Source organism: Sphingobacterium chungjuense, from assembly GCF_011316935.1.
GTDB lineage: Bacteria > Bacteroidota > Bacteroidia > Sphingobacteriales > Sphingobacteriaceae > Sphingobacterium > Sphingobacterium chungjuense.
The window spans coordinates 1-57671 of sequence record NZ_WLYS01000002.1; the positions used below are offsets into that span (position 1 = coordinate 1).

The 57671-nt window shown below is 41.3% G+C and carries 39 protein-coding genes; 14 read left to right on the forward strand and 25 right to left on the reverse strand.

All coding sequences use genetic code 11. From position 1 onward, the window contains the following. Positions 1-473 precede the first annotated feature (473 nt). The 4 genes from GKO22_RS04800 (at position 474) to GKO22_RS04815 (ending at position 5657) form a co-directional block, all read left to right on the forward strand. On the forward strand, positions 474-815 hold the full coding sequence (locus tag GKO22_RS04800; protein ID WP_166332964.1) for a hypothetical protein: 342 nt from the start codon (positions 474-476) through the stop codon (positions 813-815). A gap of 79 nt (positions 816-894) precedes the next feature. Continuing rightward, positions 895-1674 carry a GLPGLI family protein gene (locus GKO22_RS04805; RefSeq protein ID WP_166332965.1) on the forward strand — a complete coding sequence of 260 codons (780 nt, stop codon included), beginning with the start codon at positions 895-897 and terminating at the stop codon, positions 1672-1674. Beyond that, positions 1655-4348 (forward strand): porin family protein, encoded by a 2694-nt coding sequence (locus GKO22_RS04810; RefSeq protein WP_166332966.1) that lies wholly within the window; start codon positions 1655-1657, stop codon positions 4346-4348. Before GKO22_RS04805 ends, GKO22_RS04810 begins: the two co-directional genes overlap by 20 nt. Before the next feature lie 343 nt (positions 4349-4691). Next, positions 4692-5657: a manganese catalase family protein gene (locus GKO22_RS04815; protein ID WP_166332967.1), complete on the forward strand. Its 966-nt coding sequence runs from the start codon at positions 4692-4694 to the stop codon at positions 5655-5657. A gap of 166 nt (positions 5658-5823) precedes the next feature. Here the strand turns inward: GKO22_RS04815 and GKO22_RS04820 are convergent, their stop codons facing one another. From GKO22_RS04820 to GKO22_RS04870, 11 genes are all read right to left on the reverse strand, one after another. Continuing rightward, the gene (locus GKO22_RS04820) at positions 5824-6888 is read right to left on the reverse strand and encodes a glycoside hydrolase family 43 protein (RefSeq protein WP_166332968.1); all 1065 of its coding nucleotides are present in this window, start codon (positions 6886-6888) and stop codon (positions 5824-5826) included. A 10-nt stretch (positions 6889-6898) separates the two neighbouring features. Continuing rightward, positions 6899-7663, reverse strand: a complete 765-nt coding sequence (locus GKO22_RS04825) for a carbohydrate-binding protein (RefSeq protein ID WP_166332969.1) — start codon at positions 7661-7663, stop codon at positions 6899-6901. Between the two features lie 8 nt (positions 7664-7671). Next, the gene (locus tag GKO22_RS04830; protein ID WP_166332970.1) at positions 7672-9213 is read right to left on the reverse strand and encodes a RagB/SusD family nutrient uptake outer membrane protein; all 1542 of its coding nucleotides are present in this window, start codon (positions 9211-9213) and stop codon (positions 7672-7674) included. Between the two features lie 26 nt (positions 9214-9239). Beyond that, positions 9240-12422: a SusC/RagA family TonB-linked outer membrane protein gene (locus tag GKO22_RS04835; protein ID WP_166332971.1), complete on the reverse strand. Its 3183-nt coding sequence runs from the start codon at positions 12420-12422 to the stop codon at positions 9240-9242. A gap of 910 nt (positions 12423-13332) precedes the next feature. After that, the gene (locus GKO22_RS04840) at positions 13333-14286 is read right to left on the reverse strand and encodes a HipA domain-containing protein (RefSeq protein WP_166332972.1); all 954 of its coding nucleotides are present in this window, start codon (positions 14284-14286) and stop codon (positions 13333-13335) included. After that, entirely contained in the window at positions 14279-14611 is a 333-nt protein-coding gene (locus GKO22_RS04845) for a HipA N-terminal domain-containing protein (RefSeq protein ID WP_166332973.1), read from the reverse strand. Before GKO22_RS04845 ends, GKO22_RS04840 begins: the two co-directional genes overlap by 8 nt. Then, the gene (locus GKO22_RS04850; RefSeq protein WP_166332974.1) at positions 14608-14832 is read right to left on the reverse strand and encodes a helix-turn-helix domain-containing protein; all 225 of its coding nucleotides are present in this window, start codon (positions 14830-14832) and stop codon (positions 14608-14610) included. The genes GKO22_RS04845 and GKO22_RS04850 overlap by 4 nt, the downstream gene beginning before the upstream one ends. A 416-nt stretch (positions 14833-15248) precedes the next feature. Then, positions 15249-17723 (reverse strand): mechanosensitive ion channel family protein, encoded by a 2475-nt coding sequence (locus GKO22_RS04855; RefSeq protein WP_166332975.1) that lies wholly within the window; start codon positions 17721-17723, stop codon positions 15249-15251. 754 nt (positions 17724-18477) lie between these two features. After that, positions 18478-19725 (reverse strand): PepSY-associated TM helix domain-containing protein, encoded by a 1248-nt coding sequence (locus GKO22_RS04860; RefSeq protein WP_166332976.1) that lies wholly within the window; start codon positions 19723-19725, stop codon positions 18478-18480. Between the two features lie 84 nt (positions 19726-19809). After that, positions 19810-21054 carry a DUF4374 domain-containing protein gene (locus tag GKO22_RS04865; RefSeq protein ID WP_206367820.1) on the reverse strand — a complete coding sequence of 415 codons (1245 nt, stop codon included), beginning with the start codon at positions 21052-21054 and terminating at the stop codon, positions 19810-19812. 12 nt (positions 21055-21066) lie between these two features. Further along, positions 21067-23256 carry a TonB-dependent receptor gene (locus GKO22_RS04870; protein WP_166332977.1) on the reverse strand — a complete coding sequence of 730 codons (2190 nt, stop codon included), beginning with the start codon at positions 23254-23256 and terminating at the stop codon, positions 21067-21069. 293 nt (positions 23257-23549) lie between these two features. Here GKO22_RS04870 and GKO22_RS16725 point away from each other — a divergent pair, with 293 nt between their 5' ends. Beyond that, positions 23550-23744 carry a formylglycine-generating enzyme family protein gene (locus GKO22_RS16725; RefSeq protein ID WP_262886473.1) on the forward strand — a complete coding sequence of 65 codons (195 nt, stop codon included), beginning with the start codon at positions 23550-23552 and terminating at the stop codon, positions 23742-23744. Between the two features lie 71 nt (positions 23745-23815). Next, positions 23816-23986, forward strand: coding sequence for a formylglycine-generating enzyme family protein (locus GKO22_RS16730; protein ID WP_262886488.1), 171 nt, complete (start codon positions 23816-23818; stop codon positions 23984-23986). Positions 23987-24514: 528 nt separating this feature from the next. On the opposite strand, the gene GKO22_RS04885 is transcribed toward GKO22_RS16730, so the two are convergent. The 3 genes from GKO22_RS04885 to GKO22_RS04895 all read right to left on the reverse strand — a co-directional run bounded on the left by GKO22_RS04885 (position 24515) and on the right by GKO22_RS04895 (position 26985). Further along, positions 24515-25009, reverse strand: a complete 495-nt coding sequence (locus GKO22_RS04885) for a nucleoside deaminase (protein ID WP_166332978.1) — start codon at positions 25007-25009, stop codon at positions 24515-24517. Between the two features lie 12 nt (positions 25010-25021). Then, complete coding sequence (locus GKO22_RS04890) at positions 25022-26527, reverse strand: PAS domain-containing sensor histidine kinase (protein WP_166332979.1); 1506 nt, start codon at positions 26525-26527, stop codon at positions 25022-25024. 86 nt (positions 26528-26613) lie between these two features. Continuing rightward, positions 26614-26985: a response regulator gene (locus GKO22_RS04895; protein ID WP_166332980.1), complete on the reverse strand. Its 372-nt coding sequence runs from the start codon at positions 26983-26985 to the stop codon at positions 26614-26616. A gap of 493 nt (positions 26986-27478) precedes the next feature. On the opposite strand from GKO22_RS04895, the gene GKO22_RS04900 reads away from it, so the two are divergent. The 7 genes from GKO22_RS04900 (at position 27479) to GKO22_RS04930 (ending at position 36740) form a co-directional block, all read left to right on the forward strand. Then, positions 27479-27910 (forward strand): S24 family peptidase, encoded by a 432-nt coding sequence (locus GKO22_RS04900; protein ID WP_166332981.1) that lies wholly within the window; start codon positions 27479-27481, stop codon positions 27908-27910. After that, positions 27894-29135, forward strand: a complete 1242-nt coding sequence (locus GKO22_RS04905; RefSeq protein ID WP_166332982.1) for a Y-family DNA polymerase — start codon at positions 27894-27896, stop codon at positions 29133-29135. Before GKO22_RS04900 ends, GKO22_RS04905 begins: the two co-directional genes overlap by 17 nt. 43 nt (positions 29136-29178) lie before the next feature. Further along, on the forward strand, positions 29179-29856 hold the full coding sequence (locus GKO22_RS04910) for an SOS response-associated peptidase (protein ID WP_166332983.1): 678 nt from the start codon (positions 29179-29181) through the stop codon (positions 29854-29856). Between the two features lie 603 nt (positions 29857-30459). Further along, positions 30460-31035, forward strand: coding sequence for a TetR/AcrR family transcriptional regulator (locus GKO22_RS04915; protein WP_166332984.1), 576 nt, complete (start codon positions 30460-30462; stop codon positions 31033-31035). 7 nt (positions 31036-31042) lie between these two features. Continuing rightward, entirely contained in the window at positions 31043-32377 is a 1335-nt protein-coding gene (locus GKO22_RS04920; RefSeq protein ID WP_240920134.1) for a TolC family protein, read from the forward strand. A 31-nt stretch (positions 32378-32408) separates the two neighbouring features. Continuing rightward, entirely contained in the window at positions 32409-33539 is a 1131-nt protein-coding gene (locus GKO22_RS04925; protein ID WP_166332985.1) for an efflux RND transporter periplasmic adaptor subunit, read from the forward strand. Between the two features lie 30 nt (positions 33540-33569). Continuing rightward, a complete protein-coding gene (locus GKO22_RS04930) occupies positions 33570-36740 on the forward strand; it encodes an efflux RND transporter permease subunit (RefSeq protein ID WP_166332986.1) in 3171 nt (1056 codons plus the stop codon). Between the two features lie 641 nt (positions 36741-37381). On the opposite strand, the gene GKO22_RS04935 is transcribed toward GKO22_RS04930, so the two are convergent. Continuing rightward, positions 37382-38293: a diacylglycerol/lipid kinase family protein gene (locus GKO22_RS04935; protein WP_166332987.1), complete on the reverse strand. Its 912-nt coding sequence runs from the start codon at positions 38291-38293 to the stop codon at positions 37382-37384. Between the two features lie 76 nt (positions 38294-38369). Between GKO22_RS04935 and surE the strand changes: the two genes are divergently transcribed. Beyond that, entirely contained in the window at positions 38370-39095 is a 726-nt protein-coding gene (gene surE / locus GKO22_RS04940; RefSeq protein ID WP_166332988.1) for a 5'/3'-nucleotidase SurE, read from the forward strand. 620 nt (positions 39096-39715) lie between these two features. Here surE and GKO22_RS04945 read toward each other — a convergent pair. From GKO22_RS04945 to GKO22_RS04990, 10 genes are all read right to left on the reverse strand, one after another. Beyond that, positions 39716-41059, reverse strand: coding sequence for an MFS transporter (locus GKO22_RS04945; RefSeq protein ID WP_206367821.1), 1344 nt, complete (start codon positions 41057-41059; stop codon positions 39716-39718). 83 nt (positions 41060-41142) lie between these two features. Next, positions 41143-42903 carry an alpha-amylase family glycosyl hydrolase gene (locus GKO22_RS04950; protein WP_240920136.1) on the reverse strand — a complete coding sequence of 587 codons (1761 nt, stop codon included), beginning with the start codon at positions 42901-42903 and terminating at the stop codon, positions 41143-41145. A gap of 212 nt (positions 42904-43115) precedes the next feature. After that, the gene (locus GKO22_RS04955; RefSeq protein ID WP_166332990.1) at positions 43116-45437 is read right to left on the reverse strand and encodes a glycoside hydrolase family 65 protein; all 2322 of its coding nucleotides are present in this window, start codon (positions 45435-45437) and stop codon (positions 43116-43118) included. Positions 45438-45500: 63 nt separating this feature from the next. Next, a complete protein-coding gene (gene pgmB, locus GKO22_RS04960; protein WP_166332991.1) occupies positions 45501-46160 on the reverse strand; it encodes a beta-phosphoglucomutase in 660 nt (219 codons plus the stop codon). Positions 46161-46267: 107 nt separating this feature from the next. Next, entirely contained in the window at positions 46268-48136 is a 1869-nt protein-coding gene (locus GKO22_RS04965) for a glycoside hydrolase family 13 protein (protein ID WP_240920139.1), read from the reverse strand. A 66-nt stretch (positions 48137-48202) separates the two neighbouring features. Continuing rightward, positions 48203-49267: a SusE domain-containing protein gene (locus tag GKO22_RS04970; RefSeq protein WP_166332992.1), complete on the reverse strand. Its 1065-nt coding sequence runs from the start codon at positions 49265-49267 to the stop codon at positions 48203-48205. 35 nt (positions 49268-49302) lie between these two features. Continuing rightward, positions 49303-50886, reverse strand: a complete 1584-nt coding sequence (locus GKO22_RS04975) for a RagB/SusD family nutrient uptake outer membrane protein (RefSeq protein ID WP_166332993.1) — start codon at positions 50884-50886, stop codon at positions 49303-49305. Between the two features lie 24 nt (positions 50887-50910). Further along, positions 50911-53868 (reverse strand): SusC/RagA family TonB-linked outer membrane protein, encoded by a 2958-nt coding sequence (locus tag GKO22_RS04980; protein WP_166332994.1) that lies wholly within the window; start codon positions 53866-53868, stop codon positions 50911-50913. A gap of 288 nt (positions 53869-54156) precedes the next feature. After that, entirely contained in the window at positions 54157-55173 is a 1017-nt protein-coding gene (locus GKO22_RS04985) for a LacI family DNA-binding transcriptional regulator (protein ID WP_166332995.1), read from the reverse strand. A 408-nt stretch (positions 55174-55581) separates the two neighbouring features. Then, positions 55582-57555: an ATP-binding protein gene (locus GKO22_RS04990; RefSeq protein ID WP_166332996.1), complete on the reverse strand. Its 1974-nt coding sequence runs from the start codon at positions 57553-57555 to the stop codon at positions 55582-55584. Between the last annotated feature and the right edge of the window lie 116 nt (positions 57556-57671).

Here is a 57671-nt window from a genome sequence, read left to right on the forward strand (position 1 = left end):
CACGAAGGGCTGGGTAATCGTACGCCGATTGAAGCGGTCAGAAAAATACCCAAAAACGAAGCTGCAGAAGTACTAAAATAAATTAGAAAATAGCAGATTTTGCTGTCTGAAAAATGGGGTACTTACACTAATATATTAAATAGTGACGTGCCCTTCTTATCAAATCATTCTTAAGTTCACAATTACTGCTACACCACGAATTAACGTCTTTTGACTGATCTCCTCTCCAAAAAAAATACATTAAAGTAAAAAGTGATATTGGGAAACTCCCTTTGTAATGTGCTGCTTGCCATATTTCTATTTGCCCAGAGCAATTAAAAATGGAAAAACTCCAGTTAGCAATTGCGAATAATAAACAGCTGCTTACGAATATTAAACGAACTGAATAATTCCATTTCCTCGTCCTATTTTTAGTACAACATAATTAAAACATGCCGCGAAGGCATGGATGGTTTAACAAAATAATCAAAGAAATGAAAAAATTATTTATGGGCTTGATGGCCGTAACAATGCTATCAACAGCGGCATTTGCCGGCACGGACGCAAATGCTTCAACAGAAAATGCAGATGCAAAAGCAGTAACTGAAAAACCAGCCGAAAACAAAAGCGAAGTTGAAGTTTCCGAATCCTTCGAAGAAAACAACGGGATGTTTAGAAAAAAATGTGTTTACACATTGACTGTTTACAATGGTAACGGCCAAGTGATTGACACCTTCACTTCGTCAACCTATGTAGAAAACTCCTGCTCAGGATTTTTCGGAACTGCAGCCATGATGTACAGACACATGCTTGCCGATGGTAGCTTAGGGATCTAGTATCAGAATTGTATCTCATTCGAATTAGAATGCAAAAATTTAAGCGAGGCCTAGCCTCGCTTTTTCAAACCCAACCATCATGAACAAATACTTTTTATTTTTTCTAGTGTCGCTGGCCACAACGGTTTCCTACGGACAAAAGCTAAGGGCTGTGTACGAATACATACCGTCGCCCATGGCTACCTATCGCGAAGAGATTTATTTTCAGGAGGCCGTAAAAACTTCCGTTCGCGATTCAATACCACAGGCCAAGGCCAATTCCGGCAACGAAGATGATGATGGGGAGTTGAGCGGAAGTATGTCGGTTATGATCGATATGGGCAAAACATACAGAAAGATCATCATCCAGAACACTAATTCGCCCCAACTACTGGAAACCAACTCTCTTGATAGTCGTAATTACTTGGTTAGCGACGATTTTCCGCCTCTGGTGTGGAACACCAACTACAGCGATGTAGATACCTTGGGCAAACATATATGCCATAAGGCAACTGCCGCGTATCGTGGCACTACGCTTGTGGCCTACTATACCAACGATATTCCATTGCCTGCTGGGCCCTACAAATTTGGTGGTCTTCCCGGCCTTATCGTCATGCTGTACAACGAAGGAGTCAACCCGCACTATTGGCTGCTTAAAGAAATCGCATATCCCTTTACAGGGGACATACCAGTTAACAAGGAATACATAAATTCCCTACCCAAACTCAGCCTAGAGAACTACATCAAAAAAGCAGATCTAGAAACCGAAGAACAAATGCGCATGATGATGAGTAAAATGCCACTGGTTGAAGGCGTAACCGTTGAACGCAAAAAGATTCGCGGCAGCGTAGAGCAGGTATATGAATGGGAGAAAAATTAAACGTGTTTTAGGATGGCTCGGGCTGTGCTTGCTCCCCTTGCTAACACAGGCGCAAGTCGCTATACATGGCCAAGTAAGCCTCCAAGGAGAAGCTTTGCCCGGCGTACGCGTCGATTTGCGCCTGGAGGTAGACTCCCAAATGCTGTCCTATACCTTTAGCGATGAGCAGGGAAATTACCGTTTGCAGCACGCTCAGAACGAAAAATTGATACTACAGTTCATGGCGCTTGGACTCGAACCGATCAGCTTGAGGATTAGTCCAACACAAGCCGATACCCTTATTGACGCGCAAATGCAACCTGGCGGTATGCAACAAATACAAGAGGTAATCGTACACGCCAAACAGCCTTACCGAAATGGCCGCGATACCATCGAATTGGACGTAAACTCTTTTTTACAGGGTGATGAGCGCAACGTAGAGGATTTGCTGCGCAAAATTCCAGGGATTAACGTAGGCACCGATGGAAGTATCAAGATTGGCAACAAAGAGGTGGAAAAGGTCATGATAGAAGGCGACGATTTCTTTGAGAAAGGCTACCGCCTGTTGACGCAAAATATGAGCGTGCAGCCGTTGAAAAAAATTCAGGTGCTGCAGCGTTATTCCAACAACAAACAGCTAAAAGGTATTGAAAACTCGGACAAGGTAGCACTTAACCTACAACTGAAAGACGACAGCAAAAACCAGTGGCTAGGATCACTAGAGCTGCAGGGAGCGCCCGTTGGTCCGAAATACTACCAGACGAGCGCAAACCTCGTGAATTTTGGCAAGCGCAACAAATATTACCTGTTGGCAAGCGCCAACAACAACGGCTACGATGCGGTAAGCAGCATCAACCACCTTATTCACTCCGGTTCGGCCAACGAACCTGGGCAAATTGGTGTGAATGTAGGCACGCCCACCTTGATAGATAATACGCCCAACCTGCCTAACTTCGATTATCGGCGAACGAATTTTAATGACGACAAGCTTCTATCATTAAATACCATTTTAAACCCTACATCTGCATTCAAGATCAAATGGCTGGGCTTCGTAAACCCCACAAAAAAATCCTTTTATCGCAATACAGTGCAGGAGTACAACCTCGAAGATATTCAATTTACCACCACCGAGAACTATGAATTTACCCGCAAAATCGATAATTATTTCACTAAATTGGAAGTGCAGTACGAACCTAGCACTGTTGCCTTACTTAACTATACCGGTACGCTGGGCTCACTGAACAACAACGAGCTGGGCATGCTTATTTTTAACAATATACCCAGTTTAGAAAGTACCAGAAACAAAGGCTATCTCACGAACCACAACCTCACCTACAGTTACAAACGCTCGGAGCGAGAAGCACTAGTGAGCTCTGTGCGCTTTATCAACCAGCAATCGCCTGTTGATTACAGCATCAATCAATATTATTACGAATACCTCTTCGGCTCCAACTCGATCAGCGAGGTGCAACAGCAGATCGCTAACAACCTGCTCTACCTTGGGGCTACTACACATTATCTAAGCAGACAAAAAAAGGGAAACTTTTTCGAAATCGGATTAAGCTCAACTTATCAACAGCAGCAGTTCAACAGCCAATTACGACTATTACCTAGCCCAGAAGCGGAGCAGAAAACGATCCTATTCCCACCAGAATTTGCCAATGAAATGACCCTCCGCTTGTTTCAGACTTACCTTATTGCTAAGTATACGGTAAAACACCACAACTGGGAAGTTACTCCTCGCTTGCAAGCGGGCGTGGTGCAAAGTAGTCTGCTTAACTTTGAGGAGCAAAACCGTAAAAACAACCTACAATTCTCGCCCGGCCTATCGGCCAAATGGGCTATACATCGAAAGGGACGGCTAGAATCTGATTTGTTTTTTCAACAGCAGAATGCAACACTGACAGAAATGATACCCAACTACTATACCACCGGTGTGCGCAACTTTGTAAAAGGGATGGATAACTTCGTGAACTTAAATAGCTCGGGCGGAACACTCCTATACACCTATGGGAATATGAGCGATCGCTTTTTTGCTAACTTGCATATAGGGCATCAGATTTTGTTTGACTATATTGGAATAGAAAGCGACCTCAATCCCAATTTTAACCTCGTCCAACAACACTTGCTCGAAAATAAAACGCTTACTCGATACCAAGCAGAGCTGAATTATTACTTGAAATCCTTGCATGGAAATATGCGCTTGGATGTAGGCGTCAACAAGCTAGATTACGAAACTCTCGTTACCGGATTGGGACGCCAGCAAATCCGCAGCAACACATACCACTACGGACTGTCATTCCGAAGTTCTTGGAAATCCAACTTCAATATCTATACAGGATACCGTCTTCAAAGCAACAACTACCGCACAGCAGGCACTTTAAATACCTTGACAAATCATCAAGCTTTTCTGAATCTCTTTTTAAACTTGGGCAGCGATATCCAGTTCAGCCTCAAGAACGAATCATATCGTTTTGGAGAATTACCTCAACAAAATGCACAGACTTATTATTTTTCGGATTTTTCCGTGTTTTATGAACTTGAAAAATACAAAATCCGGTTTAACATAACGGCTAAAAACATCTTTAATACACGCTCTTTCAGAGATGTTATGCTCACAGACATCTCGCATTACACCACCGAATACAGACTCTTCCCTCGATACATTAGCTTTGGAATAGACTTTAATTTCTAAACTTATGTAACCTTCTGGTTTATGAATCATCTTTATCCGTCTGATAATGGTCTGTATGACTCTTCAGCTCATTCCACTGTAACTGTCCTACTACTTCGTATAGCATCAGGCTAATAATTAGGGATTCATTCAGCTTTTATCATCATCCCTACCGTTTAATAAAGCTCGTATTCGGGTATATTGTCAATCGTCATAACTAGTAAACTTCACCCATAACGTATTTATCGGAAAAATTAAAACATATTTTTTTGATTTTCAGGTATTTATCAGTATAACTATTGTGGTAATGGTGTGTTGTTTAAGTATCGATATGAACAATTAATATTTACTAACACATAAGCTTATGTTTTATCACGTTCAAAATCTTATTAATCCGATAGTTGATGACCAACCGGATCCAGCTGCTGCTAATGCATTACAAGAAGGTCTAGGTGGCCAATTTGGGGAAATGCGCACGATGATGCAATATCTATTTCAAAGCTTTAATTTTCGTGGTGACGGCATTCCTTACCTCGATTTGATTCAGGGAATAGGTATTGAAGAGATAAGTCACGTCGAGCTAATTACCAAGACGATTTCCCGATTGTTAGATGGAGCTCCAGAGTATCATGGTAAAAAATTTGATGTGCCCGGCGCGCGAGGAAGTGCGGATATGGACATGGCCAAATTTCAGCAAAATCCCCATCATTTCATTCATGGTGCACAAGGTGCATTGCCAGTCGATGCTGCCGGTAACCCTTGGAGTGGATCTTACGTTCACAACCATGGTAATCTGGTATTGGATCTTATGGACAACTTAGTATTAGAATCCACTGGGCGATTACAGAAATGTCGTATTTATCAGATGTCTTCGAACAAAACATTGCGTGCGACTGTTGCTTTTTTGATTGCACGGGATGAAGCGCATGAGATGGCTTTTGCAAAAGCATTGGAAACATTAGGTGTTGATTGGGCGAAAGTACTACCGATTCCTAAGTTTGACTCCTCTCAATATCCCGAAGTAAAAAAACTTATCGATGCTGGGATCAACAGAGAGCAATACACTTTTCGTTTAGATGGATCTGAAATGGATAAAATCTTTCAGGGAAGCGCGCCAGCAAATGATGGAACGGTGTTGACTACGTTGAAAGAGCCGAAAGAATCTTACAAAAATCCACCTGCTCCTGAAAGACCTGAAGAGTTCGCGCCAGGTCTAGATCCTGAGCTTCAAAAGCTAGCAGATGCTTACACAGATTTTAAAGAAAAAACTGTTAAGGAAATGGAAAAAAAGGCAGGGCCAAACCCTCGAAATAAAAAGAAAAAGGATTAAGGGGGTAAATCGGTTGGTTTCGAGTTTTATACACTTGCTTTGTTGCTCTCAGTTGGCACGATTTACATCTTTAATCAATATAAATAAAAGAAACACAGACAATCCCAAAAACACAAAAAAGCCACTCGTTTGTGACTTTTTTGTGTTTTATACTATGCAATACGTATTACTCGCCAGCTGGCACTTCTAATGAAGCACCTGCTGCTACGGGTTGGCCGAAATTGGGCGTGCCATCCGTATTCCACGTGAACTTTTGCATGCGCGTACTACGCACATTGCCACAGCCATCGTTATTAGGATGCGATTCGCTATTGGCATGATAAATAATCCAATCTTCTGTTCCATCTTTTGATTTAAAAAAGCCATTGTGCCCCGCGCCAAAAGCTGTTGGAGCTTTAGTAAATACGGGGTTAGGGTGTTTCGACCAAGACGCTATTTTCATTGGATCAGCATTCTGGTTGAGCTTCAGCATCCCCAAACTATAATCGTCTGTGCCGCAATAGCTAGCACTGTAGATTAAAAAAACATCGCCTGCGGGATTTTTAAGAATTTCTGGGCCTTCGTTAACACTGAATTCTTTTTTCTCCCAATCCAACTCTGGCGTAGAGATCATACTTGTCTCGCCGATCAAGGTAAAAGGATCTGACATTTTAGAGATATAAATATTCTGCGTTAGGTTACCTTGTTGCGCACCTGGTCGGCCAGACCAGATAAAAAACAGTTCGTTACCGTGCTCAAAAATGCTACCATCAATAGCCCACTGGTCGGTAGGTTGCGTAATAAGCTGTCCCTTATCTACCCAATTACTGGTCGTCGGATCTTCATTCGCATTTTCCAACACGAACATCCGGTGATTCACATCTTGCCCATTGCTGGCTGTATAATAGATATACCATTTGCCGCGTATAAAGAAGAGTTCGGGTGCCCATACATCGCGGCTATTGATGCCTGTAGATGGCGCGTTAAATACCACTTGGCTCGGAGCAGCTGCCAACTCACTCATCTTAGCTGTTTTCCGGATTTCGATTCGATTGCCCAAGGTTTGTAAAAAGTAATAGAAATCACCGCGCTGTGCTACCCAAGGATCCGGTGCAGCCGTAAGCAATGGGTTTTGAAATTTGGCCGATCCCATAACCTCGGGAGGTTTGGGTGTGGCCAAAAATGGCCCGGCTCCGCGTTTGTCACAGCTTAAAGAGATTATTAAAAAGAAAACATAAAATAGGTTTTTCATTGTAGTAAGTTTAGAGTTTGGCATATTCCAAGTAATCAATCTCTCCGTACAAGGTATTATGGCGGATGCTAATCTTACGTGTACCAGCAGCAAGCAAGAACACAAGATCGTGGGTTTGCCATACATTCCAGCCTCGGTTTGCGATCGAATAGACCTGTGCCGTAGATTCGTCATCATCAATATATACCTTATGGGAAGTACCGTCGAAACCGGTTCCGGCAGCAATTCGTATGCGATACTCGCCTGCGGCCAATACCTGAATAGTCGCATCAATACCGCTTGCTGCATTGTCGATAGCACCTACCTTCGCTTGGTTTGAGGAAGTTTCTCTTGTTTCGGGATCATTGGCAATACGGGCTACACCGCGCAGTGTTGCATTCTCTGCTTCAATACGAATAGGTAGTACTTTCACGCGTGCGTTTACGATATTGCTCTTCACCGTATTTTCTGCTTCATCAATGAGTACGGCGTGAAAAGTTAGGCTTTGATCTGGGATCGCTTCATTCACTTTATAATCAAAGTTGAAAGGTGCAATGCGCTTTTCCCCGATTTTTTCTTCGCCCTTATAAAAATCAACACGACGCAGTTGCGCCCCACCATAGGCACTTTGCCCAGCAGCACGCAAGACGTAATTTCCACTCGCAATCGCCACTGTATCTGCCGTAAGAAGGATAGTAGGCGCAACGCTACTGGATGGAATGTCGACTGTTCGTTCACAGCTTCCGACCATACAGGCGAAGCCGCAAAGAAGAATAGATAGCATATTTTTCATCATATAATCAATTAATAACCTGGGTTTTGAGTCAGGTTTGGATTGTTATCAATATCAGATTGAGGAATGGGATACCATTCGTGCTTTCCTTGCACGAAGTTGGTAAATTCTGGGTCGCGTTGTCGCAAAACGGACAGGTTATTCGCCAATTCACCCCAGCGCACAAGGTCGAAATAGCGCCAGCCTTCGCCCGCTAATTCCAGCGTACGCTCTTGCCGTATTTGCTCTCGGAAGCTTGCTTGATCTAGTGCTGGCCGCGCCACACTCAAGGGGCGCAGGCCAACGCGTCTGCGCACACGATCCACATGCGGATAGGCACTTTGTGTTTGCCCTATTTCATTCAAACATTCTGCATACAACAACAGAATGTCGGCATAACGAATCATGCGATAATTGTTGGGTGAGCTGAAGCTTTCACCGTTTTTCCAATGGTCGTTCAGTAATTTGCGAAACCATACACGCTGATCGTTTCCGCCGTAGATTGCCTGCCAAGTTTGCCCATACACCATCGTAAATGCCGGTCCGCGTTCGTCGGTCTGATCATAGAGAAAGCTTGCCGCAGCACGTGGATCACGACGATCGTCGGCGGTACGCTCTTGTTCAAACAGGGAAACGATCCATCTTCTGGCGCCGCCATCTGCATAGCCTGGACCTGGATTAGGAGGAGCTAAAAACTTCGGCACGGAAGATCCAGTGTTTAGACTGATGCCCGGGTTGGTATCATCATCCCCATTCTCGGCCGGATTTTCCTTGTACTGAATTTCGTAAATAGACTCCCTATTGTTTTCAGAGGTTTTTTTGAAGTTGTCTGCATAGTTGTCCATCAACCCGTAAATCGAGCTACCTTCCCCCGTAACGAGCCAATCCATCGCCAGTTTTGCTTCGTTAAATTTCCCTTGTTGCACATAGGTTTTGGCTAATAACCCGTAGGCACCACCGCGTGTTACACGGCCTAGCTCTTCACCACTATACGATATCGGCAGATCAGGAATGGCCTCCGTCAGGTCTTTTTCAATCTGTGCAAATACTTCGTTCTGTGTTGCGTTTGGTGGATAATCTGTCGGAGACAACGGAGTTAATACCAAAGGTGGTCGCCCCCAAAAAACAGCCAAATTAAAATAATTCAGTGCACGGATAAACTTTGCTTCCGCGATTATGCGCTTCTTCAGTGTCTCATCCATGCTAATTTCTGGCACATAGCTGATCACTTGATTGGCGCGAAAATTAGCGTGAAAAATCGCGTTCCAAGTACCGTTACTTGTGTTATTACTGGTAAAAGCAAAGGACATATTGTTATTTAGACCAATATCTCCACCGGAACCAAAACCTTCGTCTGAACGTAGTAAGTACAGGAAGAACATACCCCGATTGTAATAAGAGTCGCTTCTGTTTAAGGAACTATATACTGCATTGATTCCTTTGACAGCATCTTGCTGATCTTTCCAGAAGGATACCGTGGTCAGCATATCAGGATTGGGTTCATCAAAATCCCGTTGACAACTCAAACCAATCAAGATCAACGGAGTAATTAGGGATATTAATATTTTTTTCATAGTAATTTTCTTTTCCGGTTAATTGATTAAAGTCCTAGAGATATGCCAAAAGAAATAATGCGGCTTGGCGGCCATCCACCAACATCGACTCCGGGTTCTAAGTTGGCATTGGCTCCTACCACATCCGGATCAAGACCGCTGTAATTTGTTATCGTCAATAGATTCTGACCACTTACATAGACGTGCATGGATGGTATATGCAGGCGTTTCAGCATATATTGTGGTAAAGTATATCCTATTTGTACATTGCTTAATCTCAAATAAGAACCGTTTTCTAACCAGCGATTACTATCTCCGCGTACGTTGGAGATAATACCTTGATCAACCGCAGGATCTCCCGGTGTATTGCTCGTGTAGGATACGCCTAAACGTGGGAAATCCGTTGGATTTTCCGCCGTCCACGGCATGATACCACGACGGTAATTAGAATAGCCCATGCCATCAAAGTCGCGACGCATATCATTGTACAATTTTGTGCCATATACACCATATACCTGCAGGTTTAGCGTAAAATTCTTATAATACGCATTCCATTGTATGCCAGACGTAAACATAGGCCAAGGCGTACCTGCATACGTACGGTCATCTGGCGTGATGTCATTGTTCGTACCGCGATCTAATAAGTTTACATAGCGCACATCGCCAGGCTGCGCAATACCAGCCTGTGCACGATGCGCATCGATTTCTTCTTGATTCTGGAAAAGTCCGTCGGTCATAATCAGATAATATTCACCGATCGAACGACCAACTTGCGTCCGTGTATTGCCAGACTGTATGTAATTGCGCGGCAATCCAGTCGTTGGATCAATTCCCAGATTTCCTAACTTTAATACTTTATTGCGGATAGCACTGAAGTTTCCAGAAATATCCCACGTAAATCCATTCTCCCGCTGGCTGACGGGCCGATAGTTAAGCTCCAATTCTAGACCCTTATTTTCTATCGAGCCGATATTGGTCAATATACCGCCTCCGCCCACCGTGCCTAGGTATCCTGGTAGCGGCAAGTACAAGAGTACATCCGAAGTCACTGAGCGAAATGCGTTGAAGGACACATTAAACTGCGGATTGAAAACGGCCGCATCAAATCCTACATTTAAAGTTGCCTTTTGCTCCCATCTCAAATTGGGGTCTACCAAACTGACCTGCGTTGCACCGACTTGTGTGCTTTGTTCGCCCGAACCAAAGATGGCTCTCGGAGCTTGATTGATTAACCCCAAATACTGGTAGTTTCCAAGATTTGCTGCACCCAAAACACCATACGACGCTCTCAACTTCAACTCGGGCAACCAGCTTACATCATAAAAATCCTCGTTGCTAAGCCGCCAAGCAAATGCACCTGATGGGAAGAAACCTGTGCGGTACGGCTTGGAAAAGCGAGAATCTTTATCAGATCGGAAACTAAAAGTGGCTAAATAGCGATCATCATACGTGTAGTTTAAACGACCCAACCAAGAATCAATGAAATTTCGGCCTCGGCTACCGGAAGAAATGCTCTCTCCTAAAGCCGAATTGATGGTTGTAAAGTACTGATCGGAAGCGGCTAAGAGATCGGTTTTACCTGCACCGATTGATTCCCGACCTATGGTTTGCTGAGTATAACCCACTACGCCATTTATCTGATGTTTACCTAACGTTTTATTGAAGTTGAGTGTGTGTTCGAACAAATAGCTGAGGAACTGTGATCGATCTTCATCAATACGCGTAGGCGGATCAATTTGATTCCAGTACCAAATTCCTTTGCCACGAAGCGCGGTGTTTTTATCAAAACTAGTTTCCACACCGGCGTTTACACGGTACCGCAGCCAATCCAAGATATCTACTTCCCCATACAGATTACCTAATAGTTTCACATAGTTGTACGATGAATTCGTAATGTAGGCTTGGGCAACTTGATTGCGAGAATAGGTTCGCGTATCGTTCGAGCCGATTCCCCATCCGCCTGGATTGGCATCGCTGATGAATGAAAAATCTTGCACAGGTATAATCGGCAACATGCTAAAGGCGTCGTAAAATGGATTGCCACCGAATGCTCCGCCAGAAAATGGCGATCGACCGTAGGAAGTAGATACCATCAGATTTTCTCCAATACGTACGCGTCCTTTCGATCCTTCGGTATTGATACGCAATGCTGCGCGATCAAATTTGCGTTCGATCATGGTACCCACATCTTTAAAATAAGATCCAGACATAAAATATTTGGACGTGAGCCCTCCGCCGGATACCGAGACGCTATAATCCTGAATCGCACCAGTACGAAACAACTCATCGCCCCAATTTACATCGGTTCCATCGTAATTCTCTACTGCATTCTGTTGCGTATATCCAGCATTTTCATACGCTTGTCGATTCATCGCAACGTATTCTGGCCCACTCATCATATCAAACATTTTGGGCAAACTAGAGACGCTATAGCGCCCCGAAGCATTCACGACCATCGGTCCTGATTTTCCTTTTTTGGTGGTTATGATGATAACTCCATTGGCCGAACGCGCACCATAAATCGCCGCTGCAGAAGCATCTTTGAGCACTTGTACACTTTCAATATCATTGGGATTGACGGTGACATTTGGGTCAGATAGCATTCCGTCAATAACATAAAGCGGACTAGCATTGCCATAAAGCGTACTTAAGCCACGAATGTTTACCACTGCTCCCTGGCCGGGGCCGCCAGAATTTCGCACCACCAATCCAGAAGCCTGTCCTTGCAACGCTTCTGGCAAAGAACGCGCAACCTTTGCCGTGGTATTTTGCGTTTCTACGACAGATGCCGCCCCTGTTAAATCTTTTCTGCGGATGGATTGATAACCAATAACAACTACTTCATCGATATCGCTATCGTCTACCTGTAGCGTAATGTCTACCGTAGGGCTTCCCGACAACATAATTTCTTGTGATTGATAGCCCACGAAAGAAAAGACCACTGTTGCCGTTTCGCTACTCACAGCAAGTCGGTAGGAACCATTGGCTTGTGTGATTGTTTCAGTATTCGTACTCTTTTCGCGGACAGATACACCTTGCACAGGTTGCCCATTGGCATCTTGCACAGTTCCGATTACCACAAAAACAGACTGTAAACTCTGATAATTCACGGTTTTACTGCTAAGTGCTCGACGGTAATGGGCGGCTAATGAGGTGGTATTTGCCTGCAAAGACCCCAACGGAAATATCGCGGTCGATAACAAGCCCAGCAGGGCTGCAATTTGTCTCATAAATTATTGTGGTTTAGGTTTATATCGAGCAATATAAGCATTGGTTACGCTGTGCAGTTTGCCATATCTGATCAAATTATATCCAATTTAGATCAAAGTGAAACTCATCGTTATTTTCCATAACTACCTATCATTCCTCATAGCGGGGAAGACAACCAAACAGTTTCTGCAGGAGAAAGAGGCGTTTTACTCCTATAACATATTTGATCTTATTTTTAATATTGCTCAATAAATAACGGCAAACCAATATGAAACGCTCGCGTTTTATAAGCACGGGTGCGCTTGAGGAATAATTGTAGCAAAATCTGAAAATGTATACTTGGAAAATGAACTTATTGTGCATTAATTTGTGCATTTAGGTCAAATTTTGCCCGGAACAATTAATATTGATGAACTTGGCAACCCAAGTCAATGAGGAATGGGGGATGATGTTGAAGCCTATAAACTTTTTATGAATTATGCATTTGGGGCGATTGGGAACATTTCTGTTATATAATTCTTAATAGCGCATTCAGTTCTATTTTCGTGATTAACCTCTATGTTTAAAATTGAAAAGTCAAGAAATTCGATATCGTTTTGCTGAATAACCTCAAGATGTTAAGTCTTTTGAGTGCCTAGAATTGTAATAGCCCTAACAACCAATAATGATGTATTTACGAGATATAAAGAGACTTAACCGATTATTTACTGTAACCTATTTGTAACCTTAATCCTATCTGTATCAAAATTTGATTTATTAGATTGAAGTCATAGGCTTAGGTTATAAGACTCCATGTTACGCCTGTTGGTAAAGCGAAAAATATTCGTTTAAAACTTGCAGAAGCAATGCGTTATAATTCTTGAAGACGTTAAATTTTATTACGCAATGCATTTATAAAGGTTGAGCAGGAAGTCTTGGTAATAAACACATTCACATTTCAATTCTGTGATATCGTTCTTCCAAAAGGTTTTTGTACTTCTCTTTATATTCGTCAGAAAGAAATGAAAGATCAATCCATTGCAAAGCAATTGGTTTCCTTTTCTGAAAACGTTTGGCAATACCATTAATCTGCTTGGCGTTTAATCCTAACAACAGTCCTAATCTTTGAAAATGCTCCCAATGAAGTTTTCTTTTTTTCCCATCCAAAGTTAATGCAAGCTCTTCCGTGTCTTCGGGGTTTACGATAGCTACATTAAGCAGATCGTAAGCTGGTGCCAATGTCCATTTTCCGTTCGTGTTGATCATGGAGAAATTTTTCAGGTGCATATCGTTATTTCCAGTGAGGAAACAAAAGACTGCCAATTCTAAGAAGTAAAACTTATCCAGCAACGTATTGTACGAGTACAAGTCCAGTGCCTTGCCGACTTTCTCCATTGATCCTTTGTATTTGTCGAATGCTTCTGTTATTTGGAACATATCGAGCATATGTATTTTTTCTCCGGCGTCAGTTCGATCTATTCTTTTTGTAATATAAGATGGTTCACCGGATTTTAACCGTATCAGACTAGACTTTACCACGTTTATGCCGAAAGCTTCGGCGATACGCATGGTTAAGTGTTCATTTTGCGGCATTTCAGGAAAATAATCGGAAGGGGGTTTGAAGATATAACTTCCATCCAAAGCTCCCACTACGGTTAGACGCCCCTTTTCTCCATATTGGATCGTGCTTTTTACTACCGATAAAGAAAGTTTAGGCTGCACGCCGGGAACTGCTATGCTCCGCTCTACGACGTTCTTCGCCAATTCAGTCATTTCTGCCAATGAATGTTCGATCACTGGCGGCTGTTTTGTACCGAAAAATTCTAAACTACATTCCTCGTGAAAATCATCCGATTTATCGTTAGGTAATTCTTTATAACAGTATAAACACTTTTTGTTACTCATTTTCTTGAGATATAGGTTGAACACTTACAGCACCGATACAGTTTTGGCAGCACGCTAACAGCAAACCCATACGGTCGTTTGTATTAATTTTCCAATTCTTGGAAGCAATGTCCAACAACCAGCCTTCTGGTATTAGTCCCTCAAAAAATGGAAACAAACGTTTATCGTTGTAGGGCTTGAATCTTACAGGCATGGTGAATGTTATGAATGCTGAAGGATAAGCTTTGATATAGGCTTCATCATATTGAAAAACATATTCACCATCGTCGGTCTCTGTGAGGGTTCCCGCCAAATGATCCTTGTAGTAAATAGATGCTTTTCTCATCTTTGATCATTTGCAGTTAATATCTCTCTTGCATTCACAGGAGCCAAGATATGCCCGAACATTTTAAGTACTTGGTTTACTTTTTCGAGATTTAGGTTTTCCTTACCCTGTTCAATTTTCCTTATTACCGTAAGTGCAACACCAGCGCGTTCAGCAAACTCTTCTTGTGTAAGATTTACTTCCTTTCTTTTTAGCTTTACAAAATCTGCAAGTAATGTCATAATTATATGCTTTAGCAACGAATTTAAACAAATATACAATTTTATATGCGAAAACATATAAAAATAATTTATTGATATAAATTATATGTACTTAGATATAATAAAGCACAGAATTATTATGATGAAGTTTATTGGACAATTAACAAAACCTCATTAAAATATATAGCCTAAATAGAATTTTGAAACTCTTCGGCAGTGCGTGCTGATATAGCGAAAAATCGTAGTTTTTGAAGTAAATTACTTTATATATTCTAAAATATTGCCTTATGACCTATTCGTAGTACTATCTGCTAGAGCCTCATAATCTTGAAATCTTTTGAGGGATGACTCACTCATAGTTACCATTAACATGGAGATGCTCAAAAAGAGCACAGCTATGATTTTATTACTTATCATACTTCTGTTTTATATATCGATTATAGTTTCTGTTTTTCCGAATCTGAATTGTCCTGATGGATGTGTACTTCCTGTTGTGTTAATGACAACTGAACTCCATTTTTATCGAACATTCTAGTAATTTGAACCAACAGGTTACTTTTGATCTGGCCTGCATCCTTTAGGGTTCTTACCCAAAAATGAACATCAACGGAGACCGACTGCGCCGTCACCTCAACAAACTCTATCGCTGGTGATGGATTATCGAGTACTTGTGTTTCATTTTCAAAAATTTTCAGCAACAGTTCCTTTGTTCGTTCCAGTTCTATACCATAACGCAGATCCAAATGTATATGCAAGCGTTTTCGAAAGCCCCCGAGAGTCCAATTTATCACATGAGAATTAAGCAGGTCGCCATTTGGCATTATCATGTTCGCTCCGTCCGGAGTTGCTATCACGCTACTACGGAATCCTATTGATTTTACCCTGCCGGACTGTCCTCCTACTTCTATCATATCATCTACATTTACAGGCTTCTCAAAGGCAATGATAAGTCCACTAACTAAATTGTTTACCAAGCTCTGTAAGCCGAAACCGATACCTACGCCCAGAGCCCCAATAATAATAGTGATCTGTTGCAGAGGTATGCCTATTGCTGAAAAAGCAAGAAATAGTCCGAGTACAATGATGCTTATGCGTACCAAAAGGATCCAACTTCCGATGTGGAATTTTTTAGCTTCTTTTTCATCGTTCGTATTCCACTGTGGATCGGATGCAAAAAAGGAAACAACTTTTGAAAGCACAGTCGCGGCGATCATGATCACAAAGAAGGTACCGATATTGATCACGGAGAAATTGTAGCTTCCCAACCGATGCTCGGAATAAAGTAATTCGTTGATCGGCTCGGTAATAAAATGGAACTCGTAGAAGTTGCGCCCAAACAGCACTAACCATCCTATGGTCAATAACATATAGAAAAAAGCTGGGGCTCGCATTCCTACTCTGTTATAGTTGATATAGAAAAATCTCCTCTCCTGCTTGATATATAATGTAGAGGCTATACTAAGCCCTTCGTTCACCAATTTTACCACCCATAGAAAAACTATGGCAGCCGAGACACTTATTAAACCTGCAACCATCAAGGCTTTGGCTATATTAAATATTCCAAAAATATTTAAGATGATCGCCACAGTCTCAAGAATAGTCATCAAAAGTATGGGATACAGTATCCACCTTTCCTGTAGTTCATTGTGTTTATTTTTATTTAATAAAGCGATAGTTCCACATATCACAGCCAAAATGGATATTCCTAGCATTACATATCGCTCAGTTCTAGAGGCCTGAAGAATCATATTGTCAATAGACGCGGCAAGAAATAAAAGGGAGAAACTCAACCATATCAGCATCCAATAGGTCGATATGTAGCGCCTAAAGATAAAGGTCAACAGCAGCGAGCTTACAAGTAGGAAGATAATTAAAAAAACATAGGGCGGATCAGGAAATATAAACTGGGTAACCGACAACCCAATTAGCAAACTTGAACAAATTGGCGAAGAAAGCATTAGACTTTCACCCTTGAGTTTATCCTTAACTAATACTGCTTGCCGCTTAAGTGAAGTTACATATACAACAATGCATACCATAATAACAAAAGCCAAAAACAACTTTCCTTTGTTAGCTTTCACATAGTATGTAAATACTAGTTTAGCTTTAAGAAATGAAAAGTATAAGATCTCATGAGGTGGACGCTCGTATTTGCTGCTTTCCCATAAAGGTGCGAAATCTCTAGACAAACCTTTGTTCGTGATTTCCGTTTGGTAATAAACGATTTCTTCCAAATTGTTCTCAATGGTTAAAAGCTCCAAGTTCACTTTGTCCTGCATAGCCTGTATACCATTAATATTTGCGGCTAGGTCTTTGTCAATTGGACTTAAACCCTTAGAGACTAGTCTTATCTTATTAATATATTCCGTTAGTTCGACTGAATCCCTTGAAAAGACAAAGAGTGACCGGTCATTTGACAAAGAGTCAATCTGCAGCCGATAGTTAACTAGATGTTCATGATAATTGTCTATCTGGTTTTTGTAAGTCAGTATCTGTATCTGCAGTGCATGAAGGATGTTGTAGGTTGCAGTGAGATTGCGAGAAGTATGTGCGCTGCCCTGATGTTGGAAAACGCCATCACCGGCCAGATCGCGCCATCGCGAAACCTCAGTAAGTCTATTATGCATTGATAGGGTATCAAAACCTTTTTTAAGGAAGGAACGAGCCTGTCTCGACACAACTTTAATTTCCTCAAATATCCTACCTTGACGAATCATTGCTCTATCCAACGCTAGATCGCTAGCGCTTTCAGCGGATGCTCGCCGGAAAAACTCTTCCATCCTGGCCACGTAGTCTATTTTACCCGTGTCTAGATTAAAATTTATAGTATCTTGGGCATGCAAAGTATTACCTAATATGGAAAGTAGATTTTGTGCGAAAACAAGAAGAAAAACAGTTAATAACTCCTTCATATGCGTATCACTATTTTAAATTAGGTTTTAGTCTGTCGATTTTTTAGTTTTCTCTGATCAACTTCAATTTACAGATCAATTTTTTATATGTAAAACGAGATATTGCCAGAGCACAACCTTTTCGGAATAAAAATTTTCCGTTTTTTATTTAAAAATATGCAATATATTCCACAAAATAAGGATTTGAGTTAAGGGAAACCTGCTTGAACTACTTATTCAGAAAACGATAGTTTTTAAGCCAAAGCTACTTTAGTCTTACCTAGTAGATTATTGATATCAAAAGGCTTTTGAATAAAGCCTTTTGGTTCTTGGATCCCATTTAAATAGGTTCTCAAAGCATGCGCATTCCTTATAAGAACCAGAATGACTTTTTTGGTCTCAGTCTTACGTATAGATTTACACAAGTCAATCACAGAATCATCAGATAACATAACATCGAATAGATATAGATCTGCGATGTGCAATCTCTATTACTGAAGGCTGCTATGCTTTCAAAACTCTGAACAAGAAATCTGCGTCAGTTAGTAGGGTCTCCAACAAGTCTCTTATGCATTATCATCCTCTACAACAAATATCTTCATCCTAATCTTCATTTCTATCTGAACGAATACAATGTACTGAATACAGTTCTTATAAGTCTTTGAAACATTGGAATATAAAATTCTTTAAATTCTTGATAGGATTTATTTCAGGAATATTGTTCGTTTTGTGAGACAATAATCTTTATGTGTTTGAAAAGTATATTCTATTTTAACTAAGGTAAAGTTGTTGCCGATAGATGATTTGTAGATATTAAATCTTGTTTTCTTTTTCGGTTGTACCACACGATGAAACCGGTGATAGGTAGCGAGGCACAGATAAGCGAAACGATACATGCCAAAATTTTTGTAGATAGCCCACCAATGGTACCAAGATGTAAATCAAAATTTAGTCTGATCAATTTTTGACTAGGATTAAGTTCAGCATACTCCATATTTCCTTCTCGTCCAAAAGGAATTCTCTTGGGATTTTCTGCTAATGTTGCGGCATGGAACATACGGGTGTATGCGCCATAGAATTTGCCTGGGACCGGATTATATAGCATATAAACCATATCTCTATTTCCTCGTGGATAGCCAATCTTATTGTGCCCTTCGGATTTACCTTCTTGCTGGTAAACTTTCTGCCAAACCGCATCCCACGGGTGAATGTTTACATCTGAGTTGGTCGATTCTTCCGAGATTTGTTTGTCAGCCGTAAGCACAGTTTTACCTTCGCCTAATAAGGTATGATAACCTGCTTTAAACCAGTCGAAGCTATAGTAAACACCAGTGTACGTCAGGATAAAGGCAAAAATAAGCGTGTAAAAGCCCAGCACATTGTGCAGATCTATATTGAGACGTTTCCACTTGGCACTCCATTTTATACTAAAGCTCTTTTTTCGCGTACTGTTATTCCATTTTTTTGGATACCACCAGATGATTCCAGTAATCAACACCACCAAGAATATCAGGCAATTGATACCGACAAATGGACTTCCAATTTCGGGTGGCAACCAAAAGAAACGATGACCAGCACGGATGAAATAAATAAATTGCAGCGTCTTACTATCCTCAAAGTATTCGTCGTATATAAACTGTTTGCTATAAGGATTGAGGTGTATATTGCCATGTGGAATATGCTTCGTAGCATCAGCATACTCTACTAGCAAACTCTCTCCTGGCTCTCTGTACGTAATGGCAGCTACTTCAAACTTTTCGACTGTAGGTCGACTATCAAGATACTCTTGCGCCACTGCGAGATAAGCCGATGGGCGATCCAATGGCAGATCTTGCTTTTCGACCCTATTGAATGGCATGGTAAAATAAGCAATTTCGTCTCGGAAAACCCAAATAGCCGCGGTAAAGCAGACCACGAATACAACTATGCCCGAGAAAAGACCCAGCCAAAGATGCAGCCATTCGCTGACTTTCCGAAAGGTCGACTTTCTTTTTTTTGGCTTTCGCACAGACGATTTTGTCATAAAATTGGTAATGATGTGGGGGGGATTGGTCATCCAATAGAAGAGCGGCTCAATTACCGCTCTTCTTGTAGTTCTGGGTATTTTTTATCTTGCTGGGTGTGGCGCAATCAGATTCACTGTTGTTCCAGTTAGCAATTTTAGACCAGGTTTTGCAGCATTAGCATCTCCAGCAGGATCAAATTCGTAAATGGCAGCAGCACCATCCGTTGGTGTAATTGCTGTGTAGTATTTGCCATTTATAACTAATGGTGAACGTACCATACTAACTGGACTAAGTGGTGTATTCATCAGGGTAACCTGTTTGTTAGCCAAATCCAATTTTACGACCTGCCCTACATTACCTAACCGATCACGTACAGAAGTCATCATCTCTTCGTACTGCACCGTACCAAATGCGATACCGCCGCCTACGTAGTTAATTCCCATTAAACATGCTTGCTTGCCCAATGGTGTAGTGACATCAAGAAAGTAATCTGGATCAAAACGCTCTTCACCCTTTTTGATACGAACTACACCAGATTTGCCGCCTAGCCCAGTCCAGAAACGACCTGCACTTGCAACAAAGTAGTGATTGCCTTGTTCATCGCTTGTAAGTGATGATAGATAATCATAGCCGATCCCTGCATTGGTCACGTTCGAAGTAATCACACGCATATTGCTCATCGATGGATAATCATACACCATCGCCTGTACACCACTTGCAGTATACCCTTTGTTTTCGTAGTCATAATAATAACCACCCATAACGAATTTATTTCCGTCGACATATCCGCGTCCTACGGCAAACTCTACAGCTGGAGTTGCTGCATTATACGGCACATTTAATGTACCGCGCGCTTCCACGACAAATTCAGGAACACGAATACGAGCCCAACCTGCTGCACCTTTAGCACCTTGCTCTTGAGACCCTAATACCAATAAGGTATTATCATCAGCCACATTCAGTGATTGAAAGTAATTGGGTACAACACCATCTACGGCAATAGCGCCTTTTTGCGTAAGCGTGCCATCCGCATTCATCTCATATTGGATAAATTGTCTTAGGACTAGATTCATCACATATACGTGGTTTTTGTGCCACAAGTATCTAGAGCCATTTGCCTGCAAACCATTGCCTACAAAGCTTAACTCACCTTCGGTCAATGAAGAGGTTTGCGCCAAGTATTGCGATCCATCAGGAGCCCAAGCGCCAACGGTATACGAACGTTCGGCATTTTCATCTGGATCAACTGTTGGTCCGTCTGAGCTACAGGAGATAGTTAGCGTGCTGAGCACCATTAGGAATGCCGCTGCATAATTCAAGCGTCTTCTTATAAACTGTTTGTTCATAATATTGAAATATTAAAAAGGATTAGAGATATGATACGTGATTTTAAGGCTAAGGAAGCGACCTGGTTTTTGCAATAAGTAGTTGTCGTACACTTGTTGATTGAACAGATTGTAGCAGTCGACACCCAATGTTAAGCCAAGGTTTTCAAAAGTCATAGCAGCGCCCACATCCTGAATAAACTGGCGTGGTACAAAAGCATTTGTTGCGCGGTTGCCTAAGCTAGGCCAACCAAAATAGAATTTCTCAATGTATTGCGTATTAAGGTACGCACTTAGAAATTTGGATTTTCCGGCTTGAATGGCCTGCATTCTGATTTCACTATTGGCGAAGAAGTATGGCATATTGCGCAGTCGATCATTGAACACCACATTGGAAGATCCACTAGGCGTTAAACGTTGTTTGTTGCGGATATCCTGATAGGTGGTACTTAACGTCCAGAAGAACCTTTCTCGGATATTCAACCGTGCCTCTACTTCAAATCCTTGGCTACGTATTTTCTCCAAGTTTTCATAGCGAGCGGTGCCAAACAAATCACCTTCACCAAGCCATATGAGATTTTGGGTATTCCTAAAGAAATAAGTTCCCGAGGTTTCCAATCTCACTTCATCGCTCCATCCAAAGCTACGTTGAACAGACGCATTTAGGTTTTGGCTCTCTTCAGGACGCAGGTTAGGCGAATTTAAAATCGTAGTACCATCACCAAAAAGCTCGACCGTTTCGGGTAGGCGAATACTATTTTCCAAAGACATTTTTAGTGCCCAATCCTTTGCTGGAATCCAACGCGCGGCATAGCTACCACCCCATAGCAAATCGTCGCTAGTGATCGGCACAAGCTCGCGCTGGGAGTTTCCAGAATATTCATACGCCACCGATTCGGCGCGATACTGAAAGGCTCGAAATGATATGATTTGTTGAAAAGTTTTATCTCTATTGTTGTGTTCTACGGCTGCCGCCAAAATATTTTTGTTCATATGTTGCGGCTCCCGCAATGGGATGGTCCATTCGGCTACGCCTAATTGGTCAGAACCATCACGGCGTGCCCAGCTTCCGTTGTAGGCTAATCGCGTTTGCCATTGTTCCGAAAAACGATAGTTGGCATTTATTCTTGATTGCGAATTGCGGTCTCTGAACTGATAGATAGACTTTTGTGCCCTGATGCCATTTAATTCGCCTTGCACATTGGGATCTATAATAGTACCTGCCCAATTAAATTTATTACTGCTGGTATCTGTCGTCGTTCCGCGCAATGAATTGATGCCTGCAAATACGTCGATATCCAATTTACCATTCGCCAAGTTTCGCTTTACATACCTCACATTGGGCATCAGAAAACGATCATGGTATCGTACTGCACCATATACGAAAGCCATTGTACGCCCCGTCTGTATGCCGCGATCACTACCAGAAGCATACAGCCCAACTGAAAGAAGATCAGCCCAAGCCAGTTCGCGAAGACCGATTGTAGCTTTGGCGCCTATACTTTGATAATCGTCGTTGAAACGCTTGAAACGTAAGTTTTCAATAATCCTGCCGTCGGCACCAGCAATGGCTACGCCTGGCCCCCATACTTCATAGTTATTATCCGTAGAGTTCCCAAAAGCATTGAGCTGTGCAAAGACTTTTTGATTCTTAGATCTATAGTTAGATGATAGCGTCGCACGGTGGGTATTGAATGATCCGGCAGCGTACGAAAGCTCCAGATTATTCTCTACATCTTGCCGTGTTACCAAATTAATTGCGCCACCAAGAGCATCGCTACCTAATTCGATTGGTGTTACACCTTTGTATACCTCTATTCGTTCTAAAGAGTTTGACGGAATGCTTCCTGGGCCAAAAGCAGAGCCAAGATTGTTGATAGGGATTCCATCTACGAAAAACCGGATTGCATTGCCCGTGAGCCCATGAATAGTATAAGATGCCTCGCTACCTAGTCCGCCACTTTGGCGCACACGTATACCCGGCAGGCGATCGAGCACGCGGTTGAGATCAAGATTTTGCGAGCGTAATGGCTGCATGTCAATACCATCGGCCGCGAAAGGCGAACGACGCAAATCGGCCGCTTTCTTTTGCCGTAATACGTCTACTCCCTGAATTTGTACCCGTTTGGTCGTGTCGACTTGTGGTGACTGCGCCCTTAAATTCTGTCCTACTGCCGCTGATAAAAACGCTAAAGACACTAATGCCTTATGTAACTTTTTCATAAATAGATGGGCAAATATATAATAATTTAGACTAAATCTAAAGCAGATATTTGCTTTTTCCAATTCAATTGCAGCATGTAAATTATTGATTTAAAAATTCAATAGTTTCGATAACACTCAAATATGAGGTTCACAGTTTTATGATCTCGTCAGAAAAATTTTCACTACAATCAATAGTGCTTTCAAATCCCAACTACGTTTGTTATTATAAACAGATGAAGTTATTTACGTGGAAGTGTAATCTTCACTTAAATGAGCTACGATTATTAATGTAGTTTTATTATTTAGGGACAATGAAAAAAAGCAAGTTCAGCGAATCACAGATCATCAAGATTCTATCACAACCGTATTACAATATTGATAGTAAAGACATTTTGGAAAATAAGTTATCAAATGGATTTCGTTTACCATCAGAGGCAGAGTGGGAATATGCCTGTAAGGCAGGCTCTGCTGGGATTAGGTACGGCGAATTGGAATCTATAGCTTGATATAAAGGTAATTCTGATAATAGAACACATATCGTGGGGCAAAGGGAGCCAAATAAATGGGGTCTTACGATATGCTAGGTAATGTCTGGGAGTGGTGTTCGGACTTGTACGATACGGAAATATATGGATCATATCGCGTGTTCCGTGGTGGGGGCTTCTACGATGATCAAAGAAGTGTAATGGCTACAACACGAAGGAGAAGTCATCCTATGAAGTTTAAAATTGCTAAAAATGTGTTATAATGGGCAGAGAATTCGCGTAAGTAAGGACCATAAAAAGAGTTTTAAAGAATCATGCTATGTTCTGTAAGTATGTAACGATCCCAAAAAATCTACAGATATAAGGTAGATAAAAGTTGCCAAGTAATTCGGAACAAATCCTTCTCATAAAACCAATGTTTCGATAGTAAAACATGTAGCTATGCTTCTTACAAAATACTCTGATAAATACGTGACGTTTCGCCCCAAGGATGGTAACCATCTCCAATATAAACAAACCCGTACCTTTCGTAGTATCCTATATGATCTGTACAGAAATTTAGATTTTTAAAGCCCATTGTAAGTACCCCATTTTTCAGACAGCAAAATCTGCTGTTTAAATTTATTAAGGTATGTAAAACATCGTTCTCGCGATTATAATTAACATTTCTATTTCCTATCGATTTTGATCGAAAATTAAATTAAATTCTTTTTTCATAGTTGGATGTTCCCAGTAGACCCAAGTTTCGATATACTTAAGCACTCTGAATTTCTTTACTAACAAAATAAAATTCATCTCGATCCTTCTTTTACATCACCTTTGGCCTCACGCGACATTTTTGTCCACCTCTCAAAAGCTTTTATCGCATCGCTGGCGCATAGACGTGTAAATGTAACAGACTGCTCTTCACTCTTATTTTGCAACTCATCGAATATAAACTGATCTCCAAATCCTGCCCACTCAGCATCTCGCTTTGTGTTGCCATAATAAACTTCGGTGATATTTGCCCAATATATCGCGCTAACACACATCGGACATGGTTCTGCGGAGGTGTATAGCGTGCAACCGCTCAAATCCGCTTTACCAATCTTTTTAGCTGCTGCACGTATTGCATTTATTTCAGCGTGGGCTGTTGGATCGCAATCCAAGGTCACCGAATTTGATTCAGCGCTTAACACTTTACCGTCGCGGACTATCACGCATCCAAAAGGACCGCCATGCAATGTTTTTAGATTTTTCTCGGACAGTGCTATTGCACTTTGCATAAATTTTTCGTGGTTTTCCATTTAATATTTTGATTACAGGGAGAGTGGAATAGTAATACTGAAAACGGATCCTTGTCCAATCTCACTTTCTACCCAGATCGTTCCGCCGTGGTCGGAGATAATCTGTTGAGATATATATAATCCAATACCAGCCCCAAAATAGTTGTTGTCATTTGCCGATACGCGGTAAAAGCGATCAAATATTCTCTTATGGTTTTCTTTGGCTATACCAATACCCGTGTCCGTAACAGATATTTTCGCAAAATTCCCTACGCGTCCGATGTGAAGGATAACCTGCTTGGTATCCTTTGAATACTTAGCAGCATTAGTAAGCAAATTGGTAATTACCTGCGAGAGTTGACTTCTATCACCTACTACATTAAGATCTGAATTACCATATAGCACGAAATCATGATCGCTATATACTTCTGAAACTTCCCCTAAAGTAATATTAACAATTTCTGCAATACTTACCACTTCGGAAGACCGTCTTGTTGATCCAGACGTAAGCATCGAGGTATCCAATAGATTTGCAATTAAACGACTTAAGTTTTCAAGAGAATCCGTAGCTTGTTTTAATCGTGGCTGGTATCCGTCAGTTTCCCCTTTATTGAGCATACGCTCAAGCAGCTGCAAATTTCCTTTTACGACCGTTATTGGGGTTTTCATCTCATGACTTGCTATAGCGATAAAATCGTCTTTCTTCTTTTCTATCACATAACGTTCCGTAACATCTTCCATAGCCAAAAGAATCCAGTTCTGATAAGTTTCCCCCACGGTTATCTGAGATGCATTGAGCATCAACCTACGATTTCCGATGTAAGGAAAATCGTGAACAACCTCAAAGTCTTCAAAAGGGTTATGTTCTGGTAATACATTTCGCAATAGGTTAATCAACTCAGGGATATCCCAAGAACCTTCCAAAACGTCAGTCAATTTGTGATCCACTAATTCATTTGAATTGACTTTAAAGAATTTTTCGAAATGTCGGTTGACTAGAGCAATATTGAGCTCAGGATCAAGTACAATCAAGCTTTCGCGTATGGTTTCCACAATTCCTTTTAAAAACTGCTCATGCTCCTGCAACTCCTTAGTTCGTTCATTCACTCTTTTTTCAAGATTTTCCCGCTCCAAATTTAAATTATGCTCAGCCTGTTTGCGTCGAGAGATATCGTTTTGAATGCCAATAAAATGAGTGATATTTCCATTTTCGTCATGTACAGGTGAAATAGATAGTTCATTCCAAAAAAGTGATCCATCTTTTTTATAGTTGCGAATATCTACCTGACATGATTTGCCTTCTTTAACAGCGGCAGCAATGGTCTTGCGAACTTTTTGATTTCTATCATTGGCTTGAAGAAAGCGGCAATTGTGGCCGACTATTTCATCCATGCTATACCCTGTGATATCGCAAAAAGCCTGATTGCAATATATTATAGGATTGTCCGGCTGATTATTATCTGTAATTACTACGCCATCGAATGAGGCGTCTAAAGCAGTTCCAAATATTTTGCTTAAAGCCTTCGCATATTCCGGCATAACTGTTGAATTTCTATAGTATAAATGAGATACACTATAAACGCATATGTTAAGCCAATGTTTAGTGCTTCTTAAAAGTTAAATACTTATTTATCATTACTAAATATTAATCTGCCGATCATAGCTTCAAGATCCGTTAAATTAAATGGCTTTATAAGATAAGCATCTGCTTTACTGCTTGTTGCCAGATTGGCAAAATCTGTATTTGCAGAATAGAAGATGATGGGTATATGAGATGTCTCAGAAGTTTGTTTTAGCAATTCAACAGATAATAAGCCTCCCTGGCCTGGTATCCAATTGTCCATAATAATTAGATCAGGCTTTTCTATCAGTACATCATTTAGTACGTCATTAGTTTCACTTCGATAAGCAACTTCAAAACCGAGCTGGCTCACGATGATACCAGATAATTCTGCTGTAGCGCTATCATCTTCAAAAATTAGTACTTTTTTATTCATATGGCTTTGCGTCACAACATTTAATTATAAGCAAAAAATAACATACTGACACGGATGCTATCGCTTTAATATTGTATGGTAAAATCCTAGTTCAAATGCTTAATCAAACCTTAATTCTAGGATCAAAACATCTTCACAGATAACAAATATACTAAAATAATTAGTGAAAAAAAATGATCCTTTATTGAAGTTTATTATGACATACATTGATTAATTAATATTTGATAAGGTAAAATCTAAAGCTTCAAATGTCGAATGACCTCACGTTCCTTAGGGATCTATGATTTTGAATAGAGAGTGCTTTACCGTTATATAGATGGTGATAGTAAATAAGATTTTAAAAAATATATCGGTCATAATAATGCATCGGGTCAACATTTTTATACCTCTAAATATTACTGCTTTTTAGGCTATCGAACTAACAAATGTTAAAAGCGACCTAAATTTAATAAGTATTATCTTTTTACTAATTTTTTTAGCATAACTTTGCATTATGATTAGGAAGGTTCAGCAGCGAGCACAACAAACAATATCAGGATTTAAATCTCCTGCCGATGACTATCTGGAAGGAAGATTAGATATCAGCGATGTTCTTGTTATAGATCCACATTGCACATTCTACTTTCGAATGGATGGTGATACTATGTCAGGGTTTCAAATTCCTCATGGATCATTGCTAGTTGTAGATCGCTCTCTGCGCGCAATTGACGGTGCTATAGTCATCGCTTGCTGGCAAGGTAAATTGCTTTGCAGGAGTTTAAACTTCTCCCCTTGTGGTGCTGCTAGTTTGCAGTCTAGTAATGGTATAGACCCTATTGCTAAAGATGCTAATTTAGAAGTTTGGGGAGTAGTGATTGCGGTGTGTTACAATGTAATGCCTAAGGGTTTATTAAAGGGTAAGTATCGAAATGTTTGCGCTTTGTGATTGTAATAATTTTTATGCTTCGGCTGAGCGGTTGTTTCGCCCTGCTCTAAAGGGCTTACCTATTGTCGTATTATCAAATAACGACGGGTGCGTTATAGCTCGCAGCGAAGAAGCTAAATTAGCGGGTATCCGTATGGGAGATCCAGAATTTTTAATACGTGACCTACTTAAAAAACTTGATATACATGTTTTCTCTAGTAATTACGTGCTATATGGAGATCTGTCAGAACGCGTGATGAGCAACTTATCTAGGTGGTTTCCAACGGTTGTGCCCTATAGTATTGACGAGTGTTTTGCATGGGCTGGAGGAATGGACAACTTAGATAATTATGTGGTTCTGGTGCGGCAAGAGATTATTAAAAATACAGGTATACCCGTATCAATTGGCATTGCTCCCACCAAGACACTTGCGAAAATGGCAAATAAAATTGCCAAAAAAAGTGGTGGAACTTGTGTGCTTTCGACATCAGATGATATAACTAATGCAGTAGCACAATTTCCTGTTGAAGATCTCTGGGGAGTTGGGCGCCAGTATTATCAAAAACTGGCAGCGTTGAACATACAAACTGTTGGCCAATTGAGAGATCTTCCTGAAGGCTGGTTCAAGCAGCATATGACTATTCAAGGTCAGCGCTTATGGAACGAATTATGGGGGCGCCCTATGCTTAGCTTAGGCGATCCACCACCAAAGGCAAAGGGCTTATCCGTTACAAGATCATTTAGCGGATATATCGAACAAGTTGACATATTATGCGAAGCTGTGACTGCCTATGCTTCGCGATTAGCAGAAAAGCTTAGAACGGAAAAGATGTGTTGTCAGTTTTTAGAAGTGTTTCTTTTAACCAATAAACATAGAGAAGATCATCCTCAACATTACCCTAGACACACCCACCGACTACCAATAGCCAGTAATAATACGCTAGATATAGTAGCTGCTGCGACCAGAGTTGCTCGAATGTTATTTCAGTATGGTATTAAATATAGAAAAGCCGGCGTTATTGCCACAGCCCTAATTCCGGAGCATGAACTACAATTCCATTTATTTCAACGGCATGATCCTAAAGCTGATAAGTTATCGGAAATATTGGATCATTTAAACATGGCTTATGGACGAGGTACTGTACGTATAGCAAGTGAGGGTTATAAGAAGCAGTGGCGTTTAAAACATGAACACTTAAGCGCTGGATATACAACGCGGTGGGAAGACATTATTAAAGTTTCATAAAATTTTATAAATCAGTTAATTACCAATAGGGAGAAGGGGATTTATGTGTGGAAGAACATTGATCAGTGAGGCAAAAGAGCTTGCCGCAAAAGCTGGCTTACAATTAGGCGGCGAAAACAAAGCAAAAGATACAAACCGACCTCCTGGCACAGAGATGCCTGTCATAATAGACGCCCGTCCAGGGAAACTTCACTATATCCGCTGGGGTTTAATTCCAGCAGGCAGCATCGAGCCACCAAAATTTTCTACAACCTACGCGCGTATTGAAACTATGCATACGTTGCCAAGTTACCGAACCTTGATTGGTCGTAGGCATTGCGTATTTGTTGTTGATGGATTCTACGAATTTGACAAACGGCAAACACCTAGTCAACCTTACTATTTTCAACGTAAAGACGCTCAGACACTTTATTTAGCCGGATTGTGGGATACTTGGAAAGATCCGGTGAAAGATATGATGATTCCAAGCTGTACGATGATTATGCAGCCAGCAAATGAGTTTATTGGACAAATTCATGACCGTATGCCCTGTATACTATCTGCCTCAGAAGCAATGGTATGGCTAGAACCCAGTGTGGAAAAGCAGACCCGTCTTTCTTTATTAAATCGTGTTTCTAACGATTTGCTAGATGGCTGGCCTGTAGATAAAAGAGTTAATGATGCTAAAAATAAGGACGACAATAATAATGAACAGCTGGGCACACAACTGAAATTATTATAGATAGAACAGTTTTATCTTGAATACAGTTTTCACGGTTAAGTAATTGATAAATTAGGTTTTGATGTTTACCAAATCTGTAGAATAACTATCTACAAATAAAATGATTGGTAAAAAATACTGTTTTCACAACGAGATATATTTGATTTTAGTCGTGTTACGATCAAGTACAGATATTATTCTGATAACTTTTCCAGCTTTTTTTACATATCCAGCAAGATCAAAGCAAGAAGGTAATCAAGGCTTATTAAGATTTCAATCTTGGTCGAAATATTTATAACCGAATAGTTTCGGAATAAATTCGCCGTCAACCTGCTGGGTAATGAAACAAATATAACTTAAACTTAGGGAATTTTTAAATCTATCACCTGCAAGCTTTAAACTAAGAATTACTTTCACTTATTGCTACAGAAAGATTTGATAGCTTTTCTTTCTACAAAAATGCATCCTTTAGCATATCGGATAACTTCTGATACGATATTCTGTATTTATCGATCCACATTAGAAACATAAAACTGTCATTTATTAAACACAATTTGTCGATCAGCGTTAGATAACAAAATTTTGACATTTGCTGATATATAAAATAACTAGATTTGCAACCGAATGAACGATCAAATAATAGACAAAAGAGAGGCAATATTTGAGAGCACTTTAAAGCTTATCAATGAAAAAGGATTTCATGGAACTCCTATGAGCCAAATCGCTACAAATGCAAAGGTAGCAGCAGGTACAATTTACCATTACTTCGAATCCAAGGACGTACTAATAACAGAGCTTTTCATTTACCACCGCCAGAAATGCATAGAATATGTTTTTGCGGAAACCGAGGGCCTAACTTATCAAGAAAAATTCTTCGAGATATGGAATAGAGTTGTTGATTACTATCTTTCCAATACAGAGGTGTTTTGGTTCGACGAGCAGTTCTACTCCTCACCGTATTACGAGCTTTTAGAAAAATCACAGAAGATAAGCTTTTATGGTATTGACCGACTTCGAAGCTTCTTGAAAGATGGGATTGAGCAAAAGGTTATCAAGAAACTGGGATTCCCCACTCTGATGCCACTATTTATTGGTTCTGCAAAATCGTATGTCAGAATGGAAACATATGGTTTTTACAAGACCGATCAGAAAGAGCGTGAAGATATAATCAAAATTATCTGGGATGGAATCAAAGCTTAGAAGTGGTATGATGAAAAAATTATTAATAGCACCCATATTTACAATGCTTATTGTGAGTATGTCATACGGTCAGGCTCGTTCAACTCAGAAAAAATTGCCTGAAAATGCTACTCTGGATCAAGTCATAGAATTTGCTCTGGAGAATAAGATTGAGCTGAAACAAGCTGATATAGATAAAGCTATCGGAGAGAGAGAAATCGCTTCTGCACTTTCGGGATGGTTTCCTCAAATTGGTGCAACTGGATCAGTAGTTAGAAATATCCAAATTCCTATTGCAATTATTGATGGAAACGTCATACAGATGGGTCAAAGAAACACGGGAAACTTATCATTGCGAGCTGATCAGTCCATCTTAAGTCCTAGTTTAATGCAGGCCTCTCGCGCTGCAAAATACGTGCGTCAGCAGAATGATCAAAATATCGAGGACACCGAGATTAATACCGTGGTAGATGTAAGTAAAGCTTATTACGATATACTTACCTCGGAAGAATCCATCAATATTATCAAAGAAAATATTCTGCGACTCGAGCGGCAGTATTCTGAGGCAAATGCCCGCTACGAGACTGGACTAGTCGATAAAACAGATTACAAAAGAGCACAGATATCTCTGAATAATTCCAAAGCCGAACTTAAAACGGCCACAGAGATGCTCGACTACAAGTATGATTACTTAAAAATGCTACTAGGATTACACCCTAAAGAAGCACTTAGCCTATCGTTCGAAAATCAATCTATGGAAAGCAATATCTTGCTTGATACTTCGCAAAATGTAAGCTATGAAAATAGAGTTGAATACCGGCAAGCAGAAACATCCAAAAACATCCAAAAGCTAAATACACAGTACCAGAAGTGGCAATTCTTACCCGAACTGAGTGCTTACGGTTTGTATAATGCAAACTACTTTAACAATCGATTCAGCGAATTATTTGCTAATAATTTTCCTAGTTCTTCGGTGGGATTATCCCTAACTATGCCCATTTTCACAGGCGGCAAACGTATCCAAGAGATTAGGAAGTCAGAACTACAAGAGAGAAGAATTGAATGGGATTTAAAGAACTTAGAGAATCAAATCAGTACAGAATACTCCGCTGGGATGGCTAGCTACAGATCCAATATGAATGAGTGGAGAAACTCTAAAGACAATATGGATCTCTCGGAAGATGTCTATAATACCATCAAATTGCAATACGATGCAGGAATAAAAACTTATTTGGACTTAATGACTGCAGAGACAGATTTGAAGACCAGTCAAATAAATTATTTAAATGCACTTTACGCTGTTCTTGCAAGCAAGCTAGATATACAAAAGGCATTAGGCACCGTAGATATAGCAAGAAACTAAAGAACCAAATCAAACACGTTATATAGTAACCATGAATAAGAATCATATAATTTTCGCACTTATAATAGCATCTTCTGGGCTGTTTTTGCAGTCATGTGGCTCGCAGGACAAATCAGATAAGCAGCAAAAAGCAAGCAGTCAGCAGCAACAAGCTGTTCCAGTATCCACAACCATTGTTCAAAAAGAAATTGTCTCGGGAATTAAAACCTATCCTGCCAGCGTTGTGCCAATGCAGGAGACACAAATGTTTGCCGAGGTAAGCGGGTATATCACTAAAATCTATGTCACCGATGGAGCATCCGTATCTAAAGGTCAAGCCCTGTATGAGATAGATCATATTAGATACCAAGCTGCAGTAAACGAAGCTAAAGCAAACTTAGAGATTGCAAAGAGTACTTTGGATCGCTTTAATAAGGATTTAACGCGTTATCAAAAGCTCTCTGAAAGCGATGCAATTGCTAAACAAACATTGGACTATGCTTTGACAGATGTTACTAATCAAAAAGCGCAAATTCAATCTGCACAGGCTGCTTTAACTACCGCAGAAACCAATTTACAACGCTCGGTGATAAGAGCGCCCTTTAGTGGAGCCGTCGGCATATCTCAAGTGCGTGCAGGCGCCCTAGTTAGCGCAGGTACCACATTGTTAAACACGATAAGTTCCATTAATCCCATCGCTGTAGAGTTTCAAATCAGTGAGCGCGAAATCTCTGAATTTGACGCCTATAAAACTGGAAAATCTTCAACCGAGATTACCGTTACACTTCCTGGAGGTGAAAGCTATACTCAATCTGGAAAAATAGCAATCATTGATCGCGCGGTAGATCCTACAACAGGAACTATTAAAGTTCGCGCTTCATTTAATAATACCCAAAATGCTTTACGCGCAGGGATGAATTTAACTATCAATGTAAAAAGCACATCACAAGTTGAGCAAGTTATTATTCCGTTTAAAGCTGTACAAGATCAGCTAGGCGTTTATAATGTATATGTTGTAAATGATAGCAGTATGGCCGAGACCCGCCCTGTTGAACTAGGTCTAAAAACCGGAACCAATGTAGTGATAGAATCAGGGGTTGATGCCGGCGAACGCATAGTGGTTGATGGCGTTTTTAATGTTCGTCAAGGCGCTAAAGTTGTTGAAGGCAAAGCTCAAAATTAAGATTCAAATTAGCATACTAATCACATAAGAATGATATCAGAAGTATTCATAAGAAGACCCGTCACTGCTATTGTCATATCAATATTGATTATGATTATTGGCAGTATATCAATATTGACACTCCCCATAAGTCAATACCCCTCCATAGCTCCACCAACGGTGACCGTGACGGCGAACTATACAGGAGCAGACGCGCAAACCGTCGAGCAAACAGTAACAACGCCAATTGAAAGTCAAATAAACGGTACACCCGGCATGATTTACATGTCATCTAATAGTACCTCAAATGGTCAGTCAACCATAACAGTAACTTTTGAAGTTGGAACAGATATAGATGTTGCGACTTTAGATGTACAAAACCGTGTTGGTATTGCAGAGCCTGCATTGCCGGAGGCTGTACGGCGTTTGGGTGTCATTACCAGAAAGGCCAATACCGACATCTTGATGTTGGTTTCTTTAGTATCCCCTGACGGCTCGAGAGATGATAAGTTCCTGGCAAACTATGCAAACCTTTACATCAAAGACGCTATTTTACGTGTTCCGGGTGTAGGTGATGTTAATGCTTTTGGACAACCCTTTGCCATGCGTGTATGGTTAGACGCTAATAAGCTTACAAGCTTAAAACTGAGCCCTACGGAAATTTCAACAGCGATAGCAGAACAAAATTTACGTATGCCTGGGGGCTCCGTAGGTGCTCCGCCTTTACAGAACTCACAGGTTTTCGAGTATCCTGTAATTACGGATTCTGATCTGTCATCTGTTCAAGATTTTGAAGAAATCGTCATAAAATCAAATACAGATGGATCAATAGTCCTGCTTAAGGATGTAGCCAGAGTGGAATTGGGACAATTTAGCTACGCTACGACTACCAAAACCGACGGGATGAGATCTACAGGTATGATGGTTGCACAAACTCCTGGAGGTAATGCTGTAGAGACTGCTGATGGAATCTACGCTGCCCTAGAGGAAATGAAAAAATCATTCCCTCCTGGTGTTGACTACGTTGTAGGCTATGAAACAGTATCGGTTGTACACGCATCCATTGATTCGGTTATCCATACACTAGTTGAGGCGCTAATCTTAGTAACATTTGTAGTGTTCTTTTTCCTTCAATCATGGAGAGCAACACTGATACCTGTTTTAGCTATTCCGGTGTCTATTGTAGGAACGTTCATCTTTTTTACGATGTTTGGATTTTCTATCAATAACCTGACACTACTGGCTTTTGTACTGGCGATCGGTATTGTGGTAGATGATGCCATTGTCGTTGTCGAAGCTGTGCAGCACTACATAGACCATGAGAAGCTGGACGCTAGAGAGGCTACCATACGAGCTATGAAAGACATTACTGCCCCTGTAATCGCTATTGCATTAATTCTTGCAGCAGTATTCGTTCCAGTAGGCTTTATTCCGGGTATGGTCGGCCAATTATATCAACAATTTGCCATCACGATTGCCGTTTCGGTAATGCTTTCAGCATTCATCGCATTATCGCTGACACCTGCCCTATGTTCGTTACTTCTTAAACCTACTGCAGTCAATAAAGAGGCTAAAGGGTTGAATAAATTATTTTATAAATTTAATCTGTGGTTTGAAAGAGTTACAATGCGCTATTCAAAAGGGGTAAAATATGCTATTCGTAGAGCTCCCTTTGCTATAATTATTCTGGTATGTATTTTCGTCGGAACAGGATATATGTTTACCACGAAACCAACAGGTTTTATCCCCTCGGAGGACAACGGTTCATTTTTCGCTGGTGTAACACTTCCTGAAGGTTCTGCCGCTAGCCGTACCAATGAAGTATTAGAAGAACTAAATAAGGAGTTTAGAAAAGATTATCCCGAAATAGAGCATATTACCCTGATATCAGGTATAAACATTTTAAATAGATCCTACAAATCTAATGCCGCTACGCTTTTCATATCGCTTAAACCATGGGCTGATCGCAAAAGGACGGTAGCTGATATCACGGGGGCTATAATGGGTAAATATGCGACTTATAGTAAAGCCAAAATTTTGGCAGTCACGCCGCCTGCTATACCAGGTTTAGGTACATCAGGAGGTTTTTCATTGATGATCCAAGATCAGCAAACTGTAGACATCAAACAATTTGAAGGCGTTGTTGGTCAATTTCTTGCTGCTGCAAACCAGCGGCCTGAGATTGGAATGGCATATACCTTATTTAATTCCAATTCGCCAAACTTCAAAATTTCAGTCAACAGAGAGCAAGCAAAAAAAATGTCCGTTTCGATATCATCCATCTACAGTACTATTTCTGCTTACCTAGGGTCGTCGTACATTAACGACTTCACCCGCTACGGCAGAAACTTCCGTGTTGTTACCCAGGCTGATAACAATTTCAGGATGAATATTGAAGATATAAACAAACTTTACGTTAACAATACGATGGGAGCACCGGTTCCTTTAGCAAGTATGGTGAGTTGGGAATTAGTTCAAAATCCATCGATCATCAATCACTTTAATATATTTAGAAGTATTGAGGTTAGTGGTTCGGCCGCTCCGGGATATAGTTCGGGTGATGCTTTAAATGCTTTGCAGGAAGTGGCTGCACAAACCTTGCCAGCGGGATATAGTTATGATTTTTCAGGTCTTTCGCTGCAAGAGAGCCAGTCTGGAAATTCAACGATTATGATCTTTGCACTTTGTATAATCTTCGTATTCTTGTTATTAGCATCCCTTTATGAGAGTTGGTCAGTGCCTTTCTCGATTTTGCTATCAGTTCCTTTGGGTATTTTTGGAGCCATCTTGACATTGACGTTTATTCCAAGTCTGGATAATAATATCTATGCACAAATTGGTTTAGTAACAATTATCGGTTTGGCTGCAAAAAATGCTATTTTGATTGTCGAGTTTGCCAAAGAAAGGGTTGATATTGGTATGCCTTTGATGGATGCAATTCTAGACGCCGTGAAATTAAGGCTCAGACCAATTATCATGACCTCGTTTGCCTTTATTCTAGGAATTATACCCCTAATGCTTTCTACAGGCGCAGGCGCATATTCAAGGCAAACAATAGGATGGACTGTTTTTGGTGGAATGATGGCCGCTACGTTACTTGCCATTTTTATTGTTCCGGTATTGTTTTATGTCATTACTAAAATCGCCTACGGTAAGAAAAAACTTGCTGAATTGGAAGAGTCCTACGATGAAGAAAAGGCTAAACAATTATCATCACATTAAATTTAAAAAAGTAAAGTATCAGAAAAATTTTTTGCAAACTCAAGATTTCATTGCAATCCCTGCTAATTGATATTGGCAGGGATTTTTATTGAAGTAAAATTTAAGGAATTTGGGTGAGGTACCCCTATAGGAGTTATCTTTAAGTATTTTATGATACGCTATTAGAATCAAAATTTGTATAGAATAATTTAACATCTGTAAGATGTTGAGTCTTTTGAGCGCCTAGAACTGAAAAAGGCCTACTTACCAAGAATCGGGCATTTACAAATTACAATGATACATATTCGAATATTTACTGTAACCAATTTGTAACCTCGCTCCTATCCTAGCATATCGGAGGTCGATTTTCGATACACAGCAAAACGTTCGCTTTATGTAAGAGATAAATTAAGCTACATCCCTTAATCTCGTGGCGAAAATAAATGGCACCAACTTTGTAGCTACTGTAGTAGGTTAATAATTGGTTTGGTAAAAACGCCTGAAGTTCCCAACTTCAGGCGTTTTCATTATTATATAAAATCAGAACTCGGAAGCTTCGTTTTTTCAGACAGATTACACAATTTTGGATGTAGGTCTTTTCTATTTTATGGTAGCAGATTTTGCATTCGTATCGGTTTATCTACTTTCTCACACGAGAGAACTTAATTGCCTACTACTAAGAATTCCAAAACGTTTTCACGAACCTCTAAAACGAGCGGATTTTTTAGCGGCATGATTTGCTCGTCATCCAAATGCATGTACTTGCTATTGCAGTCGATATTCAGTTCTTTTGCTTCAAAGGCGTTGTAGGAGAATGATGCATTAGGATTTTCATCAATTAATTCTTGTATGTATTGGGCATAATCTTGCCTTTGTTCTTCGTTTACGATTACCACGTCAAAGAAACCATCCTCAGTGGATGCATTTGGTGCCAACATAAGATTAGGTCCAATAGACTTTATATTCATCACTTCCACTAAAAGACATTTCCCTGTATAAGTCTTACCGTCCGCCTTTATTGTGTATGATTCCGCATCTGCGTCTATTATAAGTTTATAGAGTAATTGCAAAGCAACCTTCAGTTCATCTTTTGTGGACTCCACCTTACTTTTGTCAACCGTCTCCATGGCTTGCATCAGATTTGGAAAAAGACCATAGCCAGCACTTTCCATAAAAAAATCGGTGGTGTCAGGATTCTTGATAACACCAAGATCAAACCTCTGACGCTTGCATTTTTTCCAATTTTTTATATGTATTTCATGATCGAGCTCTCTATCTATACCCAAAGTTTTCGACATGTTGTTTGCTGTACCCATCGGAAGGATAGCTATGGGAATCTTCTTTGCCAGAACACTACGGCTCACAAGTTCTTGCACTACACGACGAATCGTACCATCACCTCCGGCCACAACCGCAAAATCCGCTTGATCTAATTGATCCTTCCAAGTATTATCTTCCTTGACCGAGAAGTACACACAACCATAACCTTCTTGTTCAATAGATTTAACGAGTTCCGTATTCAGGTGATCCTCATCACCAGCTCCCGGGTTGTGTAGTAGAATAGCTTGTTCCATCGATCTTTATTTAATGTTGAACATTTATGTGAGCTTAATTGTTGTTAAAAGTAGAAAATAAATAAGAGTAAAGATTATGAGAATATTAGTCACGAATGATGATGGTATATATAGCCCGGGTATTGCAGCCTTGGCTAAGGTAGCGAAGAAGTTTGGTGATGTCTTGGTGGTGGCTCCGGATGTCGAACAGTCGTCCATGGGACATGCTGTAACCCACTCACGTCCATTGAGCTATAAAAAATCACCTATAGAATTTCCAAACATTGAAGCATATCGGGTTAATGGTACTCCGGCAGATTGTGTTGCTATGGGGACGCATCTTTGGAATGATATTGATGTGGTACTTTCAGGTATAAATATGGGACCCAATCTCGGTAATTCTATGTGGCACTCGGGCACATTGGCCGCAGCTAAGCAAGCGGTATTGTTCGGAATAAAAGGCATTGCATTGAGTACGCCAGTAGGGAAAACAGAGCCAGACTTCGACTTATTGGAATCCTATGTAGAGCATACTCTTGGATTACTACTTAAAGACACTGAACTGGCATTGTACAACGTAAATTTCCCTCCCAATCCTAAAGACATTGCCTGGACAAGACAATCTGTACGTCTATATGATGGTACCATTTTACCAGACACCGATCCAATGGGCCGAAAGCATTATTGGTTTACCGTAACGCCGTTGGAACCTGCAGATGAGGGAACAGACCGGTGGGCTGTAGAAAACGATTTAGTATCCATTACACCGTTGCGTCTTGATCTCACAGACGAGACAGCGCTCGCTGAAAAGCTTGCTCAATAAATCATTAAGATAGTGATATGTGGTAACGATATTAGACATAACATCCAATTTTATATTGCTCGCAGACTGGTATTAAAGAGTGTTGGCTCTATAATGCATTCATCATGATGTTTAGTGCAACAGAGGTATATTTTTGCTAACTTTTGGACTTTCATTTCGTATCCGTACTAATGGTAGCTTTAGCTATTATCATATTAGTATAAGACATGATGTGATTCCAATACAATAATTGGAACATCGTAATTTAACTGTCTTGACTTTTACAAAGGTTTAGAATCCTTAGTTTACTAGATATATCCGTTTTTTGAGACTAAAAGCCTTAACTATCAATTTCTTACTCACCTACTAGTGAAAAAAAATAAGGTTTTACGCTTATCCGTTAAAATAAAACTGTACACTCGCCTAAATTTATCAATAGAATTGGGTGTTAATGGATGAAAATGGTCAATTTTTATTTTTGTACAAAAGATTCTATGGATTCCCCCAAGGCGAAGAGGAATATCATTTTTAAATATGGCACAAAAAATAATGATTTTTTGAATTAACAAAAATGACCCTAAAAAGAGAAAGTAAACTTTGAAAGTCTGCTTTCTCTTTTTACAACCAATTGCGCTGGCATACTATGAACTTATTTTGCGCACACTAACCGCTCCGATAATCATTAAGCATCCTGCTGTCAGCAAAGCATAAATCGCTTGTCCCTGAAATACGTATTTTACCAAATAACCACTGGTCAATCCACTGACGATCTGCGGAAAAGTGATAAAGAAATTGAACAATCCCATATACAATCCCATTTTTCGAGCCGGTAAGCTATCGCTCAAAATCGCATAAGGCATAGCTAAAATACTACCCCAAGCAATACCAATGCCTAACATCGCAATAATCAGCATCTCGGGTGTGGTCATAAAGTAAATAGATCCTAACGCAATACCACCAATCGTCAACGATAGGGCGTGCGTAGCTTTGCGACCAATAGCACGGGCTATCCGCGGTAAAAACAAAGCATAAATTGCTGAAACGGCATTGTATATACCAAATAGCACACCGACCCAATTACCCGCATCGGCATAACCAACGGACGTAGTATCTCCGGCGGGTACATTATAAATATGCTCGGCAATCGCAGGCGTCGAAAATACCCACATCAGGAACAGCGCAAACCAAGAGCAGAATTGAACCAAGCCCAATTGACGCATAGCAGTTGGCATATTTTTAATATCTTCTTGCAAGCCTTTGAAAAAGCCACGGGCTACCAAAGGCTCGGTAGCGGGAGTAGCTTGCCCAGATTCGAAACTTTCCAATTCTTCGGGTGAATATTCCTTGGTGGTAAACACCGTCCAGAGAATGCTTCCAATAAGCACCGCAGCACCCACGTAAAACGAAAAAATCACGTTATTAGGAACGAAACCTGCTTCGGCGACTTTAGACACGCCGCCATATTCTGCCAGAATATACGGAAGCCAGGATCCCAACACCGCTCCCAACCCAATCAAGAAGGTTTGCATGGAAAAACCTAGACTACGTTGTTCGCTCGGCAAATTGTCGGCAATCAAAGCGCGGAATGGCTCCATCGTCACATTGATCGAAGCATCCATAATCATCAACATCCCAGCACCAATCAGTAAAGACGGCAGCATAGCTGCCAATACCGCCGAGTTGGGCATGAAGATTAACGCGACAGCGGTAAACAAAGCTCCACCTAAGAAATAGGGTCTTCTACGACCTAAACTATTCCAAGTACGATCACTATAATGGCCGATGATTGGTTGAACAATCATTCCGGTCAGCGGCGCAGCCAACCAGAATAGGGAGAGATGCTCGACATCAGCGCCAAAGGTTTGTAGGATGCGCGAAGCGTTACCATTCTGTAGGGCAAATCCCATCTGAATACCCAGAAACCCGAAGCTCATGTGAAATATTTGCGCTACGCTCAGCGATGGTTTACGTATTGGTTTATGCATGATAGTTGGTTTATATCGATCAACAGGTACTTTTGCTTGTGCTTCATTAGCAAGTGCTAGGCCGACCGTAGTTTACATTGGTTTTAAAACTTTAAAATAACCGATTGATTACCAGGGATTCGCAACGGTAGTTCCGACTCGAAATTGGCGATAGAGAATTCCATCCCGGTCAATATATCGGTGAATTGCAAATCCTCTTGAGCAAGATGGAAAGCATCTACCACATCAGCAGGAAGAAGAATGCTGAACTGTTGCTCTTGGTGCTCAAAATTGTTCACGATGAGTAGTCGTTCATCCTCCGTATAGCGTAGATATGCATATACCCGGCGCGACATCATGGAGTTACCATGTTGTGCCGGCATCAAATCATAAAATCCACCCGAACTAATAGCTTTTTCGTTGCGCACTAAGTGTAATAGCTTACGATAAAATGCGCGCAAATGTCTATATGAATCGTTCAATTGCGCCCCATCAAAGGCGCCATTGTTCATCCATTTTTGGTGCTGAGGCACACCCCAATAATCAAAAATTGTGGTGCGACCATCTTCGCCACTAAAGCCAGCATTGCCTGCGCCGGGCTCTCCTACTTCTTGTCCGCTGTAGATCATGACCGGACTACTGGATAACGTTGCAGTAACGACCATCGCAGGAACTACGCGCCAAGCGTCACCGCCAAAATCTGGTGAGGCAAATCGTTGTTCATCGTGGTTTTCTAAGAACCGCAGCATCTTCGATGAGTATCCAGCGACTTCGCGCCGCCACACATCTTGTATACCCTGCACACCTGCATGATCTTCGTGACGCACCAAGGTTTTCAGCGTATCGTACAAACCGACTTTATCGTACAGATAATCGAATTTGCCCACCTCATAGAAGTTCGCGTATTCATTCTTATTATAGGCTTCGCCAATGAAAATTATTTTTGGGTATTCTTGTTTCACCTCTTGTACTACCCAACTCCAAAACTCGACGGGAATCATTTCGACCATATCACAACGGAAACCATCCACGCCTTTGTTCGCCCAGAATAGCAAGATATCGCGCATCTTGTACCACAGGGGTGGAATGGGTTCAAAGTGTGCTGCGTGTTGCTGTTGTATATCAACCCCATAATTCAACTTGATGGTCTCAAACCAATCATCTTTAGACGGACTAGCGGAGAATACATTGTTGCCAGTCACTTTGGCCGGAAACTCGCTGAACTGACCGTCTTTGGCGGGCGATTGGAAGGCGTCACCGCCAGGATTATATCCGGGTGGCACTTGCAAAGCTTGGTTGGGTAGGTAATAAAAATCATTGGCGCTAGCAAAAGCGACGTCGGTATGATCGTCTGCGCCTAAATCGCGTACGTCTGCTGGTTTCTCATCCGAACTGTAAGACCGCGCCACATGATTGGGCACAAAGTCGATGAGCACCTGCATATCGGCCTGATGCGTACGTGCGATCAATTGCTCAAATTCACGCATACGGTTAGGAACTTCTACTGCAAAATCCGGATTGACATCGTAGTAATCTTTGATAGCATAGGGCGATCCGGCGCGACCTTTTACGACATCAGGATCATCCACTGCAATGCCATAAGCACTGTAGTCAGTCATGGTGGCATGTTCCAAAACTCCAGTATACCACATGTGCGTGACACCCAGATCTTGTAGTTCGGCGAGCGCTTTTTCCGAATAATCATTGAATTTACCAACACCATTCTCCTCTATGGAGCCATAGTACTTATTGGTGGTATTTTTATTTCCAAAATGTCGAACTAGCGATTGGTAAATGACAAGCTTATGATCTTCGATTGGTTCATTTAACGTATTTTCCTTATTCAGCAACTCTAGTTTATTCATATGTGAAGCACAGGAAGATCCCATGATTATACTTATTAGCACAGGCCAACACGCCTTGGGGCATTTGATATATTTCATTGCGTAATGTATAGGCAGTCAAATTAGATCCAGAATCTGATTTTATTTATGACAATACAATTCATTTTTTGTTTAACCTTTAGGTGTCAGCATGATGGTAGTTTCCAGAAAACAAGGAAACTACCATCATGTACTTACGCCTTTGACGTTACTGCATATGGCACGTCCAACGTGCCATTAGATAGCATGGCGTATTGTGTATCCCACAATACAACCTGCACATCTTGATTACCAGAATTGTTGACGTGTACTCCTTCGTGGTCTAGTTTAATTTGTAGATCTGCACCTCGGAAGGTGATGCGGAAGCTATAGCTGTCCCACTTAGTTGGCAATATTGGTTGAAAATGAACCTTGCCATCGCGAATACGCATGCCGGCAAACCCTTCTACGATCGTCATCCACGTGCCTGCCATCGATGTGATATGCAATCCATCTTCAGTATCGTTATTATAATCGTCCAGATCCAATCGGGAAGTCCGCAAATAGAATTCGTACGCTTTATCTTCCTTACCCAACTTGGCGGCAATAATGGCGTGCACACATGGTGAAAGTGAACTTTCGTGTACCGTCATCGGTTCGTAGAAATCGTAATTTCGACGAATAGTATCTAGATCGTAATGATCTTCTAAGAAATATAATCCTTGCAACACGTCTGCCTGTTTGATGTAGCAGGAACGTAAAATGCGATCCCAGCTCCATTTTTGATTTAGGGGACGCTCGGAGACTGGCAACTCGCTCACTGGAATCAATTCCTTATCCAAAAAGCCATCTTGCTGTAAGTAAATGCCACCCTCCGCATCTTCTGGATAATACATATTGGCGACGATATGCTGCCATTTCTCTTTTTCCGCTGTCACAAATGATGCAGTATGCAAAATATGCTGTAGACGATCTGGGTTTGATGACGCAAACTGATCGATAACTTCGGATGTATACTGCAAACACCAAGCAGCAATGCGATTAGTATACCAGTTGTTGTTTACGTTGTTTTCGTATTCATTCGGGCCGGTCACGCCCAACATCACATACTGTTGCTTCGCTTCGCTCCAGTTGACACGCTGCGCCCAGAAACGGGCAATACCTAACAGTACTTCCAACCCGTACTCCTGCAGATAGCTCACATCTCCGGTATAACGTACATAATTGTAGATAGCAAACGCGATAGCACCGTTACGGTGAATTTCTTCGAATGTAATCTCCCATTCATTATGACATTCTTCGCCATTGATAGTTACCATAGGAAACAGCGCAGCACCATCTTTAAAACCTAACTTAGCGGCATTTTCAATAGCTTTCTGCAAGTGTTTATATCGATAAATCAAGAGATTTCGGGCGATTTCGGGCTTGGTGGTGGCCATGTAGAATGGTATACAATAAGCTTCGGTATCCCAATAGGTAACGCCGCCATATTTCTCACCAGTGAATCCTTTAGGACCAATATTCAGTCGGTCGTCTTCACCCGTGTAGGTTTGATACAGTTGAAATATATTGAAACGAATGGCCTGCTGAGCGGCTACGTCGCCTTCAATCTGGATGTCGCTATCTTGCCATATTTTTGCCCAGCCTGCTGCTTGCTCGTTAATTAATTTTTCCAAGCCTTTATCGGCTACGCTTTGCAGCAGAGTTTCAGCATGTGCCGATAAATCGGCTAAGGAATGGTTTTCGCTGGTCAGGATGACAGCGTATTTTGACAGGGTAGCCTCCTGCCCGCTTTCCAAAGTAAACTCATATTGCTGCGCAACATATTTCTCACGGTCGATCACCTCACCCACGGCGATAGATTGGCCATCGTGCACAAGTTGTTGGGTGACGCGGGTATGCACATCAAATCCTGTCTTTTTGGTCTTCAACTGCAAGCTAATGTGTTCTTCATTGGCGGAGCGAGCTACTTCATCCCAAAATTTCTCATCATAATTGGAGTCGCGATTACTGATATCGCCATCCAGGCCACTCTCTAATAATATGTGTGCTGTGCCTTGCACGACGCGAATCTGATATGAGAGTGCCGCCGATTGCGATTCTACTACACTGTACAATCGTCGGGAAGTAATAGCGAGTTGCGTGCCATCGGACAGAGTAATGCCTACGGTACGGTGCAATACACCGGCCTTCATATCCAATCTTCTTTCGAATTTCTTCACGGTGACTTGGGCTAGATCTAGCAGTATACCATTCACCGTGAGGTGCAGTCCAATCCAATTGGTGGAATTGATGACCTTGGCAAAGTATTCTGGATAACCATTTTTCCACCAACCGACACGGGTTTTGTCGGGATAATAGACGCCGGCTACGTAACTCCCCGAAAGGGACTTGCCCGAATAATCTTCCTCAAAGTTAGCGCGTTGCCCCATCCGACCGTTTCCGATCGAAAAAATGCTTTCCGATATTTCGTTATATTCTGGTCTGAACTGATCTTCTATGATCTGCCAAGGGTCTTTTACTATATAATCTTTCATGTAGTTATCTATCTTTTCACCAAAAATTCTGACACGTGGTTTCCGTGTATCTCTTTGCGGCGCTTATTTTTCCTGTAAAAGTTTGCTCAAATCGGACACTAGCACATTGGCCTCAGGCAATGCACCTTCTTCGCCAATACCGATCACGGCCATACCACCTGCTATTGCGGCAGCTACACCGGCTTCGGCATCTTCAAATACTAGACAGTCCTCGGGAGGAAAGCCCAATTTACGTGCTGCGCAAAGAAACACTTCTGGGTTGGGCTTGGACAAAGTCACTTCGTTGCCATCTACAATCGCATCGAAGAAGCGGGCAATACCGGTCTTTTCCAAAATAAGGGGCGCATTCTTACTGGCTGATCCTAAAGAGATTTTCTTGCCTGCCGAGCTTGCTTGTTCTAAAAACTCTAATACTCCTGGAAGCAGATCGGAAGCTGTCATCTGGGCTACCTTCTCTAGATACCAATCGTTCTTCTGCTGTGCAAGTGCCAACTTTTCGGCTTCGGACTTGCTCACTACTCCCCAGTCCAGTATTTTCTCTAATGATTCTACCCGACTTACTCCCTTGAGTTGCTCATTTTGAACTACCGTAAAATCAAAACCTAATTGATTGGCCAAACGCTTCCAGGCTTGGTAGTGGAATACGGCGGTATCTACCAATACACCATCCAGATCAAATATGTAAGCTGGGCGTTTTAATATGGTCGTTGTTCCTGATGTCATGTTGCTTTGTTGTGGTTTGTGTTGTATATGCAGATTGGCTATTATTTGATAACCTAAATCTGTTCATGTGCGTTTATTTAGGAGCGTGATCCAAGGACGCTTCTTTTTTATCGTAATTCTAATGCTAATGCCGTAAATCCGGGAACGGTAAGCTGATCGTTGATGTCCACTTCGCGCTGGGCTACCACATCCCAGCCAATTGTATGCGACTGTATACGTTCTGCAAAACGCTGGGTTTTAATCGATTTTTCACCTTCATTGGTATTCATTATCACCATCACTGTTTTCTGATTATCATAGCGGAAGTATACGTAAATACCATCTTCTGGCACAAACTGCATCAGTTTTCCGGTTTGCAATACGGTATTCTCTTTACGGTATACAGCCAATTTTTTCACATGGTCGAACACACTATTTTCGGTATCATTTCGGCCTTCGCTTACAAACTTATCTTGCTGATCTCCTGTCCATCCTCCTGGAAAATCTTCCCTAACTTTTCCGTCTGGATCTGCAAAATTTTTCATCGCAATTTCAGCACCATAATACAGTTGCGGAATGCCTCGGGTGGTCAGTAGCCATGTCAAACCAGATTTGTATTTGTTGATATCTTCGCCCACAATTGACAAAAATCGACTCACATCATGATTATCCAAGAAAACGACATTCCGTGTCGGATCTTTGTAGATATAATCATTGGCTAAGGTGCTATATAAAGCATTCACCCCTTCAGTCCAGCCGAATGGCTCGGTGAAGGTTTTATTAATCGCATGGAAGGTTTGAAAGTCAGTGACTGCCTGTAAGTGTGTATCGAAGTGCTGATTGATGGTACTTCCTTCGGTAAAGACGGCTTGATTTGTCATACCATTGACCCACGTTTCTCCAAAATAGGTCATACTCGGGTATTCTGCGGTAATATCTTGTGCCCATTTGGCCATATACTCGGCATCATTATAGGCATACGTATCTAGACGAAATCCGTCGACACCAGCATACTCGATCCACCAGATATGGCTCTGGGTGATGTAATTTTGCATGAACTCGGTGCGCTGATTAAGATCAGGCATAGAAGGTACAAACCAGCCATCGGTCATCTTACGTTTGTCGGACTGCGCGGCATAAGGATCAAATAGTACTTGATCTTTGTAGGTGGTGTTGGTGTATTCGTCCCAGTTATTGAGCCAATCTTGGTAAGGCTTATCTTTTACCGTCCAGTGCTCAGCGCCCACGTGATTGTGTACCAAATCCTGAATCAGTTTCATATCTCTTTTGTGTAGCTCATCGGCCAATTGGCGATACAATTCATTGGTACCTAACCGTGGATCGACTTGGTAAAACTCGGTAGCCGCATAGCCGTGGTAAGAAGCTTTTTCCATATCGTTTGTCAACACAGGATTGAGCCATACAGCCGTCACGCCCATATCTTGTAGGTAATCCAAATGATCGATAACTCCTTGAATATCGCCACCGTGACGATAATACAAGGAGTCGCGGTGCAAGTTGGTTTCGCGCGCGCCTTGGATGACGTCATTAGAGGCATCGCCATTGGCGAAGCGATCGGGCATGATGAGGTAAATAAAATCTTCGTTGGTCACGCCTTGCGCTTTCTTTTGCTTTGCATCGCGTGCCGCTAAAGTATAAGGCATGACGATATCTGACTTTCCTGGCTCAGAAAATACAATATTGAACTCGCCGGCTTTGGTCTTAGGATCGATTTTCAAATCAAGAAACAAATAGTTCGGATTTTCTACCTGATTTACTTTGAGCAGTTCCACACCTTTGTGATTAATCTTTGGGGTGCGAGTACCAAGGTCTTTATGAAAAACCATCAATTGTACATTCGGGTTTTTCATACCCACCCACCAACTTAATGGGGCGATTCGAGGTTCGTCACTCTTCCTCATTTGTTGTGAGAATGCCGTAGTCGTTCCAAAAATCAATAACCAGATTAGGCTGGCAAAAAAAGGTTGCATCTTCATATTTGTTCGTCTTAATAGCTAAAAAAGGTATCCTCACGAAGGGTGAGGATACCGAGGTATTCTGTTTTACTGTGCTTCTATAGTGTAGGTATAGTAGCCTGCATTGCGAAGATCAAGCGTGACTAAGTAACGTCCGCTTTCTGCGATTCGTAGGTTGCCACCGCCGTTGCTGAGTACGCCATTGCGTGCTCCAGCACCAAGGTTGATGGCGTAGGCATTATTGGCGCGGAACTTAAATTCGTCTGCATTCATGTCTAATGTAGCTGTCCACAATCCGCTGTTCGCATCATAGGTTAGTGCCACATCATCGGTATCGCCCCAACCTCCAGCTGCTGCACCAATAATACCCCAGGTTACCGGCGTAGCCGACCAATCTAAAGTTTCGGTATCTACTTTCAGCAAATAATAACCTGTTGCTTGCACTTCTAAGTTTCCTGCATCGCCGGCGACGCTCAACTTACCAGCTGCAGCTGCTGCGCCGTAATTGGTGCCATCCCAGTTAGCTTGGCTCGAAAACTTAAATGCTAAATTGCCGGCTGTGAAATTGGCATAACCTTCGTATTTACTATCGCCTTCGATCGACCCGACGCGGAAATCATTGCTATGCGACCATCCATTTAACGCACCAGCGATAAATAAAGAGGGTAATAGCACCACGTCTTCATATGGCGTGGCTTTTAATTCAATGACGTTGGAGTACACAATATTATTTGGCGCTAGCGTCATCGCTAGTCGTGCCAACAAGACGACGGGCTGTTCGGGAGCCACCTTCGCTTCCAACAAGGCGGTATTGAGCGTATTCACCGTAATACTTGCAGAAATTCCTTCTGCATCTACAGTGAGCAGCGGGCTTCCTAGGAAATTGCGCTCTTGCGTCGTAATTTGAAGACTATAGCGCAAGATGTTACTGCTTACCGCCTCATTTGACCAGTTGACTTCTAATGGCGACCAATTGAAAGTAAAGGCCGTATCGGTGGCATTTTGCTGTAGCAATACTAGCGAATCAGCCGATGCCGTTAGCGTAGGCAGCTCACCTGTCGTAACGGTGACCATCTCGTTATCCTTCTCGCAGGATCCCAAGGTACTGGCCACAAATGCCAACGCTACTGCTATGATATGATTGAATTTCATGTTCGTATATTCCTAAATTTCACAATTAGTTTGGATTAATAGCCTGGGTTTTGCGTCAGGTTTGGATTGGCAATCACGTCAGAGGCGGGCAAAGGATAAATGGTTCTGAACTCAGGCACCGATGTGCCAGCCGCTGTACCACCCTTGAATGGCCAAACGTATGCTGTGCTAGTGTAACGACCAAAACGAATCAAGTCGGTACGGCGGTAGCCTTCCCAGTAAAATTCACGTGCGCGCTCGTCTAAAATAAAATCTAGATTGATGCTGCTCACATCGCCCGTATTGTTGCCATATGCACGGCGACGTACGGTATTGACATAATTGATGGCTTCACCCATGTTACCACCTCCACCACGTAATACGGCTTCGGCATAGATCAAATAAGCATCTGCTAAGCGCATTAATGGAAAGTCGGTCGATACTTGTGTACCGTCGTTGGAAGGTGCAGCTACACCGTTACGATCCACATTTTTGAATTTCGTAACCGCTAGGCCTTGTACAAAAACAGCTGGGTCAGTAATATTGGCATCTTCGCCGAAGAACATCGCTCTACGATCTGTCTGCCCACTTGGATCAGCAAATTTGGCTGGCAACGTACGACGGCTCCGATTGCCGCCCCATCCGCCACTAGGAATACCTAAGGCGGCCATATTCATACCCGAACCGCTGGAAGAATTGACTAAAAATGTTGTACCACCAAAGTTTTGGGTTCTAATGGCGTCGTAGTTGATGGACAGGATCACTTCATCTTGTCCAATATTATTATCTGCTAAAAATAGGTGTGCGTAGTTTTCCTTTAGTGTATATGCCGAATTAATCACACGCGAAGCATAGGTTAGTGCGTCTTGATAACGGCCAGTGCCAGTGTAGACTTCTGCATTCAGGTACAATTTGGAAAGCAACATCCATGCTGCTGCCTGATCGGCACGACCATATTCATTTTGACGCGGTGCCACCAATTCTTCCTGTACGGCCAGTAATTCAGATTCTACGTAATTAAATAAATCTACTCGGCTAATCTGTTCAGGAGGTGTTTTACCGATCGTGTTTTCTTCGGTTACAAATGGTGGATTACCAAATAAGTCCATCATCACCCAATACTGATAGGCACGAAGAAAACGAGCTTCGGAGCGAAAACCACGTACAGCTTCTGCATCTGCACCCACAATACCGCGGTTGGCTAAATTATCATCAGAACTCTCCCTGATAAAGTCATTAGCAACTGTGATCTGATACATGGAACGTGCATACATACCTAAAACCATCACATTATTGGAAGACCAGGTTAGGCTGTTTATCTCTGATACGCCTGGATCTTGTATCCAAGCACAAATGGCATTATCAGAAGCCACTTCTTGTAAATTAAAATACAAGCGTAAGAAATCGGATGCCCCAGCATCTATACCGGCAATATCTCCATCACCCGAGGTTCCTCTACCGCTAGACATAGCCATACTTCCATATACCTTACCTAAAGATTGTTTGTAGCCGTCAACTGATTGATATACGACCTCGGAGGTCACGTCGTTAAGTGGAACTAAATCCAGCTTATCGTGGCAAGATGACGCGCTGAACAGACTAGTTGCAGCGACTATATATGTTAAAAAATTGCGTTTCATACTGTTTTCTCTTTAAAATTTGGATTACAAATCAAGGTTTACACCCAATACAAATGTGCGTGGACGTGGATACAGGTTATTGTCAATACCACCTTGTATTTCTGGATCAATACCAGGATAGCCGCTTAATACAAACACGTTTTGTACATTGCCCGATACACGGATATTTTTTCCTTCGCCTAAAGCATTCATGAAATTATAGCCCACTGAAATATTATCCATACGCAGGAATGATCCGTCGTGTAAATAAAAATCACTCAACGCCCTGTTGTTAATAAAATTGGTATTGGTCAACGAGCTTGGTGCATTGTTTATAATGCCTATCGGACTTAATACATTGTTGCGGATAGCCAAGTTAGAGCTAATATTATCATAAATATGTTGTCCAAGATTCGAACGTAGTACCGTGCTGAATGTCCAATTTTTGTAGTCTATGCCAGTAGAGAATCCAAGTAAATATCTTGGCAGTGGTGAGCCGAACAACCGACGATCAGACTCGTTACCTACGCCGTCACCATTAATGTCTGCATATACACCTTCCAAAGGCCGACCATCAGGACCATATATTTGCTGCTGCAAACGGTATGTAAATGGACTGTATCCCACTACGTGCGCCTGTACATTCTGACCCGTACCGCCCGTGATTCCACCAACTTCTACAAAGTAATTTGGATCAGTTACGGCTGTCAGGTTGGTTACCTTATTCGTATTGTACGTGAAGTTAAAATTGACATTCCAACTAAAATTCTCGCGGCGTACTGGTATGGCATTTAGATTAAATTCTACCCCGGTATTTTCCATATTACCGACGTTGGTCAGTAGGCGGTTGCTGAAATTGGTACCAATTGGAATAGGAATGGTACTTAATAGATCCCGCGTATTCTTACGATACACATCTATACTACCATCAATGCGGTCGCCCAGAATACCGAAATCGACTCCGGCATTATACGTCGCCGTGCTTTCCCAACGAAGATCTCTATCGTAGGCGATCGGGGAATACGTGCGGTAGAAGTCTTCACCAAATTGGTACTGTGCTTCGTTTACACTCAGATAGTAGTTAGGAAGATACGAGTAATTCGCAATACCATCCTGCTGGCCGGTAACGCCATAACTCAAGCGAAGATTTAGTTTGGATAAGGTCGTAACATCTTCTAAAAATGATTCACGGTTTACTCTCCAGGTTACGCCCGCTGATGGAAATACGCCCCAACGATTTTCCGGACTATACCGGGAAGAACCATCTGCGCGTAGTGTTCCAGAGATGATATATTTCTCATTTGCCGTATAAGTTGCACGTCCAAAATAAGAGATCAATCTATTTTGCTGAATGTCTCTAGGAAATACCGGCTCCGTTAATACCGTTCCGTCCGCACGTAAACTCGGGTAATTATTAGTCGCTGTTTGGTAATCATAATACCCGTAACCCGCCGTCGCATCCAAGTGACCATTGATAGCAGAGAAGGTTGTATTATAATTCAAATAAAATTCGCCCACCAAATTGGTGTAATCGTTCATGAAACGAGTTTGCAAACCCTGCGTACGATTCTCCATGGCGGCGAAATCTGGCACGAATACACCTCCTTGTCCGCGGGAGATATCATACCCCAAATTCAGGTTAACTCTTAGGCCAGAAATAAATGGCATCGTATAATCGATCTGCACATTACCAAAGCTGCGTGCAACTTTTGCGTCGTCGTCTTTCAGATTTATCATAGCCAATGGGTTACGAGGTGCCAATGGGTGAGGTAAATCGCCCTGCATGTATTCGAAATAATTTCCATATGCATTCTCTTTGTAAACAGGTTGGGTTGGATCAAAGACAATCGCAGAACCAATGGCATCATCATTCGCAAACATAGAGTTCTGCAGTGACCCTTTTAAATTCAACTCCACCTTTAAACTGTTATTAAAGAACTTTGGTGTAACCGATATACTGGCGCTGGTACGATCCATCACATCTCTTTTCAATACTCCTTGCTGGTTAAGATAACCAACAGAAGCGCGATATGGCAGACCTTTGTATGCACCTGCGATACTCACGTTATTGTCCGTTGTGAATGCGGTGCGATAGATCTCGCGCTGCCAATCTGTATTTTCATTGCCCAAACGAGCGATTTGTGCTGCAGTACCGTAGGTGTTGACGTAAGAACGTAAACTATCTGCCGACATCACCTCATAGTATTTATCGATTGTGGATAATGAATTAACGGTGCTAAAATTAATTCTTGGTGCACCGCTAGTACCCTTTTTAGTAGTGATCAGCACTACCCCATTGGATGCACGAGATCCATAGATAGCCGTCGCATTGGCATCTTTCAACACCGTGAACGACTCTATATCGTTCGGGTTAATAAGTGACATTGGGCTGGCTGAGCCATTAATAGTGGTAGGACTAAACGGAACACCATCGATCACATATAGTGGATCATTACTAGCATTTAGCGAAGCACCGGCACGAATACGAACGGTACTTCCTGAGCCTGGACGACCTCCCGAAGAGGTAATCTGCACTCCGGCTGCCTTTCCTTGAATTAATTGCTCAGGTGTGGTAATGACACCACTTTGAAAATCTTTAGAGCCAATGGCAGTAATTGAACCGGTTAACTGATCTCTTCGCTGAGTACCATATCCAATAACAACCACTTCTTCTAAATCACTGGAAGATGCCTGAAGTTGGAAGTCTAGCGTATTGGATCCGGCATTGATCACGATGGATTGTTGTGCCGTCTCATAGCCCACAACTTCAACAGTAACCATACGATTACCTAATGGAATAGCGTTAAAAGCATACTCCCCCGCTTCGTTGGTAGAAATGGCTAGTTGCGTGCCTAAAATGCGAACTGTTGCTCCTTGCACCGCTTCGCCGCTCTGTGAGGAAACACGCCCCGACAGATTGTTGGTTTGCGCAAAAGCAGACATGAACAGCACCATCAATAAGCTTATGCTCATCACTGTGCGTAATGTAAAATTGCTGATCATAATACTAATTTGGTTTATAGATGTATTTATTGTGTGTGTTGTATTGTTTCTCGGTAAGCGAACAGCCCTTGGTGGATCATATGCATCTTACCAAAAAATAAAATAACCTACGCCAAACCGAAGTCTGAATGGGTATTTTTATCTGCACGCTAACGTCTTTGTTTACTTTAATTTATAATTGCGGCCGATGGCCAGTATCATAACAATGAGATCGTTCCCGGGAACGTTCCCAAAACAATGCTAAGGTAGTACAAAAATTAAATTACGCAAAGCAAGTTTTAAAATATTTTAAGCTCTGCTACTGGAGCCTTGGAAAATGAGCTCGGAATCTAGAAAAATAATCTCGCGGATGCCATCAGCTTTGCGACCACACAATATATCAAATAGTTGTGTAGTGGCTTCAATACCCATTTCGTAAGCGGGTTGCTTGACAACACTAAGCGAGGGTTGTAGCATGTCTGCAATATCTAGGCAGGAGAAACAAATGAGTTTTAGGTCTTTTGGTATTAAAAGTTGAAGCTCTTTAGCCACTCGAATGGTACTCATGGCGAGCCGTTCTACCGATGCAAATATGGCGTCAGGCTTCTGGTTTTCTATTAGGTTTTTGATGTCTTTATAATTAACAAGCACATCATTGGATGTATCCAGCATCAACTGCTCATTTAAAGGAAGTGCGGCTTCCTGTAAGGCTTTCTTGTAGCCCTCCATCCGTATCTTCCCGATCGATACATCTTTATTGACAGCTAAATAAGCAATCTTTCTGGCGCCACTGGCAATCAAGTGTTTAGTAGCCTGATAACTAGAATCGAGGTCATTCCCTGTGATACATGCCGTAGAGACATCTTCATAATAGCGATCAAAAAAAACAAGTGGAACTTTATTGCTTTTAAGTAATTTGAGATATTCATGATTATCACCTTCACCCGAGCCAGACATGATTACACCATCGACACGACCATTCACTAAGGTGCGTATAATATCAGCCTCTTTCTCTGCACTATGATCTGTGACATAGATAAGAACGTGATAACCATTATTCCGAGCTACCAGTTCAATACCTTTTATAGCCTGCGAAAAAAACTTATTACCAAACTCAGGGATAATAATAGCGATAGTATAGCTTTTGTTGCCTCGTAGATTACTAGCGTATAAATTGGGTGAAAAACCTAGTTCGGCAGCCTTCTGAAGGATTATTTCCTTTGTTTTGGGATTAATATCTGAGCCCTCGCGAAATGCTCGAGATACTGTCGATTTAGAAAGCCCTAGTGCAGCAGCTAATTTTACTATGGTGATGTTATTTGCCATACCTGTTGATTAAGCAAACATACTAAAAAAGGATTCATTTGATCTTTCAACTCTCTTGAAAGACATAAGTATTGTCGAAAATAGCCGTAAATTCAAATAATTATAAGCTTTGCGCATACATCACCGCAACCATCATTTAACATATAAAATCTTGAAATCTAATCTAGCCAAAACTACTCTAAATTTTTAATCTCAAACAATTTTAAGAATAACATTCAGTTTAAAATTTATTTACGAATTGTATTGTATACGTAGCTGATTGGCTCAGGAGCAAAATTGAGTGGATCATACACTCAGTGGTAAGCATTAGTAGCTGGAATAGTAAAAGATGTAAAATAAATCAATTTAAGATGATGTAACACTACAATCTTCCCAGATAAATAGATCAATTTATGTAAACTAAATTTGTTACAGCGGTAAAACAATTTTAAAACACGAACCCTTAACGCCATTGCTCTCTACTGAGATCGCGCCGCTATGCAATTCTAAAATCTCCTTACATAGATATAATCCGATTCCAAATCCTGCAATTGATCCCATTTTATTATTTTTAACCCTATAGTAGCGTTCAAAAATTTGCTGTTGATCCTGCTCAGAGATACCCATTCCCTCATCACTAACTTTAATCTCGACCATACGTGGATATACATGATTGTAAATGACATGTATGGTAGATCCTGCGGGGGAATATTTAATGGCATTTCCTATTAGGTTGTAGATTACTTGCGATATTTTTTCACGATCTGCTAAAATTTCAATACTTTCTTCATATTTAAACACAACCAAATGGCTATGATATACATTGCTCAACTCCACTTCGAGTTCAGAAAATAATGTGCCTAAATTAAAATATGATTTATCAAGAACCATTTTTCCAGAATCTAGCCGGGAGATATTAAGAAAACCATTGATCAACGTATTCATATATTGTACCTGACGTAGTGATCTTTCTACTTTTGTTTGCATAGAAAGATCTGCCGAAGGGGCAATATCCCTTTGCAGTAATTGGAGATATGCGCTCAGGGAAGTAAGGGGTGTTTTTAGTTCGTGACTGACCATTCCGATAAAATCGTCCTTCAGTTGTTCATCTTTCTTTTGCTTAGTTATATCACGCAGTGTACCATTTAGGCTGGCCACTTGTCCATCCTGATCATATAATACCTTTCCAAGAGCTTGAACCATTCTGGGAGTTGATTCATGAGGTAACTGAATCCGATAATCGATAGCATAGTTCCCATCGGAATCCTTACTAAGCGAAGACATAATTGCCTCGGTTACTCGGGCTCTATCTTCTTCTACGATTACAGCTAATGCCGTAGATAGATCAATATGATCTAAGTGTTTTAAGCCAAACCACGTGTGCAACAATAAATTTCCCGAGAAAAGATTAGTTGCAGGCTCATAGTAAAACGTAGCAAGTTCACCAGCCTCAATTGCCATGGCAAGCATATGCTGATCTTTTTCATTTTTTCTCCTTGCAGTTACTTCGTTAGTGATTTCATCAAGTATTATCAGCACTCCAGTTACCTCTCCGTCAGAAGAAAATATGGGCTGATAAATAGAATTGACGATTGCATCTCTAAGAGACCCATTATGATAAAGTCTAACGGTAAACTCATAGTTAGTTTTTCTTTCTCCTGTAATAATAACTTGATCCAGCCAATCGAAGACCTTCTGTCCTTGGAGTTCGGGTCTAGCAATTCTATGAGGTCGGTTTAAAACCTCACTTTCCCTGCGACCCCAGATTTTTAAAATTGCCTTATTTGCTATTTCAATAACATGGTCTTTACCACGTAGCATTGCGATTCCAACGGGTGCCTGTTCAATAATCGTCTTAACATGCTCACGGCTCTCCGACAGTAAATTCATCGAATTTCTGAGACTTTCGTTTGTGCTATACAAATCTTTGAGCGTAGAAGCCATTGCATCATTCAGTGCCTCTTCCTTTTTTTCTTTCACGGAAATCATTTCCAAATATTCTTTTTCTGAAGTGACCTCGCGGGCGGTATTTAAAATACACCAAGTCTTACCATCATGATTTAAAAGGGCTTTATATGTATAATCGTAATAATCGATTTTTCTAACTCCGTTCTTAATAAGTTCGGCTGGAGCCTCCTTAACAGAATACGATTCACCTGAAAACCAAACATTTTGCAAAAGAGAAAAAAATGCCTGCCCGACAAGTTCAGGAATTGCATCCAATAAAGGCATACCTATTATTGACGCATCTTTTCCCCAAAGTTCCAACATCCCTTTGTTTGCAAAGCGAATGATCATATTCTCTTCGGAGTATATGGCCGTAGGCTCTGAAGAATCACAAAGAGCTTTTAAAATAAGGCCTTGGCTAAACTGGCTGGTTGAGAGATGTTTCAAGTTAGTCATTTCAATCCAAAGATATATAAACCGCTCAGCAATCACTCTATTTAATGTACAAACATATCTAAAACAATGCAGACACTTTTCAGATGTTAGGAAGTGCTGAAAAGCACTTCTATTTC

Bases quoted from the DNA above. Each gene is read 5' to 3' on its own strand.
- GKO22_RS04800 (WP_166332964.1), top strand. From the start codon at position 474: ATGAAAAAATTATTTATGGGCTTGATGGCCGTAACAATGCTATCAACA.
- GKO22_RS04805 (WP_166332965.1), top strand. From the start codon at position 895: ATGAACAAATACTTTTTATTTTTTCTAGTGTCGCTGGCCACAACGGTT.
- GKO22_RS04810 (WP_166332966.1), top strand. From the start codon at position 1,655: ATGAATGGGAGAAAAATTAAACGTGTTTTAGGATGGCTCGGGCTGTGC.
- GKO22_RS04815 (WP_166332967.1), top strand. From the start codon at position 4,692: ATGTTTTATCACGTTCAAAATCTTATTAATCCGATAGTTGATGACCAA.
- GKO22_RS04820 (WP_166332968.1), bottom strand. From the start codon at position 6,888: ATGAAAAACCTATTTTATGTTTTCTTTTTAATAATCTCTTTAAGCTGT.
- GKO22_RS04825 (WP_166332969.1), bottom strand. From the start codon at position 7,663: ATGATGAAAAATATGCTATCTATTCTTCTTTGCGGCTTCGCCTGTATG.
- GKO22_RS04830 (WP_166332970.1), bottom strand. From the start codon at position 9,213: ATGAAAAAAATATTAATATCCCTAATTACTCCGTTGATCTTGATTGGT.
- GKO22_RS04835 (WP_166332971.1), bottom strand. From the start codon at position 12,422: ATGAGACAAATTGCAGCCCTGCTGGGCTTGTTATCGACCGCGATATTT.
- GKO22_RS04840 (WP_166332972.1), bottom strand. From the start codon at position 14,286: ATGAGTAACAAAAAGTGTTTATACTGTTATAAAGAATTACCTAACGAT.
- GKO22_RS04845 (WP_166332973.1), bottom strand. From the start codon at position 14,611: ATGAGAAAAGCATCTATTTACTACAAGGATCATTTGGCGGGAACCCTC.
- GKO22_RS04850 (WP_166332974.1), bottom strand. From the start codon at position 14,832: ATGACATTACTTGCAGATTTTGTAAAGCTAAAAAGAAAGGAAGTAAAT.
- GKO22_RS04855 (WP_166332975.1), bottom strand. From the start codon at position 17,723: ATGAAGGAGTTATTAACTGTTTTTCTTCTTGTTTTCGCACAAAATCTA.
- GKO22_RS04860 (WP_166332976.1), bottom strand. From the start codon at position 19,725: ATGACAAAATCGTCTGTGCGAAAGCCAAAAAAAAGAAAGTCGACCTTT.
- GKO22_RS04865 (WP_206367820.1), bottom strand. From the start codon at position 21,054: ATGAACAAACAGTTTATAAGAAGACGCTTGAATTATGCAGCGGCATTC.
- GKO22_RS04870 (WP_166332977.1), bottom strand. From the start codon at position 23,256: ATGAAAAAGTTACATAAGGCATTAGTGTCTTTAGCGTTTTTATCAGCG.
- GKO22_RS16725 (WP_262886473.1), top strand. From the start codon at position 23,550: ATGAAAAAAAGCAAGTTCAGCGAATCACAGATCATCAAGATTCTATCA.
- GKO22_RS16730 (WP_262886488.1), top strand. From the start codon at position 23,816: ATGCTAGGTAATGTCTGGGAGTGGTGTTCGGACTTGTACGATACGGAA.
- GKO22_RS04885 (WP_166332978.1), bottom strand. From the start codon at position 25,009: ATGGAAAACCACGAAAAATTTATGCAAAGTGCAATAGCACTGTCCGAG.
- GKO22_RS04890 (WP_166332979.1), bottom strand. From the start codon at position 26,527: ATGCCGGAATATGCGAAGGCTTTAAGCAAAATATTTGGAACTGCTTTA.
- GKO22_RS04895 (WP_166332980.1), bottom strand. From the start codon at position 26,985: ATGAATAAAAAAGTACTAATTTTTGAAGATGATAGCGCTACAGCAGAA.
- GKO22_RS04900 (WP_166332981.1), top strand. From the start codon at position 27,479: ATGATTAGGAAGGTTCAGCAGCGAGCACAACAAACAATATCAGGATTT.
- GKO22_RS04905 (WP_166332982.1), top strand. From the start codon at position 27,894: ATGTTTGCGCTTTGTGATTGTAATAATTTTTATGCTTCGGCTGAGCGG.
- GKO22_RS04910 (WP_166332983.1), top strand. From the start codon at position 29,179: ATGTGTGGAAGAACATTGATCAGTGAGGCAAAAGAGCTTGCCGCAAAA.
- GKO22_RS04915 (WP_166332984.1), top strand. From the start codon at position 30,460: ATGAACGATCAAATAATAGACAAAAGAGAGGCAATATTTGAGAGCACT.
- GKO22_RS04920 (WP_240920134.1), top strand. From the start codon at position 31,043: ATGATGAAAAAATTATTAATAGCACCCATATTTACAATGCTTATTGTG.
- GKO22_RS04925 (WP_166332985.1), top strand. From the start codon at position 32,409: ATGAATAAGAATCATATAATTTTCGCACTTATAATAGCATCTTCTGGG.
- GKO22_RS04930 (WP_166332986.1), top strand. From the start codon at position 33,570: ATGATATCAGAAGTATTCATAAGAAGACCCGTCACTGCTATTGTCATA.
- GKO22_RS04935 (WP_166332987.1), bottom strand. From the start codon at position 38,293: ATGGAACAAGCTATTCTACTACACAACCCGGGAGCTGGTGATGAGGAT.
- surE (WP_166332988.1), top strand. From the start codon at position 38,370: ATGAGAATATTAGTCACGAATGATGATGGTATATATAGCCCGGGTATT.
- GKO22_RS04945 (WP_206367821.1), bottom strand. From the start codon at position 41,059: ATGCATAAACCAATACGTAAACCATCGCTGAGCGTAGCGCAAATATTT.
- GKO22_RS04950 (WP_240920136.1), bottom strand. From the start codon at position 42,903: ATGAATAAACTAGAGTTGCTGAATAAGGAAAATACGTTAAATGAACCA.
- GKO22_RS04955 (WP_166332990.1), bottom strand. From the start codon at position 45,437: ATGAAAGATTATATAGTAAAAGACCCTTGGCAGATCATAGAAGATCAG.
- pgmB (WP_166332991.1), bottom strand. From the start codon at position 46,160: ATGACATCAGGAACAACGACCATATTAAAACGCCCAGCTTACATATTT.
- GKO22_RS04965 (WP_240920139.1), bottom strand. From the start codon at position 48,136: ATGAAGATGCAACCTTTTTTTGCCAGCCTAATCTGGTTATTGATTTTT.
- GKO22_RS04970 (WP_166332992.1), bottom strand. From the start codon at position 49,267: ATGAAATTCAATCATATCATAGCAGTAGCGTTGGCATTTGTGGCCAGT.
- GKO22_RS04975 (WP_166332993.1), bottom strand. From the start codon at position 50,886: ATGAAACGCAATTTTTTAACATATATAGTCGCTGCAACTAGTCTGTTC.
- GKO22_RS04980 (WP_166332994.1), bottom strand. From the start codon at position 53,868: ATGATCAGCAATTTTACATTACGCACAGTGATGAGCATAAGCTTATTG.
- GKO22_RS04985 (WP_166332995.1), bottom strand. From the start codon at position 55,173: ATGGCAAATAACATCACCATAGTAAAATTAGCTGCTGCACTAGGGCTT.
- GKO22_RS04990 (WP_166332996.1), bottom strand. From the start codon at position 57,555: ATGACTAACTTGAAACATCTCTCAACCAGCCAGTTTAGCCAAGGCCTT.